This is a genomic window from Streptosporangium sp. CA-115845 (assembly GCF_050943795.1).
GTDB lineage: Bacteria > Actinomycetota > Actinomycetes > Streptosporangiales > Streptosporangiaceae > Streptosporangium.
Genome location: NZ_CP191988.1, coordinates 1,402,899 through 1,458,969, shown reverse-complemented (window position 1 = coordinate 1,458,969; position 56,071 = coordinate 1,402,899). Strand labels below are relative to the sequence as shown.

Genomic DNA, 56,071 nt, shown 5'->3' with positions numbered 1-56,071 from the left:
GCGCGATGAACATCCTGGTGGTCGGCGTCGACAGGCGCGACGATCTCACCCGAAAGCAGCAGAACCAGCTCAAGCTGGGCCGCGAGAGCGGCGAGCGCACCGACACCATGATGGTGATCCACCTGTCGGAGGACCACCGCAGGGTCACCGTGGTCAGTCTCCCCCGCGACACCTGGACGACGATCCCCGGCAAGGGCCAGCACAAGATCAACGCGGCCTACCAGCTCGGCGGCCCGAAGCTCGCGACCCGCACGGTGCAGGCGGCCACGGGCCTGACCCTCCACCACTACGTCGAGGTCAACGTGCTCGGCTTCATCAACGTGGTCGACGCGCTCGGCGGCATCTCGGTCTGCACACCGGTCCCGATCAACGACCCGAAGACCGCACTCAACCTGGAGCCGGGCACCTACTCCTTCGACGGCGTCAAGGCCCTCTCCTACGCCCGCACCCGGGCCACCGCCCGCTCCGACCTGGACCGCATCGACCGCCAGCAGCAGGTGATCTCCGCGCTGCTGAACCAGGCACTCAGCGGCGACACGCTCACCAACCCGATCAGGCTGGCCTCGTTCGTCGACACCGCCCTCGACACGGTCCGGGTGGACGACGCGCTCCGCAAGGACCTGCTCGGCCTGGCCAACCAGCTCAAGGACGTCTCCACGGACGACGTGGCCTTCGCCACGGTCCCGCTCGCCGATGTCGACTACCGGACACCGACCGGCGAGTCCGCCGTGCTCTGGGACTCCGACGCGGCCAAGGAACTGTTCCGCCGGATCGCCGCCGACGAGACGCTCGTCAAGCCGGCCAAACCCGCCGGGTCCACGCCCACCCCGAGCGCCTCGGCCTCACCCTCGGCTCCCGCGCTGACCGTACCGCCCGCGCGGATCTCCCTCAGGGTTCTCAACGGCACCACGATCAAGGGGCTGGGCGCGCAGACCAGGGCCGAGCTGCAGAAGGTCGGATTCCTGGTGCCCGAGACGGCCGGCAACACCCCGCAGAAGGGCTTCGAAAAGACGGTCGTCCGGTACGGTCCGGGCCGCGAGGACTCGGCGCGCACCGTCGCCGCCGCGCTACCCGGCGCGGAGTCGCGCCGGGTGGAGAGCCTCGGTGACGCGATCGAGGTGGTCGTCGGCCTGAAACACGCGCCGCCGAAGAAGGTCACCGTGAAGGGGACGGCCGCACCGGCGACTCCGACCGCCTCCCCCTTGGCGACCCCAACGGCGAGGACGGCCACGGAGAACATCTGCAAAAAGTGATTTATACGCATAACAATCTTCGGCCAGGGCAGTCAGCGGGACACGGAGGTGGTGACCGTGATCTCAACATTCGATGTTCAGACGTGGCGCAGTGGTCCCTGCGCGGTCGTGCGGGCGACCGGTGAGCTTGACCTGGCCGTCGCTCCCCGGCTGCGCGCGGAGATCGACCGCGTCCTGGACGGTGCCGGCGTCCCGGGTCTGGTGGTCGACCTGACCAAGGTGCCGTTCTGCGACTCGGTGGGGCTGGGCGTCCTGGTGGGCACCCTCACCCGGCTCAGGGAGGCCCACTGCCGCCTCATCCTGGTGGTGGGTCCCGGCATGATCACCCATCTGCTGACGATCACCAATCTCGACCGGCACTTCGAGATGCGCGGCAGCCTGCGCGAGGCGCTGGACGCACTGACCCCGAGCCACTCGACGAACTGAATCACCCCAGCTCAGAGCAGCTTTCCCAGCCGACCCACCCTCCTCTTCCGCAACTCTCGCAGCACCCTCCCAGCCCTTTTCGAGCCCTCCGGCCGAAGGCCGGCACGCGCCACCGGCAAACTGTTTCCTCGAATAGCTGGCACATATACGGGTAGGCATCTACACTTCGCTTCGAAGCTACACGATCACGGAAAGCGATGGTTCGCACCGTTAGGGAGTATCGTGGCTTCAGATCGTCCATCCTTCTTCGCGCCGGGCAAGACGCGATCGGGGGACGAGCTGAGGCCGGACATCAGAGTGACACTCCCCGGCCGGATACGTACATTCACGTGAGCCTGCAGGGAAGTGGGCGATGAACGCACTTCAACTCACGAGCGAACACGCGAGCGGCTTCGTGGTCATCACGGTGGCCGGCGAGCTCGACCTGGCCACCAGGCCGGAACTGTCCGACTGCGTGCAGGAAGCCATCGACGCCTGCCACGGCACGGTCATCATCGACCTCTCCGGGGTCACCTTCATCGACGCCTGCGGCCTGAGCTCGCTGATCGGCGTCAAGCGGTACGCGCGCGAGCGCGACGCCCCGCTGCTCCTGGCCGGAGCGCCACCCGTGGTCCTCAAGCTGCTGAAGCTCACCCACCTTGAGGCCTCCTTCACGGTGATCTCGCGCTTGGAGACGATGGGCCCCCCGCCGGGCTGCCCCCAGCACGCACCGTCCGTCCAGGCGATCACCCCCCTCGCCGACCGGTAGGCAGGCCCCGCCACACCGACGGAGGCGGCCACCACGGCCGTCTCACGCCCCCCTCGCCGCCCTGCCGGCCTCCGGGGTCAGGCCGACTCCCTGATCACCAGGGTCGGTTCGAAGATCCGTGAGGTCACCGGGTGGTCCGGCTGCTCGATGTGGGCCAGCAGCAGCCGTCCCATCTCGGCGGCCATGTCCTCGACGGGATGGCGGACCGTGGTGAGCGGCGGGCGGCAGACCAGTGCCGCGCTGCTGTCGTCGAAGCCCACCATGGCCACGTCGTCGGGCACCCGGCGCCCGTGGTGGCGCAGCACCAGCAGGGCGCCCTGGGCCATCAGGTCGTTGGCCGCGAAGACGCCGTCGATGTCGGGGTGCTCGGCGAGCAGCCGCTCCATCGCCGCCTCGCCGCTGGCAAGCGTGAAGTTGCCCTCCACGCAGGGAATGTAGGGGTGGCCGTGGACGGCCATCGCCTCCTGGAAGCCCGCCAGGCGGTCCTGGCCGGCCGGGACGTCGAGCGGGCCGGAGATGGTCGCCAGCCGGCGGCAGCCCCGGGCGACGAGATGGTCGGCGGCCAGCTTGCCCCCGGCCCGGTGCGCGACGTCGACGTAGCTGATCGGGATCGGCCTGGCCGGTCTGGCGAAGAGCACGGTGGGCAGCGCGGCCTCGGCGAGCAGCCTGGGCAGCGTGTCCTCGGCGCTGATGGAGACCAGGATGGCCCCGTCGGCGTTGCCCTGGCGCAGGTAGGCGATGACCTGGTCGCGGCTCTCCGGGGTGTCGGCGAACATCAGGATCGGGTGGATGCCCAGCGGGCGCAGGAAACCGACGACCCCCCCGGCCACCCGCCCGAAGAACGGGTCGGCGAAGACATGGCCGGGGAACGGGTTCTCCTCGTCACCGCCGGCCCCGGAGACGATCAGGGCGATCGCCCCCGTCCGCCGGGTGACCAGCGAGCGCGCCGCCTGGTTGGGCACGTAGCCGGTGAGGGCGATCGCCTGCCTGACCTTCTCCTGGATCGCGAGATCGACATTGCGAATTCCGTTGATCACGCGCGAGACCGTGGCCCGGGAGACCCCCGCCGCCCGTGCCACATCCTCCAGGGTGGGGGGTGCCGACACCCGCGGCAGGCCTTCGCCCATAACCTCTCCTTAAGCGTGAAGACCCCCGGCCTCAGCTGTGGGGAGTACGTCGATAAGCTTTTATAGCACAGCGAGAGAGCGCTCTCCCGAGGGCTTCCGCGGGGTCGGCGCCTGCTCGCCGGCGAGTACCTCGACGCTCAACGGCAGGTCGGCGGCCGAGCGTCCGGCGAGCAGCGTGAAGGCGCCCTCCTCGGCCCGCCAGGCGTGGTGCTCGGCCGACCAGTGCTGGAAGGCCCTCGCCGGGATGTCCACCGTGACGTCGACGACCTCGCCGGGCCCCGCGTCGGCCAGGGCGTAGCCGGCCAGCCAGCGCACGGGACGGGCCACGCCCGTCTCCGGCCGGGACAGGTAGACCTGGACGACCTCGCGCCCGGCGCGCTCGCCGGTGTTGCGCAGCCGTACCCGGACCGGCAGTGAGCCGTCGGGGGCGGCCTCCCAGGGCAGTGTGAGGCTGTCGTAGGACCAGGACGTGTAGCCGAGCCCGTGCCCGAACCAGTACGCGGGCGGCTCGGGCTGCCGCAACCAGCCGCGGTAGCCGATGTCCAGGCCCTCGGCGTAGGTGAGCGTCCCGCCGTCGGGGGCCGTGCGGACGAGTGCCCGCTCCGCCCAGGTCGTGGGCAGCCGGCCGCCGGGCTCGGCGCGGCCGAACAGGACGTCGGCCAGGCCGTGCCCGTACTCCTGGCCGGGGAACCAGCTCAGCAGCAGCGCCGCCACCTCCTCGCGCCACGGCAGGCCCATGGGGCCGCCGGAGTTGACGACCACGACGGTGGCCGGGTTGGCCGCGGCCACCGCGCGGACCAGCTCGTCCTGGCGCCCCGGCAGGTCAAGGTGGGTACGGTCGACGCCCTCGTTCTCGATCTCCTCGGTGGAGCCGACCACGACGATGACGGCGTCGCAGGTCCCGGCGAGCTCGACCGCGGCCGCCAGCTCCACCTCGTCGGCTCGGCGGGACGGGTCGGCGGCCAGGACCGAGGCGATCCCGCTGCCGGGGTCGAGCCGCCGCCGGGAGACGAGCTCCACCTCCCTGCCCGCGGCCATCGGGACCCTGACCCGCCGGTACGGCGGGGACAGGTGCACGGTGGCGGGGTCGTCGGTGTCGCGTTCCACCTCCTCGTCCACCAGGACGCGGCCGTCCACCTCCAGCAGCACGTGCCCCCATCCGGCCACCGCCAGCTCCCAGGCGCCGCCCGTCTCCGGGCTCAGCAGCGCGCGGATCTCGACGGTGGCCGCGGCGTCGATCCGCGCCGGTTCCAGGACACGGCCGGTCAGCCGGTGCTCGGTGTGGATCTCCGTGCCCTCGGCGTCCAGCAGCCTGACCAGGACGCCGGGTTCACCGGTCAGCGGGTTGCGGGCGTTCTCCGTGCCCAGCGGGGTGGGCCGGTCGTCAAGGTGCGGGCCGGGCGAATGGAGCACCTCCGCGGTGCCGGACAGCGCCTCGCGGATGCCGTCGAGGGGCGACACGACGGACATCGGGTACACGCCCGCGCTGCCGCCGCCCTGAATCCTGGCGACGGCGGCCTTCGGCCCGAGCACCGCGACCCTGCGCAGCCGCGAGGGGTCCAGCGGGAGCAGCGCCCCCTCGTTGCGCAGCAGCACCGTACTCGCGACGACGGCCCGGCGCAGCAGCGCGCGGGCGGGGCCGTGGTCCTCCCGTTCCGCGGGCTCCGGTGGGACGGCGGAGCCTAGGTCCAGCGCACCGACCCGGGAGGCCAGCCTGAGTAGGCGCCGTACCTTGTCGTCGATCGCGGCCTCGGGTACCTCGCCCGCGCGCACCGCGGCGACCAGTGCCTCTCCCCAGGGGCCCTGCGGCCCCGGCATCGCGAGGTCCTGCGCGGCGCGGGCCGAGGGAGCGGTGGAGCGGACCCCTCCCCAGTCCGACACGACCACCCCGTCAAACCCCCACATCGTCTTGAGCGGGTCTGTGAGCAGCGGGCTCTCCGACATCGTGGTCCCGTTCACCCCGTTGTAGGCGGACATGACGGCCCAGACGCCCGCCTGCACCGCGGCCTCGAACGGCGCCAGGTACAGCTCGTGCAGGACCTGCTCGTCGACGCGGGCGTCGAGGGTGAGCCGCTCGGTCTCGGAGTCGTTGGCGACGTAGTGCTTGGCGGTGGCCGCCACCCCGCCGGACTGGACTCCCCGGACGCAGGCGGCGCCGATCCTGCCGGTCAGCAGGGGGTCCTCGGAGTAGCACTCGAAGTGGCGCCCGCCGAGCGGCGAGCGGTGCAGGTTGAGCGTCGGGGCGAGCAGGACGTCCACGCCCTTGCGCCGCGCCTCGGCGGCGAGCAGCTCACCCAGCAGCTCCACCAGATCCTCGTCCCAGGTCGCGGCCAGTGCGGTGGCCGACGGCAGGGTCAGCGAGGTGCTCCGCTCGTCCCAGCCCTCCCCGCGCACACCGACCGGGCCGTCGGAGGTGACCATGGCCCGCAGTCCGATGCCCGGCTCGGCGTGGGTGGACCATACGGTCGCCCCGGTGAGCAGCCGCACCTTACGCTCCAGGTCCAGCTTCTCCACCAGTCGGTCGAACTCGTCGATGCTCACGTGGCTTCCCTTCACCGTTGGAGATCACTGTTGTAGATCACTCTTGGAGAGCGCTCTCCAGTACGTCATGACGTCAGCGTGCTGTCAATGTCCAAAACGGCGGCGCGGCAGTGTCCAGGGGGCCCCGGGGATCCGGTCAGCGGATGCCGTCGAGCAGATCGCTCTGGGCGGCGCGGGCTCGCTCGACGGCTGCGGCCAGAGCCCTCGTCCCCTCGTCGGCACCGGCGGCCTGCTCGGAGCGGGCCACCGCGGCCGACTGGTCCAGGTGCTCGCGCAGGCGGTCGGCGAAGAGCCGGTCGAAGGCCGGGCCGGTGGCCTTCCTCAGCGCCGCCAGATCGGCGGCGGTGACCATACCCGGCATGTCATGCCCTTCGTGCACGTTCGTCGCGGGTAGGCCGGTACGGCCCAGCATCTCCCTGAGGCGTTCGAGCTCGGCCAGATGGGCCTTCCTGATCCGGGCGGCCAGCCGCCGTACCGCCGGGGCGTGCCCGCGTTCGGCGCCGAGGTCGAGCAGGGGCAGCGTCCGCTCGTCCATCGGGATCATCAACTGGAGCCACGCGGTGTCCGTGGTGTTGAAACCGGCCGCCGGCGTGGCGGCGGGGGCGGTGGGGACGACCGCTGCCGGGGATTCACGGTGGTGGCCCGGCGCGGCCGCCGGGGAGTGGGCGCCGCAGCCGGCGACCGGGCCGGACACGAGGAACGACACGAGGAACAGGGTGAGAATCGCGCCGGCACGCCTCATATGGACCTTCTCGTGTCAGGGGCGGGTACCAGGCCCCGGCCGCCGGGGCCGGGACCTGGCGTCCGCGGTCAGGGGAGCTCGAAGTTCTCCGTGAGGGCGGCGCCGCGATGCGGCTTGTACAGGTCGTAGCCACGCGGGTTGCACTGGAGGCCACCATTGATGCAGTGGGTCACCAGGGCGTCGAGGATGGCGGGGCTGTCCCAGGCGTTGAAGAAGTCGTAGTGCCAGGTGTAACCGCGGCCGCTGGCCAGCCGCGCCTGCGACAGGTCACCGCTCGCGGGGAAGGCGATCTTGAACTCCAGCATCGGCACCGCCACCGGGTGGCCGGCCGGGCAGTAACCGTCGACGGGATAGGACATGTGGCTCTTGTGGTTGGGGCTGTCGAGGTTGACGCCGTCCCAGCAGCTCGGCGACTGGTAGCGGACGTTCACCTGGCTGCCCGCCACGCAGGAGGTCGGGATGTCCCAGCTGTGGGAGACGTCGCCGCACTCGAAGCCCTCGACGGTGCCGGGAGAGTCGCGGAACTCCGCCAGCGTCGCGGTCGGGCTGCCGACGACGAAGCGCAGGCCCTGCGGGAAGGGCTGCACCTGCCAGTAGTCGAGGATGCCGGACTTGTAGTAGATGACCTGGTTGCCGGTCGGCCGGATCAGCTGGTCGCCCTTGTAGAAGCTCGGGAACCAGTAGGCCGACCTGTCGTGCGGGTTGGTGCACGAGGTACCGCCGCCGAGGAGCGAGGAGGTCGTGCTGCTCGCGTTGGTCGTGGTGTTGCCGACGAAGGTGTGCATGTGCGAGGCACCGGGCAGGCCGGGGTAGACGATCGGGTCGTCCGGCCGGTCCGCCGTCCAGGAGCAGTTGGCCTGGAACTCGTGGTGGGTCACCTCGTCGGTGAACGTCGGCTTCGGCCTCGGGGTGGTCCCGGCACCGCCGGTGCCGTACACCTTGAACTCCCAGAGGGAGTAGCCGTAGCCGGTGCCCCGGGCGGTGCCGTACATCCGCACGTAGCGGCCGGAGCCGGAGACAGCGAGGGTCTGGGTGCCGCCGGTGCCGGTGGTGGTCGAGTAGACGTCGGTCCACGGCGCCGTGCCGGTGCCGGAGACCTGGATCTTGAACGCCTTGCCGTAGGCGCCCTCCCAGTTGAGAACCACCTGGGAGACGGTCGCGGTGGCACCGAGGTCCACCTGGAGCCACTGCGGGTCGGCGGCGGCGCTGGACCACCGGGTCCCGTTGTTGCCGTCGAAGGCGGCCCCGGCACCGTACCCGCCTCCCTCGGTGGAGGAGGCGGTCGCGGGACGGCCCTGCGAGAGCAGGGTGTCCGCCGCGGTGGCCGGGGTGATGATCGCCAGACCGGCCGCGACCAGCGCGGTGAGCGTGGCGACGACCAGTCCCAGGCGGAGCCTGACTGGGCTTCGGGATGGGTGCATTGCCTCTCCTTCTGTGGGGGGTGGCCGTCGAAAACGGCGGCACGGAGAGCGCTCTCCTATGAGGTTGATCCATTTTGTTATGAATTGTCAAGACGAGATGGCACCCAACCCGAAACCCGTCGTTCATGTTCGTGACACACGGAGTGCGGCACCAGCGGCTTCTGCGGGGGCGTCTCGGCCGGGGGGCAGGTTTCCAGAGCGTGAGCAGCGCGTTTCGGACTCGCACGAAAAAGGGCCTTGACACCGCTCGATCTCCGGTAGCACTCTCGGTTACGGAGAGCGCTCTCCCCCCTGCCGCGTTGATGGCAGGCATCCCCTTTTTGAGGAGAGATCGTGCATCCAGCTCGTGGTTCGGGCCGATTCCGGTTAGGTCTGGTCATCGCCGCCCTCGCGGCCCTGGTCGTCTCCGGTCTGGCATTCGTCAGTCCCGCGGCGGCGGCCGACACCCTGCTGTCACAGGGCAGGACGGCGACCGCCTCGTCGTCCGAGGGCGCCGCCTACGGCGCGGCGGCAGCGGTCGACGGCAACCTGACGGGCACCCGGTGGGCCAGCGCGTTCAGCGATCCGCAGTGGCTCCAGGTCGACCTCGGCGCCACCGCGACGATCAGCCGTGCCGTGCTGACCTGGGAGACCGCATACGGCAAGGCGTTCAAGCTCCAGGTCTCCGGCAACGGCACCTCCTGGACCGACATCTACTCGACCACCACCGGTACCGGCGGCACCCAGACCCTGGACGTGACCGGCACCGGCCGCTACGTACGGATGTACGGCACAACGCGCGGCACCGGCTACGGCTACTCGCTCTGGGAGTTCCAGATCTACGGCAGCACGGGCGGCTCCGAGGAGCCCGGCACCTGGACCGAGGTGTGGAAGGACGACTTCAACGGAGCGGCCGGCACCTCCCCCTCGGCCGCCGACTGGATCCTGCGCACCGGCACCTCCTACCCCGGCGGCGCCGCGAACTGGGGCACCGGCGAGGTCGAGACCATGAGCGCCTCGACGGCCAACGTGTTCCTCGACGGCACCGGCAACCTGAACATCAAGGCGATCAAGGACGGCGCGGGCAACTGGACCTCGGGCCGGATCGAGACCCAGCGCACCGACTTCGAGCCCAAGCCCGGCGAGATGCTCAGGTTCAGCGCCCGGCTGAAGCAGCCCGACGTCGCGAACGCCCTCGGCTACTGGCCGGGTTTCCGGGCGACCGGCGCCGCCTACCGCGGCAATTACCACAACTGGCCCTCGGTCGGCGAGACCGACATCATGACCGGCGTCAACGGCCGCGACCAGTTGGCCAACACCCTGCACTGCGGCACCGCCCCCGACGGAGTGTGCAACGAGTACAACGGCCGCACCAGTGGTTTCGCCACCTGCGACGGCTGCCAGAGCGGCTACCACGAGTACGCCCAGGTCATCGACCGCACCAAGACCGACGAGGAGATCCGCTTCTACCTCGACGGCAGGCAGACCTGGATCGTGCGCCAGAGCCAGGTCGGCGTCGCCGCCTGGAAGGCCGCCCTGCACCACGGCTTCTACCTCCGCCTCGACCTGGCCATCGGCGGCTCGCTGCCCAACGCGCTCGCGGGCGTCACGACGCCGACCGCCGCCACCACCTCGGGCGGTGTGCTGAGCGTGGACAAGGTATCGGTCTCCAGGCAGACCGGCACCACTCCGGCCGCCATGACCGACCCGGCGACCCCGGCCGGCCCGAGCACGGTCAGGGTGACCGGCTCCCAGGGCAACTGGCAGCTCCAGGTGAACGGTTCGCCGTATGTGATCAAGGGCCTGACCTACGGCCCGCCGCAGGCCGCGGCCGACGGCTACATGCGCGACCTTGCGGCCATGGGCGTCAACACGATCCGTACCTGGGGCGTCGACGACACCCACACCCCGGCCCTGCTGGACCGGGCCGCCCAGCAGGGCATCAAGGTCATCGTCGGGCACTGGCTCAACCAGGGCGCCGACTACGTCAACGACACCGCGTACAAGACCAGCGTGAAGAACGAGATCGTCGCCCGGGTCAACGCCCTCAAGGGCCGCCAGGGCGTGCTCATGTGGGACGTCGGCAACGAGGTCATCCTCACCATGCAGGACCACGGCCTGCCGGCCGACGTGGTCGAGCAGCGACGGGTGGCGTACGCGAAGTTCGTCAACGAGGTGGCGGAGGCGATCCACGCCGCCGACCCCAACCACCCGGTCACCTCCACCGACGCCTACACCCACGCCTGGACCTACTACAAGGCCCACTCCCCCGCCCTGGACCTGCTCGCGGTCAACTCCTACGGCGCCATCCACACGGTCAGGCAGGACTGGATCAGCGGCGGGTACACCAAGCCCTACATCGTCACCGAGGCGGGGCCGGACGGCGAGTGGGAGGTCCCGAACGACGTCAACGGCGTGCCCAACGAGCCGACCGACCTGCAGAAGCGGGACCAGTACACCGCCGGCTGGAACGCGATCAAGGGCCACACCGGCGTCGCGCTCGGTGCCACCGAGTTCCACTACGGCCTGGAGAACGACTTCGGCGGGGTGTGGCTCAACACCACCACCGGCGGCTGGCGCCGGCACGGCTACCACGCGCTCAAGGCGGCCTACACCGGGCAGCCCTCGGCGAACACGCCCCCGGAGATCACCTCGATGACCGTCGGCTCGCAGACCGCCGTCCAGGCCGGCAAGCCCTTCACCGTCGAGGTCGCCGCCTCCGACCCGAACAACGATCTGATCCGCTACAACCTGATGTTCAGCAACAAGCACATCAACGGCAACCGCGGCTTCGACAACGTCAGGTTCACCCAGACCGGCCCCGGCAGGTTCTCGGTGACCGCACCGGAGCAGATGGGCGTGTGGAAGGTGTACGTGTACGCCTTCGACGGGCACGGCAACGCCGGCATCGAGCAGCGCTCCTTCCGCGTGGTCCCGCCCACGGTCGCCGGAACCAACGTGGCGCTCGGCAAGCCGACCACCGCCTCCACCTACCAGGCGACCGGTGACGGCGGCCCGTTCACCCCGGGCCGGGCGACCGACGGCAACTTCTCCACCCGCTGGGCCAGCGAGTGGGCCGACCCGCAGTGGATCCAGGTGGACCTCGGCGCGACCACCGCCATCAGGCACATCCAGCTCGGCTGGGAGGGCGCGTACGGCAAGGCCTATCAGATCCAGACCTCGACCAACGGCTCGACCTGGAGCAACGCCTACTCGACCACGACCGGCGACGGCGGGTTCGACTCCATCGACCTCACCGCGTCGGCCAGGTACGTCCGGGTGAACCTCACCCAGCGCGGCACCGCGTACGGCTACTCCCTCTGGGAGCTCGGCGTCTACAGCTAGTTCCTCGCTGGATCCCGCACAACGTCCGGCCCTGGACAGGGCCGCGTGTGCGAGTAGTGACACACCGCCCAGGTCTTTTACCGGGCGGTGTGTCACCGCCTCCTCTCGGCACCCCTGCGGAAGGCCTTCAGAAGCCCTTCTGCGGCGCCGAATCCCGACCGTCAGGCAACGCGTGAGGAGGGCACCGCCCAGGTTTTACAGGAGCCCGGGTCGCCGCTCCTGAAACCGCGGTCGAGCCAGTAGACGATGTTCTTGCCCTTGGCGAAATAGCGGTCTTTCTTGGAGTTGTAGTCGCCGTTCTCCTTCACGAGTTCCAGCAGCGCGGGCCAGCCCTCGCTGTCCTGCCCCGCGCTCTTCCAGACGCTTCCCAGGAAAACTCCCCCCAGGCAGTCCGCCTGCAGGGCCCAGCGCCGGACCCGCTCGAAACGCTCGGCCTGGTTTTTGGACGGCAACGCGCCGTAAGCATCGGTGATGCCGGTGAGGAACTGCAGATGGTTGCCATAGAGCCTGGCGACGTAGTGGAAGTGGTAGATCTCGCGGGTCGGCAGGTAGTAATCCTCGTCCACCAGTATCGCCATCGTCTTCGTCGCGGAGCAGTAACGGGAGTTGATGTCCTTGTGCCACTTTTTCCCGCAGAACTGCGTCTGCTTGGTGAGGACGACGAGCTTGGCGGGCGCGAAGGGCAGCTTGGCACGCTTGAAATGGGCCGACCACGAAGCGTTCAGGCAGCTCCACAACCCGACGAGGGTGCGCTTGGCGTCCGCGACGCTCTGGGTGCTGAGCGCGCCATCAGGACATTCCGATGATTTGATCCTGCCGCTGCGGTAGAGGCTGTTGTCGGTCAGCACGGGCACGTCCCTGACAGGAGAGGCGAGAGCCTCGGCACTGCCGGAGATGAGGAGAACGCCGAGGAGGGCCGAGGCCAGCAGCACGGGGGGTCTGAACATGAGAAAGCAGGTTAGAGCAGAACACCGGCAACAATGAGGTCCAACCGTCCCCCTCTCCGCAGAGAGCCCGTCGCCAAAGGATCGGCATGGCGTCGACATGGCCGGCTCGATGGGAGATCCGTCGATCGATCACTGCCGATCGGCTGTGGATATGCTGGCCATGTCGGGAAGATCGGCGCCCGATATCCGACAGACTCTTGCCGTTTACAGGGAGTAACGAATGGCACGCTTGGTGGCCTCCGGTTGGACCGGAGCAGTTCTCGCCGCCCTCCTGCTGACCGGTTGCTCCTCGGACCAGTTGGGCGATCGTGGCGGGAAGGAGAACGCGGCGCCTGACAGGGTCGGTGATGTCGACTACATCGAGGTCTTCCGAAACGCCGACAATTTCCCCAACGTCGCCCGGATCTGTGTCGAGGGCCTGGCCTTCGCCGGCACGTCGAGCGGGACACGCGGCGAGAGCGGCGTCGCCAACCCCGCGCTGCTCCGCATACCCGAGTGGGACGCCAAGTGCGCCGAGCACTCGAAAACCCCTCCGTCGCCCAAGGCGAGTTCCTCTCCGGGCTGACCTGGAATCCATGACGCGGCTCGAGCTCACCGACCGGTCGTGACGGGCACGCTCGCCAGGAGACCGGATGGCAACCTGCACCGCTCATCCGCGCAGAACCAAGTTGACGCTCGTACCTGCGGCTGGTGGAACAATCTTCATGACACGCCGACCTGGTGCAATTCACCATGCCCTGCCAGGGTGATCATGTGGTCAGTAAGGCGATTCAAAAGCTCTTTGCAGATGCCGGTTGCGATGGATGGCTATGTGTCCTGGACATAGACGACACCGCGGAAGTACACGTCGGCGGCGATGACCTGGTAGTGGCTGCCTCGGTCTTCAAGGTCGCCATAGCCGTGGAAGTCTTCCGACAGGCCGACGCGGGCTACCTTGATCTACAAGACCGAGTCCATATCAGGCCCAATGCGCGAACAGCAGGCCCGACAGGATTTTCCACCTTCGCCGACGAAGTCGACGCTTCCATACGCGACCTGACCAGGATGATGCTGGTCGTGAGCGATAACGCGGCCACCGACATCCTCATCGATCGTGTCGGCCTGGATCGTGTTCGAGCGACCCTGACCGAATTGGGGCTGAAGGTGACCGCGATTCCCTTCTCCCTGCAGGGCATGCTCGACTCGATAGGCCAGGACGCGAGATTTACCGACTGGGCAGAACTGACTCACGCAACGGCCACAGCACGCTCGGCCGATGAATCCCAGGACCTGCAGGAACGGCTGTGGTCCTCCCGGGCCATGCAACCCGAACATGCGATCCGCACGACCGCCAGGGAGATGGCCCGGTTGCTGCGCCTGATCTGGCGCGACGAGGCCGGCCCCGCTGAGGCGTGCGCCCAGGTCCGCCAACTGATGGCTCAGCAGGTGACCAAGAATCGCCTGGCGATGGGCTTTCAACGTGACGTCCGCGTCGCGGCCAAGAGCGGAAGCCTGTTCGGAGTGATCCGCAACGAGATCGGAGTCCTGGAGAGGACAGACGGGCACCGCTACGCGGCCGCAGTCTTCACACGAGCACACCGGCCCTGGATCAATGAGAACGAGATCAACACGGTTATCGGCACCGCCGCCGCCCTCGCTGTCGACCAGATCAGCAGGAAGGCTCCTGGCTCTGAGGTCCCATGAAACCAATCCATCGTCTGGACGACGATAAAGGACAATTCAAGCGCGGCCCTACGAGGCCTGTTCCTGCCGCTCGTCACCCGTGTCGAAGAAGGTGCTGAGATACTCCTCCGGTTCGAGATCGCTGTCCCGGAGGAGGGAGAAGACCTCCGTGCCCGGCTCGATCACGTCGTCTGACAGCCGGTACGCCTGCGCCAACCCCAGATACTCGAACGCGGTACCGGTGGCGTATCTCGCGGCCTCACGTTCCGCCATGACAATGGCCTCGTCAAACGAACCGGCGCGCCACAGGGTGACCCGTTCCTCGTAGGTGTCGTGTGGCGCCCCCCAGCGGAAAACACATCGAACCGTGTACCAGCCGGTGTCAGGCGTCTCGATCACACCGTAATGATGCCGGACGGGCATCATTCGATCTTCAGCGGGTTCATGAAATCACCGCCCGGCTTCCGCGGCCGGGCGGTTCTCCTGCACCGAAGACGCGGCACGGAGAGCCGGTTGTTCACGGTAGGGAGGAAACCTTGGTCGTACGCCTACGGCACCCGCGATGGCGGCCGCATGGCCGCGACCAACGTCAACGGTGACTGGGCAGGTGGCGGCCATCGGCATCTTCACCGACGTGCTCCAGGGAGGATCACCGGCAGGTGCGAAGCATGTTGAGCAAGGCCACCTTCTCCTTGCGGGTCACGAAGAGCCGGTAGTGGTGCTTCACGGTGATCCATGAGGTCGCGTACCGGCACCAGTGGGCGCGGCGTTGCGGGCGCCAGCCCTGCGGGCCTTTGCCGCCTTTGGCGATGTTGGCGGAGTGGCTGACGGTGAGCAGTTCGGGACGGGTCAGGTCGTTGGCGAAGGCGCGCCGCTTGGCCTGGCTCCATCGTTTGGCGCCCGAGCGCCAGGCATAGGCGAGCGGCACCAGGTGGTCGACGTCCACGTACTTCTCGCTCTTCAGCCACTTGCCGTCGTACGGGCTGTACCAGAGCCCCTTGACCGGGTGGCAGACCGCGTTACGGCGTACGTTCCGCCCGTCGCGGGCCAGGACCATCTCCCGCGTGCTGCACCTGCCCGTGCGGTGCGCCGATCGGGATTGGAACCGCTCGCGGCTGTAGCCCCGGATGGAAAGGGCCCTGGCGACCTTGAGCTGAGCCAGCATGCGCCGGGCGAGGGCCGTGGCCTCCGCCTGTGATCGCTTGCGCGGTTCGGCCGCCGCCTGTGGGGTGGTGAGGGCGGAGGTGATCGGGATGAGCACGAGGGTGAGTACGGCGACGTGGGCTGCCCGCCTCAGGAAGATCATGGCTTTACCTATACCCAACGACAACCCGGCAGCCGACAGGAACGGCCGGACCTGGCCTGGGCGCTTCTGACGGGCGACCTGCCGGTGTGGGGTTCCTCGGCCGGTCGGTAGCCGAGGCGACCACAGGTCGCGACGAGCACCAAGTGCCGCCACTACCCGTGCAAGCCGTACGGGCCGGAAAGCGGTCTTCAGCCGCGCCCGCGACCTGATGTTCTTCTGTCCTGTACGGCCCGCAGCGTGAGCATGCCGCCCAGCAGCACAAGCCAGGCACCGAGCGTGAACCTGGTGAGCAGGAGGACCACGATCATCAGGGCCTTGAAGGTACGCCCCGGCGACCCCGGCATCAGGTCCACGAAGTGACCGACGGTCTCCACCGACATCAGCGGGCCGCCGATCCCGCCGAGCACCGCGATGAAGGCGTTCAGCCGCCACAGCAGGAGTGCGGCCGCCGCGATCACCACGCCCAGCAGGACGGCGGGGACGATCGCGAGCAGCACCTCGGGCAAATCGTCCTCGCTGCCCAGGACGAACCCCCAGAACAGGAAGACCAGGGCCAGTGGGATCACGAGCGCCATACTGATCGCCGCGGCCACATTGTGCCGCCGCACCGCCACGCAGAAGGCGGGAACCACCGGGATCAGGCAGCCCATGCTGATCATGATCCAGGCGGGCAGGCTCAGGAGGTACCTGTGCTGCTCGAAGACCCACCCCGCGAGGAAGTCCAAACCCTGGGCGAACAGGGTCAGTGCCAGCAGGACCATCAGGACCAACGCCACCACGGAGGCGATCAGCTGCGGGGCAGCGGAGTGAGCCCGGCTCCCCGGCGCCTGCGATTCCGAGTTGGACAGCAGCAACGTCCCGGACGGCGGGGGCGCCGGACGGTCCGGCACGGGCCGCGATCCGGCCACGGCCCCCGCTCCCTGCCCTGTCAGCAGGCCCAGCAGTTCCTCGGTGCCGGGCCGCGCCTTGGGGTCCTTGGCCAGGCAGCGCGCGAGCAGCGGCCGCAACCCCTCCGGCACCTCGGACAGATCCGGTTCGGTGGTCAGGATGGCGTGCATCATGGCGGGCATCGTGTCCCCCTTGAACGCCTGCTGCCCGGTAGCCGCGAACACCATCGTGCCGGCCCAGCTGAACAGATCCGCCGCCGACCCGACCGCCCCGCCCGCGAACTGCTCGGGCGCCATGAACGCGGGCGTCCCCATCACACTGCTGGTGGCGGTCTGATCCAGCGCCCTGGCGATCCCGAAGTCGATCACGACCGGCCCCTCGGCCCCCATGATCACATTGTTCGGCTTGAAGTCCCGGTGCACGATCCCGGCCCGGTGGATGGCGGCCAGCGCGGTCAAGGTGGTCACCGCCAGCCGTTCCAGCCCGCTGCCGAACCGCACCCCCTCGCCTCTCACCAGCCGGTCCAGCGAGGGCCCGGTGATGAACTCGCTCACGATGTACGGTCGGCCGTCGGCGACCCCGACGTCCAGCACCCGGGCCGTGCAGAACGGCGCCACCCGCCGCGCCGCCTCCACCTCCCGGATGAACCACCGGTGCGTCTCCGCATCCTCCATCTGCGCGTGCAGCACCTTCACCGCGACCTTCGCCCCCGCGGCGTCCTGCCCCAGATACACCGACCCCTGCCCGCCTCGGCCGAGTACACCGCTCAGCCGGAAGGCGTTGATCTGAACCGGATCCGCAGACGCGAGAGGCAGCACGAAATGACCTTAGTGCGCCTTTCATTCCCCCACCAGACCGCCGGCGAGGCGCCGTCATGGGCGGGATCATGCCTAGAACCAGCCGGAGCGCTGTGCCGACCGGGCACTCCCGGCGCGCCGCTGCTCTTCATCGGCGAGCGCACCTTCCGGCCGCGCGCCGTCTTTCAGGGAACAGTGATCGTCCAGCGTCGAAACCAGGAGACAGCGAACCCCGCCCCTGAAGAGACGAGGCGGGGTTCGTGCACTTCAGGAGTTACTTGAGGAGCCGGCGGGCCATCACCAGGCGCTGGATCTGATTGGTGCCCTCGTAGATCTGGGTGATCTCCGATGTGTGATCAGGCCACCTGCGAAAACAACTCGATCATGGGGATGAGCAGGGATTACGCTTGTGGGCGCCTCGCATCACTTCTCGCTGTTTTTGGTGCTCCCACGGAACAGCGACGGAACAGAGCAGAAGCTTGGAGGCGCCCGTGACGATGCCCACCCTCTGTGCCAAGCTCAAGCGGGACACACGGGGATGAAGTTCCTAACATGGCACGAGTAGGGCGAGCGACGGGATCGGGAAGTAGCGCAGGCCGCCACGGGAGAGCTGAATCTCGGGGGCGTCCCACAGCATCTCGGGCCAGGCAGCCTGCGCCAGCTCGTACACCGTTTCCGACGGGGCACACCAGCCTCCGGACGCCACCAGGTTCCGCTCCGGCAGGCGGCTCTGGTCGCTGGCGAGGATGACGGCGCGAGTGCCCTCGGTGCCGGAGGAAGAGTCGTTGATGATGAGTTCGTTGGCGAACGGCAGCCGGTACGACGCGGTGAGGCCGACGCCACCACCAGCCGTTTTCAACGCGTTGGCGCGTCGGATGATGCCTTCTGTCACACCGTCCATGTCGAGCGGCTGGCCGGGTTGGTAGCCGGGCACGTCCACGGACGCGGTGATCTCTGGGCTGGGCGGCGGCGCGGCCGGAAGCACCCGCGGCTGGCGGCGCCGCACGCTGGACAGGTCCAAGGCCGGCCGCCTGGCCGGGAGGTTCGCGGATGCGGTCACCTGCGGCTCCGCCTCCGCCTCCACGACCGGCTCGGCATCGTCGCCAGCGTCGGCCGCGGCAACCGCACCGTCGAGCAGGGCGGACAGCTCAGTGTCATTGAGGATCGCGATGTCGTCGGGAAGCTCAAACGGGTCCATGGGCCGGTGGTCTCCTGTGATCATCTCTAGGAGATCCGGCCCACAACCAGCGATCATGCATATCCTAGCGTCCGACAGCGGTCAAGGTCAGTGCCCTACCGTGTGGCGGTGTTGAGCGGTCAGGAGATCTGCCAGTTCTCGGCCAGCGGATTCGGCTGCGATGCTTGGACAGGACCCATCCCCGCATGCGCCGGGACGCGCGGCTTGCGCGATAGGCGTGCAACCAGCCGAGTCACCTCAGGCTTTCACCCGTGTAGCGGCGGAACGCGTCGTCCATCAAATGCCAGAATGACCGGAAGCGAGTCGCGCCGAGCATGTATGTGGTGTCGAGATACCATGCCTCCCACTCACCGCCGGAGGTGACGATGTACGGGTTGAGCAGGTAGACACTGCCCTCGACATCTTCGGAAACGTACAGCGTATGCGGAAGGTAGTCTCCGACCTCGAAGTAATCTTGGTCCTGGGGCGCGTCGTAGTCGAAGAAATAATCGTCGGGCAACTCCGGAATCGGGGAATCCGGCGGGGGGCCCCATGAGTGCGCAAGATGCGGGTTGACGTCGCGAGTCCAGCCGACCTCGGCTATGGGCAGCAGGTGGAGGCTGGTGATGGAGTTTTCGTCCCAGCCGTTGCTCACCTGAAGGAACTCCCGGTAACTCGGTGGCAGGCGGCGGCCAAGACGCTCCTCCTGCTGGAGGATCTCGGCTTCGCTTGCGGGATTCATGCCCAGCCAATCAGGCGGATGCGGGAGGGCGTCCGGCCCGGCGTAGATGGTGCGGAGACGATCAGTCCAAGGGGGGCGGGGAGTGTCCGAATTATTCACAGGGCATATTTTACCGGAAATGCAATCAAGACGGGTCCGCCGGGGGATCTATCGGCCGAGACCGCGAAAATGGCTGATCAACTGCCGTTTTCGGCCCGTTCTTGAGTGCGCGGGCTCATGACAGCGAGCAATCCGGGAGTGAGGGAGGGCCGCCATGAGGCCCTCCCTCACTTAACTACGGGAACTTAACTACGAGCTAGGGTTCAATCGACACCCAGAACTGGTTGTCCGCCCCGATCCGGTAATGCGCGTAGAACGATCGCAGCACATGGCCATGGTCTATATTCTGCTGATGATTGACGGCGCGCACCGAGAAATGACCCTCGGCCTGCGCAGCCCCTTGCACGGTGCTGGCGAAAGGATACTCGTCGCACGAGTTGCCGTTCCCCCGAGGAATACCACCGGTCTGCCACGGTGGCAGATACTTATCCGGCATGTAGTACTTGCAGTAGTTCGTGCCGAACGTCTGCGGCCAGAACCATTTGGCGGAAGTCCCGGAGTCCAGCATCAGCTCTCGATTGGAGAAGTAACGACGGTTCTGCGCAGTTTCGGCCTCCGAGGCGGTGCGCACCAGAGGGTCGCTTTCCGGATCGGCCCAGTTCCCCGGGATTTCCTTGCTTTTTCCGTTTGTGGGGTTTTTTGCGGGTGGATACGAGGGTTCGCCCCAGTCATGTCCGTCCCGCAGCGGCGGGAACGTGGCTGCGTTCGTCTTCGGATCCAGTGCCTCCTCAATGTGCTTGGTGACTTCGGGGAACCGGGTATCCTTGCTCTTCGACATTGCGAAGACCCGGCTGGCTGCGTAGTTGACGCATCCTCCGATGTGTACATCCGCCTTCTGGAAGCCGAACCTTTTCCAGTCGCAGCGGAACGTTGGCGCCGTGTCCTGCAACCCGTCTGTGAGGGTGTCGCCCTTCCGCCGGACGCCGCGGTCGTCACCATTCTCGTCCTTGACTATCCGGCTCCACAAATTGAACCGCGTCGGGAACAACACATCGTCGAAAATGTAGACCTGAGGCAGGATCGTGCACCAGTTGTTCTTTGTCGGGTCGTCAGGCGTCATCGCCCGGATAATGAACTCGGAGTCGGGCTTCGTGTACCACTCGGAGACATCCTTGGTTTGCTCGGTTCCGCTCCGTACTTTGCATTCCTTGCCCCATATCGAGTCCGGGAAAGCCTGCATCTGCAATCCGATGTCCAGACCCCTCAGTTCGGCCGACGACAACTTGACCCGGCCGCTCGAGTCCTCGACCGCCATTTCGTCGAGCCGCACGAAGACCTTCATGTCCTGCGGTTTCAGGTCACCTGCCGGCCTGACGATATTGTTGCCGGTCGAGTCGCCGAGATAGCTGTGGATGACCCAGGTGGCCCTGAATCTGAACCGGTCGTCATCGTCGAAGATCGCGCTGCCGAACTCTTTTATCAGTTGCTTGACGATGTTGCCACTCGATGCCGCCTTCCGCAGCGTCCTGGTGATCGGGTCTTCTTCGAAGTCCTGAACGTAGAGATAAGCCGACCAGCAGGAGAGGTAGGGCTTCTCCTGGATGCGGGCGGTTTTGTGCTTCTCGATGAAGGTTGTGTCTTTGCAGTCCTGCAGGTCGATGTGCTCGTAATCGAAGTTGTAGACGGGTATGTCCGCAGTTGTTGCTGCCTTGGCTGTATTGGTCTGGCCAGGTCGGAGACTCTGCGGAGCCGCGACGGTGACGCTGCGGGCGTACAAGTCGCTGACATCGGCGCTGCTCAGCGCTCGCTGATACACCTCGACCTCGTCGACGGCGCCGAGCATGCTCGCGCCGAGCCGCATGGGCGCGTCAGCATTCCACGCAGAGGAGGTCAGCTGAGCGGTGCCAATCTGGGTGCCGTTGAGATACAGCACGGCTGTCTTCGCCGCCGCATCGTAGGTACCCGCGAGGTGGAACCATTCATTTGCCGGAGCTTCGCTACCGGACCGGACTCCCTCGACCACGGCACCGGAGTCGTCGGCGTCCGTGAAGGTGAAGACCAGTCCTTGCTCGGAGTCGTTGCCGAGCCGGAACGGCGCTTGCCCGGTGCCCTTCTGCTCAAGGACGGTGTATGTGCCGTCCTTGTCGTTCCACCGAAGCCGATCGGAAACGGTGAAGCTCTGGCCGGTGCGGATCACGGGTCCGCTCGTTTGCGCGAGAGGCTCCTGCCCAGGCTTGATCAGTTGGACGATGCCGTCCTGCCAGTCCGACCAGGCCGATGCAGAGTCCGCGCCAACCGCGCGGGCGCGCCAGCGGACCTGCCAGCCGTCGGTCAGCTTCCCTGCCGGAACGGCGAGGCTGGCCTGGCCGCCGGAGGCGACGTTGTCCACGCCGCCGGCCCAGATCTGGCCGCTTCCCTGCCCGGCGGGAGCGGCCGGGTCGTGTTCGAGTTCGACCTCGGCGTGCAGCGGCTGGGTGGCCGGGTCGGTGACCGTGGCGTGCAGGGCCGGGGTCAGGCTGGTGGTCATGGTGACACCGTTCACCTGCTGTGAGGGGGTGACCTGCAAGGTGCTCACCGTCGGGTTGGGTACGTCCACGGTCGCTATTTGCCAGGCCGACCACGCCGACGTGGTCGACGCGGCGGTGTTGGCCGCGCGGGCCCGCCACCTGACCTTCCACCCGTCGGTCAACTTCGCCGCGGGGACGGTGACCGTGGCCTGGCTGCCGGAGGCCACGGCCGCCGAGGTGGCGGCCTAGATCTGGCCGGTGCCCTGCCCCGTGGCGGCCGGGTCGTGCTCGATTTCGAACTGGCCGGTTAGGGTGCCGCCGATGGTGTCGGGTGGCTGCGAGTTGCGGGGTGAGCGAGGTGACCGTGGTGACCCCACCAGCCGCCTGCGCCGGGGTGATGGCCAGGCCGCTGACAGTGGGCGCCGAGGCGGGGCCGGTGGTGGTGACGGTCAGCGTGGGCGGGGTGGCGAAGTCGGTGTCCTCGGCGGAGGTGAACACCCGGTAGTTGTCGTTGGTGTTGGTCTCGTTCGGGTGCTGCAGCACCAGGCCGTGGTTGGCCGCGCCGGCGGCCCAGTCCTGGGCGATGCCGGTGACGTTCCAGTCCATCGGGCCGGGCCAGGTAGCGCAGCTCTCGTTGATCGCCGCCCTGTTGATCTGGGCGTCCTCGGTGGTGGAGGGCGGCTTGTTGGCCCAGTACAGGTTGTTCTCATCCCAGGCGCCGGTCAGGCATCTCATGGGACTAGACAGCCATGACTCATGATGATCTTGGATCGGTTGGCACTGTTCCCTCGGAGCTCTGGCGTCACGTCCGCTGAGGCTTTCTCGTCCTGATGGCCTGGTACGACAGGTCTGCAAGTAGAGAGCCTTCGTGGACTCCGCAGGGACCTGTAGCAAAGTGATCCACCGGCCGCGGCCGATTCGCCGGGGTCGCTGCCGATGGGTTCCGCTCACCTCGGTTCGGAAACGGCTCCGCACAGGTAGGTGGACTCCTCCAGCAGCTGCGGCGTCATCGCGATCCCGGTGAGACGCTCGGCCAGGAGGAACGCCGGCCCCTCGTGGGGGTAGGTGTGTGGTGGGTAGACGGAGTCGATCCGCTTCATGGTCTCTGCGAGTTCGTCCGGCATCTCCTCTGAGTAGCCTTCATAGTGCGGGAACTCAAGCTGGATTTTTCCGTCTTTGATCCAGTGGGAGTAGCCGTCCTGGTTCAGGTACTCGAATCGGGTCTTTTCGTCTTCGAGCCAGTGGAAGTAGTCCATGCACTTGATGTCGAGGTAGAAGTGGGAGACGAGGCGGGTGCCCGCCGACAGCGGCGTGATGATCTCATCGGTGACGCCGAGCGAGCCGTTGGCCTCGACCATGAGCACCCAGTCTCCGACAGCAACGGCACCGAAGGCTCGCCGCTCGTAAGCGCCGGAGTAGGAATCCCGGGTCAGCTCATCAAGCGTCATGTGAGAGCAGTCTTCGACCCGGACACCGAGCCGGGTCACCAGTTCCTCAGGCGTCAGGCCGCGGACGTAGGTGAAGCAGTAGGCACCCCCAAGATCAGGGAGGTGCTCGGAGGGAAACCGGGAGTAGTCGTCAGAGGTCGCGATCATCCCGTCATGCTCGCAGCGCCCACCGACACATTGGGCGCAGGCGGTTCACCGGTGAGGGTTCGCCCTGAGCGTGCCGATGCTCGGGACCGCTTCCCCACACCGGCCCCGTCCCTGGTGCTGGAGGGCGCCAGGGGACACGGTTCCGGGTTCCGCTCACTGATGTCCCCCCACCAAGAGCTTTCGCCGAATGACGTGGAGAAGGGAGTGAGCTCATGACCGCGACCTTCCCCGACGACACAGCGGTAAGGGCTGCTGAAGAGCTCCGGGAGGCTCTGACTCGGTACGGGATCACTGCCGATGTGCATGACGGGTACGGGCTGGCGCTCGTGTCGGTCTGGGTGGATCTGATTGTGTGGTGCCGCGGGGATCAGTTCTGGTGGCGTACCGGCTGGAACCCTCGCCAATACCGTCCCATCTACGCCCGCCACCCGGTGACAGAGCCCAGCCGGACCGCGCATCGCGTCGCCCTGCGGTACGCGGAGCTGCGGCAGATCCATCCACTGCCGGAACCGGAAGCGGCGTACCCGGTATGACCGCGCCTGACGGGAAGCCGCTGGTTCGTCCGCGCTGGGTGGCTGTCGGGGCCGTGGTGCGGCCTGCGGAAGATCTCCACCCGGGATACTTCCTGGCCTTTGAGCGCGACCGTGACCAGCCGTTTCGGATCGCCCCGGTGCAGGGTGAGAAGTACGAGTGCAGACAGCGGTCCGCTGATCTCGTGTGGGGACACGTCACCGGGCTCGACCGGCTGGGGAGCAGCGGTTGCCGGTGGAAGCCGTCGACGTTCCTGCTGTCGGTGTTCTGCTCGTTCCCCTCCGATGCCTCCCTGATCACCACCTTGTTCAACCATTCCCCCGTGCTGCTGGGCCTCGGCCGTCTTTCTCGTGCGGCGGGATGGTGACCCCCTGAACGGGCGTGACCGCGCCGGCCTCGGGAGAGGAGCGCCGTCACGCCTCACCCCACCGGCCACGACGAAAGAAGGTAGGCATGTCTGAACGGTTCGCTCAACGGTTTCCAACCGGGTGGCCTTTGCCTGCGGTGGGTGCTGGGCCGGTGATCGAGGGGTGGCGGACCGAACAGAGCGGCTGGGGCGTCTTCTCCGCGTGCCGCGCCCCTGACCGCGTGCTGACCGAGCACGAGATGCTCGCTGGGCTCACCGGGCACCTGGTCGCCGAAACGGCCGAGAAACTCATCCGGCTGACCGACGAACGGCGACGCATCGAGGACCGACTGAACAAGGCACCGCCGGCGTGTCCACACTGCGGGTGCGCCCAAGGGGACGCGCCGTCGATCGTGACGGTGAATGAATCATCGGTCACAGCACAGCGGTGCGCGCGGCTACGCGCCCCTACTGACTTCCAATTCCGTGGGCGGCCTTGTCAGGAGAAGCCCAGATAGTGGGCCACCCGGGGAAACCTGCGGGCTATCTCCGTCTCGTCCTCGAAGTCCCACTCCTCGCCGTCGAATCTCCCGCCGATGAGAGGGAACTTCCCACCTGTCTGGTGTCGGCCTCTCGGCTGGACCGCTCGATCAGCTCCCAGAAGGCACTCGCGTCCATGAGACGTGATCATGGCATCCACGATCATCCGTGTACAGATCGCCACCGTCCCTGTCCGCGACTTGCGGAGCTCTCACGGAACAGGGCCTCCCAGGATCCACACGGCACCTGCGAGGCCCGGTCCGGGAGCCTCGCCCGGACCGGGTTTCCACTGGTCAGCCCCTACTTGAGGAGCTGGCGGGCCATCACCAGGCGCTGGATCTGGTTGGTGCCCTCGTAGATCTGGGTGATCTTGGCGTCGCGCATCATGCGCTCTACCGGGTAGTCGCTGGTGTAGCCGTATCCGCCGAGGAGCTGGACCGCGTCGGTGGTGATCTCCATGGCGGCGTCCGAGGCGGCGCACTTGGCCGCGCTGGAGATGAAGGTGAGGTCGGCCTGGGGCTCGCCGTGCATGGCACGCTCGGACTTGGCCGCGGCGACGTAGGTGAGCTGGCGGGCGGCCTCCAGCTTCATGGCCATGTCGGCGACCATGAACTGGACGCCCTGGAAGTCGGCGACGGCCTTGCCGAACTGCTTGCGCTCCTTGATGTAGCCGATCGCGTAGTCCAGCGCGCCCTGGGCGATGCCGAGCGCCTGGGCGGCGATGGTGATGCGGGTGTGGTCCAGGGTGGCCAGGGCGGTCTTGAAACCGGTGCCGGGGGCGCCGATCATCCGGGAGGCGGGAATCCGCACGTTCTCCAGGATGACCTGGCGGGTCGGGGAGCCCTTGATACCGAGCTTGCGCTCCTTGGCCCCGAAACTGACGCCCTCGTCGGCCTTCTCCACGACGAACGCGGAGATGCCCCTGGCTCCGACGCCCGGCTCGGTGACGGCCATCACCGTGTAGTACTCCGACACACCGGCGTTGGTGATCCACATCTTGGCGCCGTTGAGCACGTAGTGGTCGCCGTCCGCGACCGCGCGGGTCTTCATGGCGGCGGCGTCGCTGCCCGCCTCCGCCTCCGACAGGGCGTACGAGAACATCCCGTCGCCCCGCGCGACCGCCGGAAGATACTGCTGCTTGAGCTCCTCGGAGGCCGACAGCAGCAGCGGGACGGTCCCGAGCTTGTTGACGGCGGGGATCAACGAGGACGAGGCGCAGGCCCGCGCCACCTCCTCGATGACGATGACCGTCGCGAGCGCGTCGGCACCGGCGCCGCCGTACTCCTCGGGAACGTGCACGGCGTGCAGGTCCGCCGCGACGAGCGCCTTGTAGACGTCCGAGGGGAACTCCCCGGTCTCGTCGACCTCCGCGGCACGGGGGGCGATCTTCTCGTCGGCTAGGGCGCGGACCGTCTCGCGGAGCATCTGGTGCTCCTCGGGCAGTGCGTAGAGAGGGTAGCTCATAGGGAAATAGTAGGACGTCCAACAAACACTGGAGCGCTCCACCCCATGTGGTATGTCCTCCCGTGTTTACGCAGGTGGCAAAGTGGAAGTGTCAGATGCCGATACTCTGACGGCAAATAATTGGGCAGAACCGAAAGGAGCACCAGTGGCCTACCGCCTGACGATGGTGGGAACCGGATACCTCGGTGCGACGACGTCCGCCTGCATGGCCGAGCTGGGCTTCGAAGTCCTCAGCCTCGACGTGGACGCGGAGAAGATCGGCCGGCTACAGGCCGGTGACCTGCCCATCTACGAACCGGGCCTGCAAGAGGTGCTGCGGCGCAACCTGGCCAACGGGCGGCTGCGCTTCACCACCTCGTACGAGGAGGCCGCGGCTTTCGGAGATGTGCACTTCCTGTGCCTGGGCACCCCCCAGAAGCCGGGAGAGTACGCGGCGGACGTGTCCTACCTGGACGCCGCGATCGAGTCGCTGGCCCCTCACCTGACGCGCGAGTGCCTGGTCGTCGGCAAGTCCACGGTCCCGGTCGGCACCGCCCAGCGCCTGGCCGACAAGCTGGCGCGGCTGGCCCCCATCGGCGCGGGCGCCGAGCTGGCGTGGAACCCCGAGTTCCTCCGTGAGGGCTTCGCGGTGAAGGACACCCTGCACCCCGACCGGATCGTGCTCGGCGTCGCCTCCGACCGGGCGGAGAAGGTCATGCGGGAGGTGTACGCCTCCATGCTGGAGATGGGCACCCCGATGGTGATCACCGACTACCCCACGGCCGAGCTGGTCAAGGTGGCCGCCAACGCCTTCCTCGCCACGAAGATCTCCTTCATCAACGCGATGGCCGAGGTCTGCGAGGCCGCGCACGCCGACGTCAAACAACTCTCCCTGGCGCTCTCCTTCGACGACCGCATCGGCGGCAAGTTCCTCAACCCCGGGCTCGGCTTCGGCGGCGGCTGCCTGCCCAAGGACATCCGCGCCTTCATGGCCCGTGCCGGGGAGCTCGGCGCCGACCAGGCGCTGACCTTCCTGCGCGAGGTGGACGCGATCAACATGCGCCGCCGGGCCCGCATGGTCGACCTGGCCCGCGAACTGGCCGGAGGCTCCTTCCACAACTGCACCGTCGCCGTGCTCGGCGCCGCGTTCAAACCCAACTCCGACGACATCCGCGACTCCCCCGCCCTGGACGTCGCCGTCAAGATCAGCGAGCAGGGTGGCCGGGTCACCGTCTACGACCCCGTCGCCCAGGAGAACGCCCGCCGGGCCCACCCCCGGCTCTCCTACGGCGTCTCCGCCCTGGAGGCGGCCAGGGACGCCCATGTGGTGCTGCTGCTGACCGAGTGGCAGGAGTTCATCACCATGGACCCCGAGGAGCTGGGTTCCGTGGTGGCCTCCCGCAAGATCGTCGACGGCCGCAACGCCCTCGACGCCGAGACCTGGCGCGCCTCAGGCTGGCACTACCGCGCCCTCGGCCGCCCCTGACCGCGCGCCGTTCCTCTGTCAGGCCCTCGTTCGGCCCTCTGGCCGTGACTCGTCGTCACGCCTTCTCCCGCCACGGCCCGCTCCCGCGATGCGTGGGAGCAGGCCGTGGCGACATCCCTGCGGCCGGCCCGGGACGCACTCCCCACACCATGGCACCGGTCACCGTCCGGACGACTACTTCCCCGCTTCCGGGCCGTACCACTGGAGTGCCTGACCGGTGACCGCGGCTATGCGCTCGAAGTCGTGATCACGGTGTAGCAACGTGAGCCCTCGCAGCTCGGCGGTCGCCGCCAGCACGAGATCCACGGGGCCCGCGCTGCGATGCCACCCTCTCTCCGTGAGCAGGCCCTGAACCCGCCATGCCCGGTCGTACGCGCGGTCGTCAACGGGCACCCAGCCGAACAACTGGCGCATGTCCTCAATCCCCCGCTCACGATCCGCCAGAGATCGCGCACTGTAGAAGAACTCCAGTTCGGTGATCGGACATACGGCGACCAGCCCTGCCGCGACTGCCCGATCCCAGCCGTAGGTCTCGGCCTCACCACGCATGAGCTGGGCCAACGCGCTGGTGTCCATAAGGAACTGCGCGGCGCTCACCGCCGGTAGTTCCCTTTCTCGTCGAAGATCTCCAGGTCGAAGGCGCCTTCGGAAGCCGCGCCACGCAGCCGGGCCAAGGCCAATGCCCGGCGCCGGTTCTCCAGCACCTCACGCAGCGCGGTGTTGACCGTCTCCTTCTTCGTGCCGGTCCCCAACGCCTTGGCGACCTCGGCCAGCAGATCGTCATCCAGGTCGATCATTGTCCGGCTCATGAAGCACCTCCCGTGTATGCATCAACCTGAATCAAATATACATGGAGGTGTGCATTGGTGCCGAGGGTCTCCGATGCCACAGGTGAACGAGTACGATCAGCCGGCGAGCACCGTGCGAGGCCGGAACGGCAGAGGATCCTCGGAGTGGGAGGACGGCGCGAACCATCTTCGAACACGGCGACGGATTCCCGGCGCGTGCCGGGAACCCGTTCGAATGCGCGTTGACCGTTCGGTGGCCTCGTCGCTCACCACCAGCCCCAGTGACGCCTGTGCCAGCGGTGGTGATGCCAGTGATGCCAGCGGCGGCGCCTCCAGCCGCAGCATTCGACCCGCCCCCCTGCAGGAAAGATCATGTTGAAGTTCATAAGTCCTCCTCATGCCAATCCTTCGCATCCACCATTAATCACAATATTCGCAACGTCTACATAAACCCATAAAAATACCCCCAATTTAGTATAGAAATGCTTTTGGGGAATATTGTATTTTCAAAAACATGCGGCCGATCTCATCCGCGTGGCCGACCCCTCAGGCTCGGCTTTTCTGGCCGATCGGACGTTTCCCCAGGTCAGGGCAGTTCGGGAGGCGCCGCTCGTGGGGCGCAGCCCCTTCAAGGCCAGGGAAAGGAATCGCGCTGAGGAGCCGGGCAGGCCCCGGTCACACAGACCCGGAAGGCCAGATGGGCCTCCATACGGGCGAAGTCGGCGAGGAAGAAGTACACGGACTGGAAAGGCCGGGCCGGGACCGGCCGCCATGGACCGCCGAACGGAAAGACCCCCGTCTCGGACGGGGGTCTTCGGGCGTGGCTCCGTCAGTTGTCGAACTCGCCGAGTTTCACGCCGCCAACGAAGGCGTCCCACTCGGAGCGGGTGAAGAACAGCTTCGGGCCGTCCGGGTTCTTGGAGTCGCGCAGCACGTAGAGGGGACCGGCCCCGGCCTTGTGCCCTTCGTCAAGGTCGTCGATCACGGCCACCTCGACACAGTCTTCACCGGTGTCGCCACCCGGAGCCGCCTTGCGCCAGACGGCGTTGCTCAGGTCCGCGTCCATGTGTCCATCACCTTCGTCATGGGGTCGATGCTCGCTCGCGGGGGCGAGGCCTCCGTGCGGAGCACTTCGAAACGGGTGCGGATCCAGACGACGTCTCGGGAACGGTCGGTGACATGCCCTTCGACGGCGCGGTCCACATACACAGTATCCGGACCGCCCCGGCAGGTCTCCGGTATCGGCACCGCTCCCGGAGCTCGTACGGAACCGCACGGAAAACCTCGCCGGACGGCCGGGAGTCCTGCTCACTGGATGAGCTCCCGGATGGGTTCGACGCGCGGGTCGTCGATGTCCGCGTGGTAGTCGTCGGCCGAGGTCTGGTCGCCGCCCGCCGGCCGTTTCGCCGCGCGGAGCGCGAGGGTGACGGCCACGCTGACGGCCGCGTTCAGCACGCAGGCGGTCAGGGCGACGTAGCCGAGACGGCCGTCGCCGATGATCGGGATCTCCGCGAGCGATCCGCCGAAGTGCCTGCCGGTTCCGGGGTTGACGATGCCGTACGCGGTGACGGTGCCGTACACCATGCCGGACGCCCAGCCGGCGAGCAGCGCTCCGGGGTGGAACCAGCGGGTGTAGAGCCCGACCACGATCGCGGGGAAGGTCTGCAGGATCCAGATTCCGCCGAGGAGCTGGAAGTCCAGCGCGAACTTCCGGTCGAGGAACAGCACGAAGGCCAGCGCGCCGAACTTGACGAGCAGGGAGGCCACCTTGGAGACCCGCAGTTCCTCCTGGGAACTCGCGTCCGGCCTGATGAACTCGCGATAGACGTTACGGCTGAAGAGGTTGGCGGCGGCGATGGACATGATCGCGGCGGGTACCAGAGCACTGATGGCGATGGTGGCCAGCGCGATGCCGGTGAACCAGCTCGGGAACAGGTCCGCGAAGAGCTGCGGGATCACGAGCTGGGGGTTGGGCTGACCGTCCAGGCCGACAGGGCGCGTACCGGCCGCGATCGCGAAGAAGCCGAGCAGCGCGAACAGGCCGAGAACCAGCGTGAAGGCCGGCAGAAGTGCGGCGCTGCGGCGCACGACGTCGCGACTTCTGGTCGCGAGCACAGTGGTGACCGTGTGCGGGTACACCACCAGTGCCATCGCCGACCCGAGAGCCAGCGTGGCGTACGGCCAGAAACCGCTCTCTCCCGGGATGAAGACCCCGGTGGGCCGCCCCGTCTTCGGATCGGGCGCCGCCATCTTCTCCTGGGCCGAGGCGAAGATCGTCTCGAAGCCGCCCAGCCGTGGGAGCAGGACGACGAACGCGGCGGTCACGACGAGGCACAGCAGAAATGCCTTCAGGATCGCGATGAGCGCGGGTGCCCGGAGCCCGCTGACGTAGGTGAAGGCGGCCAGCACGGCGAAGGCGACGGCGAGAGGCAGGTCGTTGATGAAGGGGTTACTGCTCCCGAGGCCGAGCACCTCGAACACGGCCTGGATCCCCACCAGTTGCAGCGCGATGTAGGGCAGGGTGGCCAGCAGTCCGGTCAGGGCCACCGCCAGCGCGAGCCCCCTGCTCCGGTAGCGGCCGCGCACGAAGTCGGCGGGAGTGACATAGCCGTGACGATGGGCCACCGACCACAGGCGTGGCATGACAACGAAGATCAACGGATACACGATGATGGTGTAGGGGACGGCGAAGAAACCGCTCACCGCACCCGAGGCGAACATCGCCGCCGGTATCGCGATGAACGTGTAGGCCGTGTAGATGTTGCCGCCCAGCAGCAGCCACGAGGAGAGGGTGCCGAAGCCCCGGTCGGCCAGCCCCCACTGGTCCAGCGCGTTCACGGTGCCCGTGATGTGGCGGCCCTTCCTGCCCTGGACCGCGGCGAACCCCATGACCGTGACGATCAGAAAGAAGATCACGAGGATCGTGAGAGCGGTCCAGTCGATGCCGTCTCGGTTCATCGGGGTCCCTCTCCGCGATCGGCGGGCCGGTGCGCACCGGTGCGCACCGGGCGGGGGGTCGTGTGGAGGTAGGCGCACCAGGTGAGGCCGGAGGACAGGAAAATCCACAGGAACTGGTACCAGTAGAAGAACGGGAGGCCGAGCAGCCGTGGCTCCGCGCCCGCGTAACCTCCGACCCAGAGCAGCGCCGGGAAGGGCATCCACAGCGCCACGATGCTCAGCTTCGCCCAGGGGCTTGAGGTCCTGGACCTGACCGGCCGGGCCGGCGGTGACGGTGGAGCTGCCACGTCGTCTCCTGAAGTGTCGTCGTCTCCCCCGAGGTAAGGACAGGACGCCGGCCCCCTTCCGCCCGCTCACCCTGGTGTGCTGGGCGAGCGGGTGGAAGGGGCCGGCGGGGATGGCACGATACGGTGACGGATCCCGTCTCAGCAACACCGGATGCCGGGACTCTTCTCCCTCAGGTCGGATCGGTGCCGCTCGAACTCCCGCCGTGACAGCGGCGGCGAGTGCGGATGGGATCGGTGCTGGGCGAGGTACCGGTCGTATTCACCGGAGCCGGTGAGTTCTCGCAGATACCAGCGGGCGAAGCACAGCAGGGAGGCCGCGGTCATGATCGTTCGCTGTCCGCTCCGCTGCTCCCCGCCCCCACCTCGGCCAGCTCACGCCGCTCCGCCGCGGTGGTGAACAACCCTGCGGGTGCCACGATGCTGGATTCGACATAGGGCGCCTCTGCCATCGGCAGGGGGTTACGGGACCGTATGGCGCGCCAGCACACGACCACGGCGTTGCCGACGACGATGATGACCAGCAGTGCGAACATCGCCGCCAGCACGCCGTCGACGGTGGAGTTGACGACGACCGCCTGCATGTCGTCGAGGTTCTTGGCGGGCGCGATCACCTTCCCCGCGGCCAGCGCGTCGGCGTACTTTTCCCGCTGGGCGAAGAAGCCGATCTTGGGGTCATCATGGAAGACCTTCTGCCAGCTGGCGGTCATCGTCACCGCCAAGTCCCAGACCAGCGGTATGCCGGTGACCCACGCCCATTTGAGCTTGCCTGACTTGATCAGGATCGTGGTGCCGAGGGTCAGTGCGATGGCGATCAGGAGCTGGTTGGAGAGGCCGAACAGCGGGTAGAGCTGGTTGATGCCGCCCAGCGGGTTGGTGACGCCGGTGTACAGGAAGTAGCCCCAGGCCAGCACGACCGCGGCGCTGGCGCCCCACAGGCCGGGCTTCCAGCTCACCCGCCCGATCGGCTTCCACAGGTTGCCGAGGGAGTCCTGAAGCATGAAGCGGGCGACGCGGGTGCCGGCGTCCACGGTGGTCAGGATGAACAGCGCCTCGAACATGATCGCGAAGTGGTACCAGAACGCCTTGAGCGCGGCGCCGCCGAAGATCCCGGACAGGATCTCAGAGATGCCGACGGCGAGGGTGGGGGCACCGCCGGTGCGGGCGATCACGGTCTGCTCCTGGACCGCCGCCGCGGCGGCGCGCAGGTCGTCCGGGGTGATGACGAAGCCCAGCTTCGTGACGGCGGCCGCCGCGCTCTCGGGGGTGGTACCGAGCAGGGCGATGGGCGAGTTCATCGCGTAGTAGAGGCCGGGTTCGAGCGCGCACGCGGCGATCAGCGCCATGATGGCGACGAACGACTCCATGAGCATCGAACCGTAGCCGATCAGACGGACCTGCGACTCCTTCTGGATCATCTTCGGCGTGGTGCCGGAGGCGATGAGCGAGTGGAAGCCCGACATCGCGCCGCAGGTGATGGTGATGAACAGGAACGGGAACAGCGACCCGGCGAAGACCGGCCCGGTGCCGCTGAGCGCGAACTTGGTGATCGCCTCGTTCTGCAGTTCCGGCGCCGCGATGACCACGCCGACCGCGAGCAGCCCGATCGTGCCGATCTTCATGAACGTCGACAGGTAGTCGCGCGGCGTCAGCAGCATCCACACCGGCAGGACGGAGGCCAGGAAGCCGTAGACCACCAGGCAGATGACCAGCGTCTCCGGGCTCAGCGTGAAGGCGTCGGCCCAGGCCGAGTTCTGGACCCAGCCGCCGCCCGCGATGGCCAGCAGCAGCAGCGCGACCCCGATCACCGTGGTCTCCATGACCCGCCCCGGCCGCAGAACACGCTGGTAGAAGCCCATGAAAAGGGCGATGGGGATGGTCATCGCGATGGAGAAGGTGCCCCACGGCGAGTGCGCGAGCGCGTTCACCACCACCAGGGAGAGCACCGCGAGCAAGATGATCATGATGGCGAACACCGCGACCAGCGCGGCGGTCCCGCCCACCGGGCCGATCTCCTCGCGCACCATCTGGCCCAGGCTCTTGCCGTCGCGGCGCATCGAGAAGAACAGGGTGACCATGTCCTGGACCGCCCCGGCCATGATGACCCCGACGATGATCCATATGGTCCCCGGCAGGTATCCCATCTGCGCGGCGAGGACCGGGCCCACCAACGGCCCGGCACCGGCGATGGCGGCGAAGTGGTGGCCGAACAGCACCCGCCGGTCGGTCGGATGGTAGTCGACCCCGTTGTCCAGCCGTTCGGCGGGAGTCGCGCGGCGGTCGTTGACGCCGAGCACCCGGCGGGCGATGAACCGGGAGTAGAACCGGTAGGCGATCGCGTACGAACCGAGGGCGGCGGCCACCAGCCAGATCGCCGAGATCTCCTCTCCTTGGGACAGGGCGATGACCCCCCAGGCGGCCGCGCCCACCAGGGCGACCGCCGTCCATATGAGGATCTGCTTGGGGGTTGATCTCGATTTCGTGATGCCGTTTTCGGGCATGGCTGATTCTCCTGAACTCAGGGCATGGCAGAACAGCGCGGTACTACGGGGGAAGAGTCGCCCGGAGATCCGGGCGGGGTGATGTGGTCGGTGTTACCCGCGACGCCGGTCGCGGGTGAGATGACGATCGCGAGGCGGGCGTTCCGCGCTACGTCTCAGGACGTAGGCGATGGCCATGAACACCACGCTCCCCGGCACCCAGATGAGCTGGTACCAGAAGAAGAATTTCATTCCGGCCAGATGTGGCGCGTCGTAGGAATACCAGGGCACCCACAGGAGCGCCACGATGGGCAGGGCCAGACAGATACCGGCCGCGAAACGTCGCGCCCGTCGTGTCGGCTTCACCATCGTCGTCCTCCGGAATGTTCCCGCGTTCTTGTTGCAAGGGTTGTCGACGGGCCCGGTCTGGTTTACACAGATTTCGGGGAGGTTTCGTGTCAACCAATTGTGCGGACTACGCAACCTAGGGGTACTGCCCGGGCGTAGTGGACGGTGGCCGATGATCGATCCGATGAGTACGGCGACGTTCCTCGCCGTGCTCGGCAGCACCTCTCTGCTCGCGGTCGCCGCGCGCTGGTTCCGGCCGTCTCCCGAGCTGCCCACCCTGGAGGACTGGGCGCTGGCGCACCGCCAGTTCGGCACCCCGACGACGTGGTTCCTGCTCGGCGGGACGATCTACACGGCCTACACGTTCGCCGCCGTACCGGGCCTGGTGTACGGCACGGGCGCGCTCGGGTTCTTCGCCCTGCAGTACACCGTGATCATGTGCCCGCTGGCGTTCGTGCTGCTGCCCCGGCTCTGGTCGGTGGCACGCCGGCACGGGTACATCACCCCCGCCGACTTCGTCCGGGGACACTACGGCTCCCCCGCCCTCGCACTGGTCGTCGCGGCGACCGGGGTGCTGGCGACCATGCCCTACATCGCGCTGCAACTGGTGGGCATCCGTTCGATCCTGTCCGCCGTCGGGCTGTACCCGAGGGGGGTGCTCGGCGACCTCGCGCTGGTCGCCGTGTTCGCGGTCCTCGCCGTGTCGACCTACCGGCACGGGCTGCGCGCGCCGGCGATCATCTCGCTGATGAAGGGCGCGGCCGTCTTCTGCTCGATCCTGGCCGTCTCCTTCCTCGTCCTCGACCGGTTCGGCGGACCCGGGCCGATGTTCGACAGCGCGGAGCGCGCGCTGTCCGGCGGGGAGACGACCCAGGCGTCGTTGACGCTCGATCCGAGCCAGTTCCCGGTCTACGCCACCCTGGCTCTCGGATCGGCCCTTGCCCTGCTGATGTACCCCCACGTGCTGACGTCCGCCTTCGCCGCGTCCGGCCCGGACACGCTGCGCCGCGCGGTGGTGGCGCTGCCCCTGTGGACGGCGGTGCTCGGGCTGTTCGCCATGCTCGGCGTCGCGGCGCTCGCGGCCGGCATCCCGGCCCCGTCCACCGGCGCGGAGACCGCCGTCCCCCTGCTCGTCAAGGATCTGATGCCCGCCGCCCTCACCGGTCTGGTCTTCGGGGCTCTCGCCGTGGGCGCGCTCGTACCGGCGGCGGTCATGTCGATCGCGGTGGCGACCTCGTTCGTCCGCAACATCTACGTCGAGTACTTCCATCCGACCGCCACACCCAAGCACCAGACACGGATCGCCCAGATGGTCTCGCTCAGCACCAAGGTCGGGGCGGTCGTCTTCGTGTTCGGACTGCGCAACCAGGACGCCATCAATCTTCAACTGCTGGGCGGCGTCTGGATCCTGCAGACCTTCCCCGCCGTGGCCCTCGGCGTGTTCACCCGCCGCCTGCACCCCCGGGCGTTACTGGTCGGGTGGATGAGCGGCATGGCCGCGGGCACCCTCCTGGTGGTGCACAGCGGATTCTCCTCGCTGGTGCCCCTGGGCGTGGGCGGCCAGGAGGTGCAGGCGTACGCCGCGGTGGTCGCCATGACACTGAATCTCGCCGTCGTCGTGACGTTGACCCCGCTCTTCAACCGAGTGGGCAGATCGCACGTTCCGAAGTCGAACTCTCCGGTCCCCATACCCCCCGAAGCGGAGACGATCACATGACCGGAATCCGGCCACCCGCACCATTACCGACGTTCGTCGAATCCGGCTCCGTATCGGTTGACATGCCGCCCCCGGCACGGACGGACGGGCCGTCCGCCGATGGACCGCCGGTACCCGGCCCGCCGGACACCGGACGTGAGGCCGCGCTGACCCAGCTGTTCGAGACGCACTACACCGGCCTGCTCCGGCTGGCCGTGCTGCTCGGCGCCGACGACGCGGAGGACATCGTCGCCGAGGCGTTCTGTCAGCTGCACCGCCGCTGGAACCGGCTACGCTCGGCCGAGGCCGCCCTGCCGTACCTGCGCTCGGTGGTCTGCAACCTGACCCGCATGAGACTTCGCCACCTGCAGGTCATCCGCAAACACACGGATTGGACCACGGACCTGGAACGGTCGGCTGAGAGCGTCGCCCTGCTCCACGACGACCAGAAGGCACTCACCGATGCCCTGCAGCGGCTCTCGGCCCGGCAGCGAGAGGCTCTTGTCCTGCGCTACTGGCTCGGTCTACGCGAAAGCGACATAGCCGAGGCCATGAGCATCTCCTGCGGTGCGGTCAAGGCGCACACCAGCCGCGGCATGGCCACTCTCACCAAGATCATGCAGGAGCGACGATGACGACCGGCCCCGCCAGCACCGAGGACCAGCTGCGTGAGGTTCTCGACAAACTCGCCAACGGCGTCCAGCCGGCCCCGGACGCCTACCGCCGGGTCCAGGGCGAATGGCGGCGGCGCGAGCGCAGACGCCGGATCATCCTGGCCATCCTCGTGGTGCTCGTCCTCACGGTCGCCGACATCGCGGGGCTGTGGGCGCTGAACCAGTACCGGGATCAGTCGCACATCGCCCCCAGGGAGCCGGTCCCGGCCCGATCGCACGCACCGCCCGCCGACGACCTTCCCGACCTCCCGGTACGGTGATCGAAGTCAGGTCCGCGCACGAGTCCGGGCAGGCAGCACCCGATGTCCGACCCTCCGCCGCGTCCGGCGTGGCGTCCCCCGGCCCATGACACCAAGGGCGGGAAGACCGCCCCGGCGATCTCAGGTTCCCGGCCGAGCGTTCGCGATCTTCGTTGCGGGACGGAGCACTAATGCGCGGATACGGAGCTGACACCGGAGTCGGCGGGCCGATGGCTCTCACCGGCGCCGAAGCCGCCGAACACCGCCAGTACGGCCGTCGTGATCCCGAGGAGGGCGCGGATCGCGTTCCTCATGATTCTCAACCTCCAAAGTCTCTGTCGGCCTCCTCCTTCCCTATGAGTCCTCGTATATCCGTGATGCCACCAAGCCATCGGTCAAAGATGGAGATATCAGGCACCGAACTGGGCGGCCTCGGCGCGGAGCCTGGCGCCCTTGGCGTGAGCCTGTTCCTTGAGAGCGAGCTGGAACGCCTCCATCTTCGCCCGCAGTTCCTCGTCGGCGGCGGCGAGGATCCGTACGGCCAGCAGGCCCGCGTTGCGGGCGCCACCGACGGCGACCGTCGCGACCGGGACCCCGGCGGGCATCTGGACTATCGAGAGCAGGGAGTCCATGCCGTCGAGGTACTTCAGCGGGACCGGGACACCGATCACCGGCAGCGGGGTCACCGAGGCGAGCATGCCCGGCAGGTGGGCGGCTCCCCCGGCACCCGCGATGATCACCTTCAGCCCGCGCCCGGCCGCCTGCGCGCCATAGGCGATCATTTCCTCGGGCATCCGGTGCGCGGAGACCACGTCGGCCTCGAACTCCACCCCGAACTCGGCCAGCGCCTCGGCGGCGAGCCTCATCACCGGCCAGTCGGAGTCGCTGCCCATGACGATGCCGACGGTGGTCATGTTCTCTCCTTGCCGCACGGCCCGGGGCCGCGCGCGTTCGCTGTGGTTGCGTGGCCCCCACGGGTGCGGAGGCCGCAGAGCGCCGTGGCCAGAGGGTGTGCGGTGGCGCTCCGTACCGTCGGGGGCCGTGCCGGTGTGGCGGTACCCCGGATGGGTGGGCGACCGGCCCGCGGGCTCAGGTGTATCTTCCCTCGGTGAGGTAGACGGCGGCGTGCCGGGCGCGCGCGCGTACCTCTTCCAGGTCGGTGCCGAGCGCGGTGACATGGCCGATCTTGCGCCCCGGTCGCACCTCCTTGCCGTAGAAGTGAATCTTGATCCCCGGGTCGTGGGCCATCACGTGCTCGTACCGGGAGAAGATGTCGGAGTCGTCACCGCCCAGGAGGTTGGCCATCACCACGACGGGGGCGGCCGGCGCGGGTGAGCCGAGCGGGAGGTCGAGGACCGCGCGCAGGTGCTGCTCGTACTGGGAGGTGCGAGCCCCCTCGATCGTCCAGTGGCCGCTGTTGTGCGGGCGCATGGCCAGCTCGTTGACCACCAGGCCCGAGGAGGTGGCGAACATCTCCACGGCCAGCAGCCCGGTCACGCCCAGTTCCTTGGCGATGTTCAGGGCGATCCGCTGGGCCACCGCGGCCTGCTCGGGATCGAGGCCGGGTGCGGGGGCGAGGACCTCGACGCAGATGCCGTCACGCTGGACGGTCTCCACCACCGGGTAGCTGACGCCCTGGCCGTGCGGCGACCTGGCGACCAGCACGGCGAGCTCCCGCTCGAACGGCACGAACCCCTCGGCCATCAGCGGCACCCCGGAGGCCAGGGGCTCGGCCGCGTCATCCGCGGAGCGGCAGATCCAGACGCCACGCCCGTCGTAACCGCCCCTGATCGCCTTGAGCACCACCGGCCAGCCGTTCTCCGCGGCGAATTCCTCGATGTCGGCGGCCGTCTCGACCCGTCGCCACGGCGGGCACGGGGCACCGATCCCGGTCAGCCGCTCGCGCATCACCGCCTTGTCCTGGGCGTGTACGAGCGCGTCGGCGCCGGGGTGCACGGCGAAGCCGTCCTCGACCAGGGCACGGATGTGCTCGGTGGGCACGTGCTCGTGGTCGAAGGTGACCGCGTCGCACCCCTTGACGAAGTCGCGCAGGTCCGCCAGGGACCGGTAGTCGCCCAGGCGTACGTCGGCGATCACCCGGGCGGCGCTCTCGTCTGACGAGTTGGCCAGGACCCGAAGCTCGACGCCGAGGGCGATGGCCGCCTGCTGGGTCATCCGGGCCAGCTGGCCCGCTCCGATCACGCCGACGACGGGTCCGATGGGACTGGCCAAGGAAGGGCTGCTCACGGGGGTTAAGTTTACCGGCACGCGGTACGGGGGCGGCTGGTGGGAGGCGCCCGGCCGATCCTGACAGCCGCTCCCGGCGAGACGGCAGGCCGCCCTGAAGGCGGCTCGCCCGCCAGGAGGCCCCCAACGGGGTCGTACGAGGGAGGCCGCCGAGCCCGTTCGGGGCTCTCAGCCCGTCGTGAGGGTGGCGAGGCCGCGGCGGAGGCCGGCCGTGCCGAGTTCGGCACCCGTGCCGGCGATCTCGGTGGCGACGAGCGCGATCTCGGTCCCGGTCAGCTCGGCCGCCCTGGCACGGCCGGTGAAGCCGCGCAGGTCGGCCTTGCCGTAGATCGGGTGGGCCAGGGAGGATCGGCCGGAACGGGCCCGCTGCCGGTATTCGATCTCCAGGGCGTGGATGACCAGCGCGCCGCCGTCGGGCAGTCGCAGCGCGCGCTGCGGGCCGACGAGCAGGCGGACGTCCGCGGTGAGCCGGTCGGGCCGCACCTTCCGCGGGCGCCTGACCAGCTCGTCGAAGAGGTCGCGTACGGGGTCGTCCTTGGGGAAGGTCACCCCGCTCACCCCCGCGGGGTCGGTCAGGTAGGTCAGATAGCGCTGCGGGACGAGACGGGCCCTGACCCCCATGGCGGGGTCGCCGGTGGGCACCGCCCCCTCGGTCGGCTCGCGGACCTCACCCCGTATCGGAATGGGGCCCGCGCCCAGCCGCCACTCGCCCCCCTCATGGACGAACAGGAAGTAGGCCGGGTCGGGCTCGCGAGCCAGGGCGACGAACCAGCGGTCGGTGTCGGCCGTGCCGGGCAGGTAGAACTCCGCCTCGGTGTAGGACTTCCTGACGGGGGCTGGGCGGCCGTTCCGGGTCGCCTCACAGGCACGACCGCCCAGCGCATTCTCCGCCCAGGTGGTGAGCCTGCCGACGGCCGCGCAGTCCCGGTCGCGCCAGGCGTCGTCAAGCTTTCTCAGCAGCGTGAAGGCCTGGATCGCCTCCGCGAGCTCCACCCCGGCGGACGTCTCGCGCGACGGTCCGGCCTCGGGGACGGCGCCTTGCGCGTCTCTCCGCGCGCCACAACCGATCGTCATCGACAGACCGATGATCAGAGCGAGGAGTCGGCGGCGCAAGGGTTGATCCCCGGGGTAGTGGCCGTCGCGTACGGCAGTCCGTCAGGACCGATCACGGTTCTCCAACGGCATTCCGTGATCTACCGGATTAGCGTAACGTCGGACGAGCCGATTTAACCGGCGTTATGCGATATTTATTGAAATAGCACTTGATGACGGCTATGTGCACCGGCGGAGCGATGCCGCACGGACCGTGGCCGAGCACCGGTAACCTGGCTCGACAGTGTTCGAGATCCTCCAACGTGGCGGATCGGTGGCCGACCCCCGAAAGGACCGTGCAGGAAACGTGGAGTTTCTCCGACACGCCTACCGGCGGCTCGCCGAACTGGCGCGAGAACTGGCCAAGTTCGGCACGATCGGTGCGGTCGCCTTCGTGATCGACACGGGCGGCACCAACCTGCTCCGGTTCGGCATCGGCTGGGGGCCGCTCACCTCCAAGGTCATCGCCACGATCATCGCGGCCACCTTCGCCTACCTCGGCAACCGCTACTGGACCTTCAGGCACCGGGAGCAGAGCGGCCTGGCCCGCGAGTACACCCTGTTCTTCATACTCAACGCCATCGGCCTGCTGATCTCGCTGCTGGTGATCGGCTTCGTGACCTACACCCTGGGTCTGCAGGATCCGCTGAGCTACAACATCGCCATGCTCACCGGCACCGCCCTCGGGACCCTCTTCAGGTTCTGGTCGTACAAGAAGTGGGTCTTCCTGCCCGGCGCCGACGCGAGTCCGCCGACGGTGTCGAAGAGCCAGGTCAACGGCCATGTGTACCTGCTGAACAAAAGCTCGGAGGAGAACTCGCCGCCGACCCTGCCGCGCTAGAGCACGCTCAGGCGGGCCCCCGGACGATCCGGTTCCTGCCCGGGTCCCCCACCTGGCGCAGGAAGAACGCGAACGCCGCGGGACGCGGCCGTATCAGCTCCAGGCGCCCCCCGTCTGCGGCGGCCAGCGCCCTCGCGAGGGGCAGGCCGAGACCTGTACCGCCGGCCCCGCTCACATTCCGCTCGAAGACCCTCGGGGCAAGGTCGTCCGGTATGCCCTTGCCCTGGTCCGCCACCTCGATCACGATGGACCTCTCCTTGGCGCTGGTGGTCACGGTCACCGTGCCGCCGCCGTGCTCCAGCGAGTTCTCCAGCAGGGTGGAGATCACCTGGCTGATGCCGCCGCCGGTGCCCAGCGCCTGGAGCTCACGCGTACCGGCCAGCCTCAGCTGCCGCCCGGCCCTGCGGAACGCCGGGCCCCACTCGATGAACTGCTGGTCGAGCAGTGCGTCGAGTTTGACGCTCTCGGCCTGCGCCTGACGCTGTCGTCTGGCGGTGGCCAGCAACTCGTCGATCACCGCGGTGAGCCGCTCGGCCTGCACGATGGCGGCCTCGCCCTCCTCCTTGACGATCCCCGGTTCGTCCGCGGCGGCGACGATCTCCTCAAGCCTCATGGTCAGGCCGGTGAGCGGGGTGCGGAGCTGGTGGGAGGCGTCGGTCGCGAACTCCCGCTCCCTGGCCAGGAGGTCGGAGATGCGGGTCGCGCTACGGTCGAGCACCTCGGCCACCCGGTCGAGTTCCTGAATGCCGTAGCGGTGCTTGCTCGGTCTCGCGTCACCGGAGCCGAGCCGCTCAGCGATCATCGCAAGGTCGCTGAGCGGTAACGTCAGGCGGCGCGACTGCACGATGGCAAGCCCGACCGCGACCGCGAGAGCAGCCGCGGCGAGCCCCAGGATGAGGAAGAGCCATGCGCGAACCTCACGCTCCACCCCCGTCTTGTCCCGGCTGACCGCGACGTACACCCCGTTCTCCGACTGTGCGTCCGCGGTCATCTTCTGGCTCTCGGGGGGCTCGGTGCCCACCGTTATCACCTGAGGAGGCGTGCCTTTTGCATAGATCTGAATGTAGAGCTGGGAATACTTACGCTCCAGCTGCTGCTCGTCGATGGGCTGATCTTGGATCCGGGCGTACTCGACCTCCCCCAGCAGACTCTTGGCATGGGAGGCGAGCTGCTGGATCGCCTCCTCCTCGATGAGCCTGTTGACCGCCACGGCGAGGGGAATGCCAAGCAGCAACACCCCGATGACCGCAACGAGGAGGGTTGAGGAGAGCAGGCGTCGGCGCATTTCCTACTCGCGCTCGAACCTGAAGCCGACCCCTCGAACGGTTGTGATGTATCGGGGCTTGGCGGCGTCGTCACCGAGTTTCCGGCGTAGCCACGAGATGTGCATGTCCAGGGTCTTGGTCGAGCCCCACCAGTTGGTGTCCCACACCTCGCGCATGATCTGCTCGCGGGTGACCACCTTTCCGGCGTCGCGGACCAGGACCCTCAGCAGGTCGAACTCCTTGGTGGTCAGATGCAGCTCCTTGTCGCCCATCCACGCCCGACGGGAGTCGGCGTCGATGCGCACGCCCTGGACCACGGGAGTCTCGGACGTGCCGCGCCGCAGCAGGGCGCGGACGCGCGCCAGCAGTTCGGCGAGGCGGAACGGCTTGGTGACGTAGTCGTCGGCCCCGGCGTCGAGGCCCACCACGGTGTCGACCTCGTCGACGCGGGCGGTGAGGATCAACACTGGAGTTCCATGGCCTTCGGCGCGGATGCGCCGGGCCACCTCCAGGCCGTCCATCTCGGGCAGTCCCAGGTCGAGAACGATCAGGTCGATGCCACCCGACAGAGCCCGCTCCAGAGCCTGCGGGCCGTCAGGGCTCACCTCTACTTGATAACCCTCGCGGCGCAGAGCTCGCGCCAGTGGCTCGGAAATCGAGGTGTCATCCTCGGCGAGTAGTACACAGGTCATGTTGCGATCGTAGGACCTTAGAGGATCGTTTCCCGGGTACAGCGCGCGGTTTGACTCGTCGTTGACCTATCCATTGACCTGGGCAAACACTGATAAATCCCGGATAGTCATCCCGCAACGGCCGAGGGTTTCGGAGTAGGTCTCCCACCTTGGAAGTCCCTCGAAAGCACAGGCGTACCAAAGGATTGACCGGCAAAGCAGAACACGCCCTACCAGAGGGGATCTGGTGGGCGTGTTCTACTTAATTCACCTCAAGACGGTGACGGCGGCTCGGCGTAGCGGGCCAGGTAGAGCTGCTCCCCGAGACTCTCCATCAGACCCAGTTCGGTCTCCAGGTAGTCGATGTGGTGCTCCTCGTCCTCAAGGATCTCCTCAAAGATGCGGGCCGAGGTGACATCGCCCTTCTCGCGCATCAGGATGATGGCGGGCTTCAGACGGCCGACCACCTCAAGCTCGACGTCCAGGTCCGCGCGGAGCTGCTCCGCGACGGTCTGGCCGATATGCAGGATGCCCAGCTTCTGGTAGTTGGGCAGTCCTTCAAGGAAGAGGATGCGGTCGGTGAGCTTCTCCGCATGCCGCATCTCGTCCATGGACTCTTCGCGAGTGTATTTCGCGAGCTTGGTGTATCCCCAGTTCTCCTGCATCTTGGCGTGCAGGAAGTACTGGTTGATCGCGGTCAGCTCCGCGGTCAACTGCTCGTTGAGCAGCTCGATGATTTTCTTGTCGCCCTGCATGGCGGGCTCCTCGTGCTATGCGGTCGGAATCAGATCCTCAGACCGCTTCAGGATCGCACAGATCTTGCGCACGCAAGAGGCGCAGTCGCCACCGGCACCCGTAGCGTCGCGAATCTGGCGCGCGCTCTTCGCCCCTGCCGAGATGCAGTCGTGCACCTCGTTCTCGGTGACCGCGCGGCAGACGCATACATACACGGGGGTGCGACCTCTCAGGAGCGTATCATAGGTTAGGCACACCTAAAGTAACTCATTTGGTTAGCCTTGCCTACGTGAGCTGCGACACACCCCCCTAACCTCCCCGTCATCACCACGAAGCCTCCATCCCGCACGGCATCCCGCACGGCGCCGGACACGCGAACGCGCCCCGGCGCGGGCCGGGGCGCGTCGCGGCGGACGTGCCGGTCAGTGTCCCCTGGCCAGCCATTCCTCCAGGTGCCCGGCCTCCTCGCCGATCGAGGTGGAGTCGCCGTGGCCGGTGTACACGGTCGTCTCCGGAGGCAGGGTCAGCAGCCTCCCCTTGATCGACTCGATGATCGTGTCGAAGGAGGAGAAGGACCTCCCGGTCGCGCCGGGACCACCGTGGAACAGGGTGTCGCCGCTGAAGAGCGCGCCGATCTCCGCCCCGTACAGGCAGACCGCGCCCGGAGCGTGACCCGGCGTGTGCAGCACGGTCAGATCCACACCTCCGGCCGAGATCACCTGACCGTCCTTCAGCGGGGTGTACGGCAGGTCGGTGTAGACCATCTCCCACAGCACCTGATCGGCCGGGTGGAGCAGGATCGGCGCGCCCACCCGCGTGGCGAGGTCGGCCGCCGCGTCGATGTGGTCGTTGTGCGCGTGGGTGCAGACGATGGCCTTCACCTCGCGGTCACCGACCCGCTCGGCGATCGCGGCGGCGTCGTGCGCGGCGTCGATGACGACCACCTCGTCGGCCGAACCGACGATCCAGACGTTGTTGTCGACCTCCCACGTCCCGCCGTCCAGCGAGAAGGTGCCGGAGGTGACCACCTTGTCGATCACAGGACCACCACCGAGCGCAGGACCTCGCCGCGGTGCATCTTCGCGAAGGCGTCCTCGACGTCGCCGAGGCCGATCGTCTCGGAGACGAAGCGGTCGAGGTCGAGCCGCCCCTGCAGGTAGAGGTCGATGAGCATGGGGAAGTCGCGGCTGGGCAGGCAGTCGCCGTACCAGGAGGACTTCAGCGCGCCGCCGCGGCCGAAGACGTCGAGCAGCGGCAACTCCAGCGTCATCTCCGGGGTCGGCACCCCGACCAGGACCACGGTCCCGGCCAGGTCACGGGCATAGAACGCCTGCTTGTAGGTCTCCGGGCGACCGACCGCCTCGATGACCACGTCCGCGCCGTTGCCGCCGGTGAGCTCCCTGACCGACTCGACCATGTCCGAGGTACGGGAGTTGACCGTGTGGGTGGCGCCGAACTCCTTGGCCCACTCCAGCTTGCGGTCGTCCACGTCCACCGCGATGATCTTCGAGGCGCCCGCCAGCCTGGCGCCGAGGATGGCCGCGTCACCGACGCCGCCGCACCCGATGACCGCCACGCTGTCGCCGCGGGTCACCCCGCCGGTGTTGATCGCGGCGCCCAGGCCCGCCATCACGCCGCAGCCGAGCAGCCCGGCCACCTGCGCCGGCGCGGACGCGTCGACCTTGGTGCACTGCCCGGCCGCGACCAGGGTCTTCTCGATGAAGGCGCCGATGCCCAGGGCGGGGCTGAGCGGCGTGCCGTCCTCCAGGGTCATCTTCTGGGTGGCGTTGTGCGTGTTGAAGCAGTACCAGGGACGGCCGCGCAGGCACGCCCGGCAGTTGCCGCAGACGGCCCGCCAGTTCAGGATCACGAAGTCACCGGGCGCCACCTCCGTGACGCCCGCACCGACGGCCTCGACCACTCCGGCGGCCTCGTGGCCGAGCAGGAACGGGAATTCGTCGTTGATGCCGCCCTCGCGATAGTGCAGGTCCGTGTGACAGACACCACAGGCCTGCACCGTCACCACGGCCTCGCCCGGCCCCGGATCGGGCACGATAACGGTCTCCAGCGAGACGGGCTCGCCCTTGCCACGCGCGACCACGCCTTGGACGGTGTACGGCATGTCCTGCACCTCATCTGTTGTGAAACTCACCGAGCCCCATGGGACTCGCTTACTGGTTGGACGGCCTTGGAGAAGCCCCCGCCTCAATCATTACCAGCCCGGCGCAGCACGTACGGCTGCACCACCCCCAGACCCCGGGCAGGCCGCCGCCGGATGCGGCCGACCTCGACGCCCGGTGCGCCCTCCAGCGCCTCGGCCAGCTCGCTGTCGACGACGATGGTGCCGGGGCGGGCGATGGCCGTAAGCCTGGCGGCCAGGTTGACGGTGGTCCCGAAGACATCGCCCATGATCGGCAGCACCGGGCCGTACGCCAGCCCGATCCGCGCGTCGAGCCCGTACCGCTGGATGACGCCGACCAGGTCCAGAGCGATCATGGCCGCGGTCCGCGGGTCGGCCGCCGTGAAGAGCACCTCGTCGCCGAGTGTCTTGACCAGCCGCCCCCCGTGCTCGGCGACCACGTCGGAGGCCCGTGCCTCGAAGCCCTCGACCAGCTCGGCCAGGCCCCGCTCGTCCAGCTCGCGGGCGACCCGGGTGAAGGCGACCAGGTCGGCGAAGCCCACCGCGAGGGTGAGCCGGGTCGGCACGATCTCGTCGGTGATGTCGGCGATCGTCAGCAGGCGGGTCCCCGCGGCGGCGAGCTGGGCTCGCCAGACGTGGATCAGGACCTGCTCGAAGTCGGGGAGCAGCCGGCGCGCGGTCTCCATGACCCCCGCCAGGTCCTCGTCGGTGGGGCGCCGGCCGGGGTCGAGCATGGCACCGATCATGATCTCGGCCTGCCACTGCGCGAGCCTGGCCGTCGTCTGGCCGAGCGCCCTGGCCATCCGGATGACGGTCCGGTCGTCCAGCAGGCCGCTCTCCATCATCATCCGGACCCGCTTGAGCACCGTCACGTCCGCGTCGGTGAAGGCCACCTCGTCGTCGGGGAGCGTGGCGAACCCCAGCGCGCGCCAGATCCGCTCGGTGAGCTCCTGCGGGAGCTCGGCGAGGCTCGCCACCTGGATCCGGGTGTAGCCGGGAGAGGTGCCGACGAACAGGTGCTCGATCTGCTCGGCCGTGGGACGTCCCACGAAGATCTCCTCCTCTCCGCCCGCGCCTTCCCCCCGGCCCAGAAGGTTACGCCCCACCGGTCACCGCCCGCCGTGTTCCGATGGCTCCCCGTCGATCGCGTCGTCGAGCGCGCGGAACACCTCGGCCCGCACATCCTGGATCCGCGGGATGTCCCGCAGCGTGATCCGGCCGTGGTCGCCCGCCGACTCGACGACGAGCGTGCCGCAGCCGAGGACCCTCTCCATCAGGGTCTGGTCGGCGCTGACCGTGTTGACCTTCGCCATCGGGATGTCGTCGATGGATTTGTTCAGCACCCCCGTACTGATGGTGAACCGGTGCGAGGTGAGCACGTACGAGGTGTTCTTCCACCTCAGGTACGGCACGAACGACCACACGGTCAGCAGACCGACGGCGACCACGGCCACCGCGATGCGCGCGTAGGAGTCGTATTCGAAGGCGGGCATGAAGAAGATGGCGGCACCGGACCCCGCGATGATCAGAATCAACGCGAGGAACGGGCCGATGAGGCGCTTCCAGTGCGGGTGGAACGACCGGATTCGCCGCTCCCCCTCCGTCATGTGGTGATCGGGTAGACCCATGGGGCAAATCGTGGCACGCCTTCGTACCCCACGTCATGAGCTGCGCGGGCGAACATGCACGACGTCTCCCACGCTGAGCGCGTGCTCCTGCCCCTTGGAGCTGACGAGCAGGTGGCCGGCACCGTCGATACCGGTGGCCGTGCCGGTGAGCACCCGCTCGCCCGGCAGCTCCACCCGGACCTCCTGGCCGACCGTGGCGCTGATCGCGAGATAGGCGGCCCGCAGGCCGCACGCCTCGGCGTCGCCGTCCGCCTCCGACCACTCCCGGTAGTGGAGCTCGATCTCCCGCAGCGCCGCCCGCAGGATCGGGTCGCGGTCGACGCAGGCGGCCTTCTCGATGGCCAGGGAGGTGGCGGTCTCCACCGGCAGCTCCTCGGCACGCACGCTCACGTTGAGCCCGACGCCCACGATCACCGCGTTGTCGATCCGCTCGGCGAGCACCCCGGCGACCTTGCGCCCGCCGATCAGCAGGTCGTTGGGCCACTTGAGCCGGACGTCGACCTCGGCGACCTTCCGCACGGCCGACGCGACCGCGAGGGCGACGAGCAGGGACAGCCAGCTCTGCCTGTCCGGGGGCGGGTCGGGGCGCAGCAGCACCGAGAAGGTCAGGCCGGAGCGCGGCGGAACGCTCCAGGCCCTGCCGAGCCTGCCGCGCCCGGCGAACTGGGCCTCCGCGACGACGACGGCTCCCTGCCGCGCACCGTCGCGGACGGCCTGCGCGAGGTCGGCGTTGGTCGATCCGGTCCTGGCGACGACGGCGATGTCGGACCAGAGGCCGCCGGGACGGACCAGCGCGCGGGTGAGCGCCGCCTGGGAGAGCGGCGGACGGTCGAGATCAGTGAAGGGCGAGTCGAGCACTTAGCCATCTTGCCTCCCCTAACGACCCCCTGTTACCGAATTAGGGCAATGACCAGGGAATACTATTAACGAAGTCTGGGTGCGCAGGCGAAGCCCAGCTTTCCGAACGGGGACGAAACCGTTCGGACGGCAGCGAAAAGAGAAAATGACCGCATGAGCAGAGAGCTTGACCCGCGGGACGGCATCGAGGTGGAGGCCGTGCGCAGGCCGGGGCCCACCACGCGGGCGCGGGTCGGGCAGATGCGCTCGGGGACGCTCCACGAGCGCCGGGACGATCTGGCCACCGAGGAGCCACTGGAGATCCGGATCCAGGCGGGCGAGGAGCGCCGCACCGTCGCGATCACCATGCGCACCCCGGGGCACGACTTCGAACTGGCCGCCGGGTTCCTGTACGGCGAGGGCGTCGCGGCATCCGCCGACGTGGCGTCCATCGCCTACTGCGCGGACGACGACGTGCCGCCCGAGGCCCGCTACAACACGGTGACCGTGCGGCTGCGCGGCGACACCCTGCCTGATCTGCCCTCGCTCGACCGGCATTTCATGACGTCGAGCGCGTGCGGCGTCTGCGGCACCGCCAGCCTCGACGCCCTGCGCGGCCGCTGCTCACCGCTGCCCGCCGCCGATGACCCGCTGCGTGTCTCCCCCGAGGTCCTGTACGGCCTTCCTGGCCGGCTGAGGCAGGCCCAGGGGGTCTTCGGCAAGACCGGGGGGCTGCACGCGGCCGGGCTGTTCACCGCGGCAGGCGAGCCGCTCGCGGTCCGCGAGGACGTGGGGCGGCACAACGCGGTGGACAAACTGGTCGGCTGGGCCATGATGACCGGAAGGCTGCCGCTGGACGGGCACGTGCTCATGGTCAGCGGGCGGACCAGCTACGAGATCATGCAGAAGGCCCTCACCGCGGGCCTGCCCGTCGTCTGCGCGGTCTCCGCGCCCTCCTCCCTGGCCGTCGACCTGGCCAGGGAGTTCGGGATGACGCTGGTCGGCTTCCTGCGCGAGGAGCGCTTCAACCTCTACGCGGGGGCGCACCGCGTCGGCCCGTGAGCGCCGCCCGCCGGCCCCGTGCGGGGCCCGCGGGCGATGGCTGGAAGATCAGCCCGTGTTCTGCAGACCGGCGGCGACGCCGTTGACCGAGAGCAGCAGCAGCGTGGACAGGCGCTCGCGCTCCTCCTCCGACAGCCCCTCGTCCGCGCGGAGCGTGGACAGGGCCCGGAGCTGCAGGTGGGAGAGCGCGTCGACGTACGGGTCGCGGAGCTGCACCGCGCGGGACAGCACCTTGCGGTCCTCCAGCAGGCGGGTGTGGCCGGTGATCTCCAGGACCAGGCGGCGGGTCAGGTCGTACTCGGCCAGGACCTGCTCGACGAAGTCGTCCCTGGCGCCGAGCGCGAGGTAGCGGGCGGCGATGTCACGGTCGGTCTTGGCCAGCGACATCTCCACGTTGTCCAGCAGCGAGGCGAACAGCGGCCACTCCCGGTAGGCGGCGCGCAGTTCGCCCAGGCCCGCCTCGGAGATGACCGCCTCCAGGCCGCTGCCCAGGCCGTACCAGCCGGGCAGGTTGACCCTGGTCTGAGCCCAGGCGAAGACCCACGGGATGGCCCGCAGGTCGTCCAGGGACCGGGGCGCGCCGAGACCGCGCCGGGCCGGGCGGGAGCCCAGGCGGAGCGAGCCGATCTCCTCCAGCGGGCTGACCAGGGAGAACCACTCGGGGAAGCCGGGCGCCTCGGTCAGCAGCCGGTACGCCTTCTCCGAGGCGGAGGCGACCTGCTCGGCCACCGCCCGGAAGCGTCCCGCGGCCTCGGCCGTGCGCGCCTCGATGGACGGGGTGGAGGCGAGCAGCACCGCGGAGGTGACCTGCTCCATGTGCCGGCGGGCGATGGCGTCGTGGCCGTAGCGGGCGAAGATGACCTCGCCCTGCTCGGTGACCTTGAACCTGCCGCCCACCGACCCCGGGGCCTGCGCGAGCACCGCCCGGTTGGCGGGACCGCCGCCCCGGCCCAGGGCGCCGCCCCGGCCGTGGAAGAGCGTCAGCGGCACGTCGTGCTCGGCCGACCAGGCGGCCAGCGCCTCCTGGGCCTCGTACAGCTTCAGCGTCGCCGCGGCCGGGCCGAGCTCCTTGGCGGAGTCGGAGTAGCCGAGCATGACCTCCAGGCGCCGGTCGTCGGCCAGCCTGGCCTGGACCTCGGGGATCTCCAGCATCCCCGACAGCACGGTGGGGGCGGCCGCCAGGTCGGCGCCCGACTCGAAGAGCGGGACCACGTCGAGCCGGGGGGCCCGCTCGCCCAGCGCGTGCGCGGCCAGCGCGTGCACGGCGGCGATGTCGTCGGCCGAGCGGGTGAAGGAGACGACGTAGCGGGAGCAGGCACTCACCCCGAACCGCTCCTGGATCCAGGCGATCGTACGGATCGTGGCCAGGACCTCCTCGGTCCGCTCTGAGGTGCGCCCGGCGGCGATCTCCTCCAGCGCGGCGGCGTGGACCTGCGAGTGCTGGCGGACCTCCAGCTCGGCCAGGTGGAAGCCGAACGTCTCCACCTGCCAGATGAGGTGTTGCAGTTCCCCGTACGCCTGCCTCCTCGCCCCGGCCGCGACCAGCGACTCCTGGGCGATCCGCAGATCGCCCAGGAGCTCCTCGGGCGAGCGGTAGGCCAGGTCGAGACCGCGCTGCCTGGTGGCCGCGATGCGGGCGGCGACGAACATCAGCCACTGCCGGTGCGGCTCCTGCGGAGAGCGGGTGGCCATCTCCGAGACCAGGTCGGGGTGGTCGTTCACCGCGGCGGACAGCGCGGCCCGCAGTTCGGGCGAGGCGGGGGCGTAGCCGGCGGCGAGGGTCAGCGAGCGGCCGATCCGGCCGGCGGCGATCTCCAGGGCGATCAGCACGTGCTCGGCCTGGATGAGCACGGCGTCCCTGGTCACCTTGGCCGTGACGTTCGGGTTGCCGTCGCGGTCGCCGCCGATCCAGCTGCCGTACCTGATGAAGGCGCGGGCCCGGGGCCTCTCGGTGCCGCCGCCCCCGCCGAGCGCGGCGTCCAGGGCACGGTAGACCTGCGGGACCACCCGGAAGAGGGTCTCGTCGAAGGCCGCCATGGCGGTGCGGACCTCGTCTCGCGGGTTGAGCTTGGTGGATCTGAGCTGGGCGGTCCGCCAGAGCAGGTCGATCTCCTCCAGCAGCCGCCGGCGGGTCTCCGCCCGCTCGGCGGCACCCCGCTCGGGGCTGTTGTACAGGGCGAGCTGGCCGCTGATGCGCTGGATCGCGGTGACCACGGCGCGCCTGCGGGCCTCGGTGGGGTGCGCGGTCAGCACCGGATGCAGGCGCAACTCCTCGACCAGGCCGGCGACCTTCTCGCCACCGAGCTCCTGGACCGCCTGGGCCAGGGACTCCGGCAGCGGCTCCTCGCCGGTGTCGCGGACCCTGAGCGTGCGGATTCTGAAGTGCTCCTCGGCCAGGTTCGCCAGGTGGAAGTAGCACGTGAACGCGCGGGCGATCTGTACCGCGCGATCGACGGGCCACTCGGCCACCATCGCGGTGATCTCGTCGACCGACACCTGCCTGCGGCGGGCACCGATGACTGCCTTGCGCAGCCGTTCGACGTCGGCGAGCAGGTCATCGCCACCATGCTCGGCGATGACCTGCCCCAGAAGCTCGCCGAGCAGTCGCACATCCGCGCGCAGCTCGTCGGGCATCTCGGTGACAGCGGAGGAACGCTCTACCTGATGAGACACGGTGGCGGGCATGTTCGTCAGCGTACCCAGTCCGTTTTCTCCAGCGGAGACCGGTCTCACCCATTGGACTAGACCATTCAGCCAGCCTTGGAGATCGCCTGCAGCAGCGCCGGATACCTGGCGAAAGCGGCTTTACCCGCGATTCTCCGGCCGCCTGCGGAGAGCAGCAGTCCGTACGGCACCGCCAGCGCGGCGACCCAGGTGAGGCCGAACAGCACCGGCAGCACGATCGGCAGCACGAGCAGGCCGGTGCCGATCAGCGCGCCGAACGAGGCGACGAAGGCGATGCCGCCCTGCCCCGGAGCCGCACCCGTGAAGGCGTTCAGGCGCTCGGGCACGGTGTAGGGCATCTGCACGCTGGTCAGCGCGCCCACCCCGAGCCCGACCCCGAGGACGCCCCAGGCGGTCAGGGTGGCCGGGACCGCCCAGCCGACGTCTCCGGCCAGCAGGGCCGCGACCAGGGAGAGCACCAGCAGCAACGGCACGCCGATCGTCGCCACCGCCAGGTGCCGCCCCGCGATGTCCGTGCGCCAGTCGCGGTCGGTGCCGTAGGCGACGGCGTTCATCCACAGCGAGCGGCCGTCGATGCCGAAGGCGTTGCACCACTGCATGCTGATCAGCGCCGCGCCGATGCAGGCGGGAGCGACCGCCAGGGCGACCCCGGTCGGACCGCCCTGCCCGTTCAGCGAGAAGGCCATAATGCCCGCGACCGCGACGGCGGCGAACCAGCCGACCCTGCCCCGCGGATCACGGCGGGCGTACCTGAACTCCTTGCCCACCACCGCGGCGAGCGGGCCGTCGGGCAGGACCCTGGTCAGCAGGCCCCGGGAGTTGCGCACCGAGGAGCTCTGGGTGGAGGCGTCAGGGGAGACCAGGGCGCGGCGCAGTGCCGCGATCCACAGCCACCCCACCCCGGCGACCAGCGCGGTGAGCACGACGATCGCCAGCAGGGCCGCCGCCCCTCCGTCGGCGACGGCGTGCGCCGCCATACCCGACGGGGTCCAGCGCAGCACCGAGGCGGTACCGCGCAGCATCGCCCCCGGGTCGGCCGCCAGACCGCCGTTGAGCAGCAGGTTGGGCAGCTGTGCCGCCAGCACGACGAAGATCACCGAGACGGCCAGCACGTCGCGGCCCCTGCGGGTGCGCAGCACGCCGGAGAGCGCCGTGGTGACCAGCCGGGAGAGGACGACGCAGAGCGCGAAGTGGAGCAGCACCGCCACCGTGCCCAGGAGCACCCCGCCGGCCCCGCCGGCCAGGCCGGCCACCGCCCCGATCATGACGACCAGCGTGGCGACCGGCCAGACGCCGGTGATCGAGGCGGCGAACATGCCGGTGGCGAGCTGGCCGGTCCGCAGCGGGAAGAGCGCCAGCCGCGACGGGTCGAGCGTGTCGTCCAGCCCGAACGCGAGCAGCGGCACGATCGCCCAGCCCACCAGGAAGGCGGCGAACAGCACGGTGACGACGTCGCCTGCGACCTCGGCGGACGCGAGGCGCAGCGTGGTCATGGCGAAGAAGCCCAGGGCGGCGAAGACGATCGCGGCGATCACCGTGAAGACGAACCCCAGCAGGTGCCGGCCGCTGCCGCGCAGGTTGCCGGCGACGAGCCGGAGCTTGAGCCGTACGAACACCGAGGGCCCCACCCGCACGGTCCCGGGCACGGCCCGCCGCCGGTCCGGCGCGCTCATGCCGGGGTCGCGCCCAGCCATGACAGGCCCTCCTGCCCGCTGGTGCCGTCACCCCGGGCGCCGACCAGCCCCAGGAACGCCTCGTTGAGGCTGCGCCCCGCCCTGACCTCGTCCAGCGGCCCCTGGGCGACGATCCGCCCGCCGTCCATCACCGAGACCCAGTCGCACAGGCGCTCGACGAGCTCCATGACGTGGCTGGAGAAGACGACGGTCGAGCCGGAGCCGGTGTAGCGCCTGAGCACCTCGACGAGCGTGTTGGCGCTGACCGGGTCGACGCCCTCGAACGGCTCGTCGAGAAAGAGCACACCGGGGTTGTGCAGCAGCGCGGCGGCCAGGCCGATCTTCTTCCGCATGCCCGTCGAGTAGTCGACGACGAGTTTGTCCGCCGACTCGGTCAGGCCCATGACCTCCAGCAGCCCCTCCGCCCGCTGCTCCACCTCGGCCCTGGGGATGCCTCGGAGCTGGCCGTTGTAGGACAGCAACTCCCTGCCGGAGAGCCGTTCGAACAGGCGCAGCCCCTCGGGGAGCACGCCGATGCGGCTCTTGACCGCGACCTGGTCGCGCCAGACGTCGACACCACCGATGTGGATCGAGCCCCCGTCGGGACGCAGCAGGCCGGTGACCATGCTGAGCGTGGTGGTCTTTCCCGCCCCGTTGGGACCGACCAGCCCGGCGAAACTGCCGCCGGGCACCACGAGGTCGACGCCTCCCACGGCCACCTGCTGCCCGAATCTCTTGAACAGCCCCTGCGTTCTCACCGCCTCGATGGCGTCCGGCATGTTCCCCCCTTCCAGGGTCACGGCTCCGGCGATCAGCCGACTCATCCGGAAAACGAACGGTCGCCCCCGATAGTTCGCACTGTCAGAGGGCGGTTTACCCTGCTGGCATGAGCGAGCCCCTGAGCGCCGAAACCACGGCCGCCGAACCCGATATCCGTACGACAGCCGGGAAACTGGCCGATCTGGAACGCCGTCTGGACGAGGCCGCCCACGCGGGTTCCGCGCGCGCCGTCGAGAAACAGCACGCGAAGGGCAAGATGACCGCCAGGGAGCGGGTCCTCGCCTTCCTGGACGAGGGCAGCTTCGTGGAGTTCGACGAACTCGCCCGGCACCGGTCCACGAGCTTCGGCATGGAGCGCGAGCGTCCGTACGGCGACGGGGTCGTGACCGGATACGGCACCGTCGACGACCGCCCCGTGGCGGTGTTCTCCCAGGACTTCACGGTCTTCGGCGGTTCCCTGGGCGAGGTCTTCGGCGAGAAGATCGTCAAGGTCATGGACCACGCGCTGAAGACCGGCTGCCCGGTGATCGGCATCAACGACTCCGGCGGGGCGCGCATCCAGGAGGGCGTCGTCTCGCTGGGCCTGTACGCCGAGATCTTCAAGCGGAACGTCCACTCCTCGGGAGTGATCCCGCAGATCTCGCTGATCATGGGCCCGTGCGCGGGCGGCGCCGTCTACTCGCCGGCCCTCACCGACTTCGTGCTGATGGTGTCGGAGAAGTCGCACATGTTCATCACCGGCCCCGACGTGATCAAGACGGTCACCGGCGAGGAGGTGACGTTCGAGGAGCTCGGCGGCGCGCACACGCACAACTCCCGCTCGGGTGTCGCCCACTACGAGGCCTCCGACGAGGCCGACTGCCTGGAGTTCGCCAGGGCGCTGCTCTCCTACCTGCCGTCCAACAACATGGACGAGACCCCGGTGTTCGACACCGAGGTGGTGCTGGAGACCACCGACTCCGACCGGGAGCTCGACACGCTGGTCCCCGACTCGGCGAACCAGCCCTACGACATGCACCAGGTTCTCGAACACGTCCTGGACGACGGCGAATTCCTTGAGGTGCACGCGCAGTTCGCGCCGAACATCCTGGTGGGTTTCGGCCGGGTCGAAGGGCGCTCCGTAGGGATCGTCGCCAACCAGCCGATGAGTTTCGCGGGCACGCTGGACATCGCGGCCTCGGAGAAGGCCGCGAGATTCGTACGTACATGCGATGCCTTTAACATTCCGGTACTGACATTTGTCGATGTCCCCGGATTCCTTCCCGGCACCGACCAGGAATGGAACGGGATCATCCGCCGCGGCGCCAAGTTGCTCTACGCCTACGCCGAGGCGACGGTGCCGCTGGTCACGGTCATCACC

At 68.5% G+C, this 56,071-nt stretch carries 54 protein-coding genes (2 of these 54 only partly in view); 15 read left to right on the top strand and 39 right to left on the bottom strand.

The annotated features are described in order from the left end of the window. From ACQP0P_RS09055 to ACQP0P_RS09045, 3 genes are all read left to right on the top strand, one after another. Positions 1 to 1,253, top strand: partial view of an LCP family protein gene (locus ACQP0P_RS09055; protein WP_433373464.1) — the 3' portion only. 250 nt of this gene lie to the left of the window's left edge; only the last 1,253 of its 1,503 coding nucleotides appear in the window; its start codon lies beyond the left edge, outside the window; it ends in the stop codon at positions 1,251 to 1,253. Between the two features lie 57 nt (positions 1,254 to 1,310). Beyond that, positions 1,311 to 1,679, top strand: coding sequence for an STAS domain-containing protein (locus tag ACQP0P_RS09050; RefSeq protein WP_433373461.1), 369 nt, complete (start codon positions 1,311 to 1,313; stop codon positions 1,677 to 1,679). Positions 1,680 to 2,031: 352 nt separating this feature from the next. Further along, a complete protein-coding gene (locus tag ACQP0P_RS09045; RefSeq protein WP_433373458.1) occupies positions 2,032 to 2,427 on the top strand; it encodes an STAS domain-containing protein in 396 nt (131 codons plus the stop codon). A gap of 77 nt (positions 2,428 to 2,504) precedes the next feature. Here the strand turns inward: ACQP0P_RS09045 and ACQP0P_RS09040 are convergent, their stop codons facing one another. The 4 genes from ACQP0P_RS09040 to ACQP0P_RS09025 form a co-directional block, all read right to left on the bottom strand. Next, positions 2,505 to 3,554 (bottom strand): LacI family DNA-binding transcriptional regulator, encoded by a 1,050-nt coding sequence (locus ACQP0P_RS09040; RefSeq protein ID WP_433373455.1) that lies wholly within the window; start codon positions 3,552 to 3,554, stop codon positions 2,505 to 2,507. A gap of 60 nt (positions 3,555 to 3,614) precedes the next feature. Continuing rightward, entirely contained in the window at positions 3,615 to 6,095 is a 2,481-nt protein-coding gene (locus ACQP0P_RS09035) for a glycoside hydrolase family 3 C-terminal domain-containing protein (protein WP_433373452.1), read from the bottom strand. Between the two features lie 136 nt (positions 6,096 to 6,231). Next, positions 6,232 to 6,837, bottom strand: a complete 606-nt coding sequence (locus tag ACQP0P_RS09030) for a DUF305 domain-containing protein (protein WP_433373449.1) — start codon at positions 6,835 to 6,837, stop codon at positions 6,232 to 6,234. Between the two features lie 68 nt (positions 6,838 to 6,905). Further along, positions 6,906 to 8,258, bottom strand: coding sequence for a DUF1996 domain-containing protein (locus ACQP0P_RS09025; protein WP_433373446.1), 1,353 nt, complete (start codon positions 8,256 to 8,258; stop codon positions 6,906 to 6,908). 333 nt (positions 8,259 to 8,591) lie between these two features. Between ACQP0P_RS09025 and ACQP0P_RS09020 the strand changes: the two genes are divergently transcribed. After that, the gene (locus ACQP0P_RS09020; protein WP_433373443.1) at positions 8,592 to 11,582 is read left to right on the top strand and encodes a galactose-binding domain-containing protein; all 2,991 of its coding nucleotides are present in this window, start codon (positions 8,592 to 8,594) and stop codon (positions 11,580 to 11,582) included. Between the two features lie 161 nt (positions 11,583 to 11,743). Here ACQP0P_RS09020 and ACQP0P_RS09015 read toward each other — a convergent pair whose 3' ends face one another. Next, positions 11,744 to 12,529, bottom strand: coding sequence for a hypothetical protein (locus ACQP0P_RS09015; RefSeq protein ID WP_433373440.1), 786 nt, complete (start codon positions 12,527 to 12,529; stop codon positions 11,744 to 11,746). 220 nt (positions 12,530 to 12,749) lie between these two features. Here ACQP0P_RS09015 and ACQP0P_RS09010 point away from each other — a divergent pair, with 220 nt between their 5' ends. Beyond that, positions 12,750 to 13,094 (top strand): hypothetical protein, encoded by a 345-nt coding sequence (locus ACQP0P_RS09010; RefSeq protein WP_433373438.1) that lies wholly within the window; start codon positions 12,750 to 12,752, stop codon positions 13,092 to 13,094. A gap of 155 nt (positions 13,095 to 13,249) precedes the next feature. After that, positions 13,250 to 14,212 (top strand): serine hydrolase, encoded by a 963-nt coding sequence (locus ACQP0P_RS09005; protein WP_433373435.1) that lies wholly within the window; start codon positions 13,250 to 13,252, stop codon positions 14,210 to 14,212. A gap of 48 nt (positions 14,213 to 14,260) precedes the next feature. Here the strand turns inward: ACQP0P_RS09005 and ACQP0P_RS09000 are convergent, their stop codons facing one another. The 8 genes from ACQP0P_RS09000 to ACQP0P_RS08965 all read right to left on the bottom strand — a co-directional run bounded on the left by ACQP0P_RS09000 (position 14,261) and on the right by ACQP0P_RS08965 (position 23,242). Continuing rightward, positions 14,261 to 14,590, bottom strand: coding sequence for a hypothetical protein (locus ACQP0P_RS09000; protein ID WP_433373433.1), 330 nt, complete (start codon positions 14,588 to 14,590; stop codon positions 14,261 to 14,263). A gap of 250 nt (positions 14,591 to 14,840) precedes the next feature. Continuing rightward, entirely contained in the window at positions 14,841 to 15,497 is a 657-nt protein-coding gene (locus tag ACQP0P_RS08995) for an HNH endonuclease family protein (RefSeq protein ID WP_433373430.1), read from the bottom strand. Between the two features lie 188 nt (positions 15,498 to 15,685). Then, positions 15,686 to 17,203, bottom strand: a complete 1,518-nt coding sequence (locus ACQP0P_RS08990) for a serine/threonine-protein kinase (protein ID WP_433373427.1) — start codon at positions 17,201 to 17,203, stop codon at positions 15,686 to 15,688. A gap of 526 nt (positions 17,204 to 17,729) precedes the next feature. After that, a complete protein-coding gene (locus ACQP0P_RS08985) occupies positions 17,730 to 18,380 on the bottom strand; it encodes a major capsid protein (protein ID WP_433373425.1) in 651 nt (216 codons plus the stop codon). Between the two features lie 232 nt (positions 18,381 to 18,612). Beyond that, the gene (locus tag ACQP0P_RS08980; RefSeq protein ID WP_433373422.1) at positions 18,613 to 19,200 is read right to left on the bottom strand and encodes an SMI1/KNR4 family protein; all 588 of its coding nucleotides are present in this window, start codon (positions 19,198 to 19,200) and stop codon (positions 18,613 to 18,615) included. Between the two features lie 196 nt (positions 19,201 to 19,396). Continuing rightward, positions 19,397 to 21,337 carry a LamG-like jellyroll fold domain-containing protein gene (locus tag ACQP0P_RS08975; RefSeq protein ID WP_433373420.1) on the bottom strand — a complete coding sequence of 647 codons (1,941 nt, stop codon included), beginning with the start codon at positions 21,335 to 21,337 and terminating at the stop codon, positions 19,397 to 19,399. Further along, positions 21,258 to 22,382: a DNRLRE domain-containing protein gene (locus tag ACQP0P_RS08970; protein ID WP_433373417.1), complete on the bottom strand. Its 1,125-nt coding sequence runs from the start codon at positions 22,380 to 22,382 to the stop codon at positions 21,258 to 21,260. Before ACQP0P_RS08970 ends, ACQP0P_RS08975 begins: the two co-directional genes overlap by 80 nt. Before the next feature lie 212 nt (positions 22,383 to 22,594). After that, on the bottom strand, positions 22,595 to 23,242 hold the full coding sequence (locus ACQP0P_RS08965) for a DUF6461 domain-containing protein (protein WP_433373414.1): 648 nt from the start codon (positions 23,240 to 23,242) through the stop codon (positions 22,595 to 22,597). A gap of 212 nt (positions 23,243 to 23,454) precedes the next feature. Here ACQP0P_RS08965 and ACQP0P_RS08960 point away from each other — a divergent pair, with 212 nt between their 5' ends. Next, positions 23,455 to 23,775, top strand: a complete 321-nt coding sequence (locus tag ACQP0P_RS08960; protein ID WP_433373411.1) for a hypothetical protein — start codon at positions 23,455 to 23,457, stop codon at positions 23,773 to 23,775. Further along, positions 23,772 to 24,140 carry a hypothetical protein gene (locus ACQP0P_RS08955; protein ID WP_433373409.1) on the top strand — a complete coding sequence of 123 codons (369 nt, stop codon included), beginning with the start codon at positions 23,772 to 23,774 and terminating at the stop codon, positions 24,138 to 24,140. Before ACQP0P_RS08960 ends, ACQP0P_RS08955 begins: the two co-directional genes overlap by 4 nt. Before the next feature lie 478 nt (positions 24,141 to 24,618). Here ACQP0P_RS08955 and ACQP0P_RS08950 read toward each other — a convergent pair whose 3' ends face one another. Continuing rightward, positions 24,619 to 24,810 carry a hypothetical protein gene (locus tag ACQP0P_RS08950; protein WP_433373406.1) on the bottom strand — a complete coding sequence of 64 codons (192 nt, stop codon included), beginning with the start codon at positions 24,808 to 24,810 and terminating at the stop codon, positions 24,619 to 24,621. Between the two features lie 149 nt (positions 24,811 to 24,959). Then, positions 24,960 to 26,123 (bottom strand): acyl-CoA dehydrogenase family protein, encoded by a 1,164-nt coding sequence (locus ACQP0P_RS08945; RefSeq protein ID WP_350911906.1) that lies wholly within the window; start codon positions 26,121 to 26,123, stop codon positions 24,960 to 24,962. A 163-nt stretch (positions 26,124 to 26,286) separates the two neighbouring features. On the opposite strand from ACQP0P_RS08945, the gene ACQP0P_RS08940 reads away from it, so the two are divergent. Continuing rightward, positions 26,287 to 27,588, top strand: a complete 1,302-nt coding sequence (locus tag ACQP0P_RS08940; RefSeq protein WP_433381763.1) for a UDP-glucose dehydrogenase family protein — start codon at positions 26,287 to 26,289, stop codon at positions 27,586 to 27,588. A gap of 174 nt (positions 27,589 to 27,762) precedes the next feature. Here the strand turns inward: ACQP0P_RS08940 and ACQP0P_RS08935 are convergent, their stop codons facing one another. From ACQP0P_RS08935 to ACQP0P_RS08900, 8 genes are all read right to left on the bottom strand, one after another. After that, a complete protein-coding gene (locus tag ACQP0P_RS08935) occupies positions 27,763 to 28,185 on the bottom strand; it encodes a PIN domain nuclease (protein ID WP_433373402.1) in 423 nt (140 codons plus the stop codon). Further along, positions 28,182 to 28,397 (bottom strand): type II toxin-antitoxin system VapB family antitoxin, encoded by a 216-nt coding sequence (locus ACQP0P_RS08930; protein WP_350951672.1) that lies wholly within the window; start codon positions 28,395 to 28,397, stop codon positions 28,182 to 28,184. Before ACQP0P_RS08930 ends, ACQP0P_RS08935 begins: the two co-directional genes overlap by 4 nt. A gap of 808 nt (positions 28,398 to 29,205) precedes the next feature. After that, positions 29,206 to 29,442 (bottom strand): DUF397 domain-containing protein, encoded by a 237-nt coding sequence (locus tag ACQP0P_RS08925; RefSeq protein ID WP_350911900.1) that lies wholly within the window; start codon positions 29,440 to 29,442, stop codon positions 29,206 to 29,208. Between the two features lie 242 nt (positions 29,443 to 29,684). Next, positions 29,685 to 31,334, bottom strand: coding sequence for a monocarboxylate uptake permease MctP (gene mctP / locus ACQP0P_RS08920; protein ID WP_433373399.1), 1,650 nt, complete (start codon positions 31,332 to 31,334; stop codon positions 29,685 to 29,687). Beyond that, complete coding sequence (locus ACQP0P_RS08915; protein ID WP_433373396.1) at positions 31,331 to 31,621, bottom strand: DUF3311 domain-containing protein; 291 nt, start codon at positions 31,619 to 31,621, stop codon at positions 31,331 to 31,333. Before ACQP0P_RS08915 ends, mctP begins: the two co-directional genes overlap by 4 nt. Positions 31,622 to 31,759: 138 nt before the next feature. Continuing rightward, positions 31,760 to 31,945 (bottom strand): CstA-like transporter-associated (seleno)protein, encoded by a 186-nt coding sequence (locus ACQP0P_RS08910; RefSeq protein ID WP_433373393.1) that lies wholly within the window; start codon positions 31,943 to 31,945, stop codon positions 31,760 to 31,762. Beyond that, a complete protein-coding gene (locus ACQP0P_RS08905) occupies positions 31,942 to 34,119 on the bottom strand; it encodes a carbon starvation CstA family protein (protein WP_433373390.1) in 2,178 nt (725 codons plus the stop codon). Before ACQP0P_RS08905 ends, ACQP0P_RS08910 begins: the two co-directional genes overlap by 4 nt. Positions 34,120 to 34,212: 93 nt before the next feature. Beyond that, positions 34,213 to 34,467: a DUF3311 domain-containing protein gene (locus ACQP0P_RS08900; RefSeq protein WP_433373387.1), complete on the bottom strand. Its 255-nt coding sequence runs from the start codon at positions 34,465 to 34,467 to the stop codon at positions 34,213 to 34,215. Positions 34,468 to 34,630: 163 nt separating this feature from the next. Here ACQP0P_RS08900 and ACQP0P_RS08895 point away from each other — a divergent pair, with 163 nt between their 5' ends. From ACQP0P_RS08895 to ACQP0P_RS08885, 3 genes are all read left to right on the top strand, one after another. Beyond that, positions 34,631 to 36,163, top strand: coding sequence for a sodium:solute symporter family protein (locus ACQP0P_RS08895; RefSeq protein WP_433359032.1), 1,533 nt, complete (start codon positions 34,631 to 34,633; stop codon positions 36,161 to 36,163). 62 nt (positions 36,164 to 36,225) lie between these two features. Beyond that, positions 36,226 to 36,777, top strand: coding sequence for a SigE family RNA polymerase sigma factor (locus ACQP0P_RS08890; protein ID WP_433373385.1), 552 nt, complete (start codon positions 36,226 to 36,228; stop codon positions 36,775 to 36,777). After that, a complete protein-coding gene (locus ACQP0P_RS08885) occupies positions 36,774 to 37,076 on the top strand; it encodes a hypothetical protein (RefSeq protein WP_433373382.1) in 303 nt (100 codons plus the stop codon). The genes ACQP0P_RS08890 and ACQP0P_RS08885 overlap by 4 nt, the downstream gene beginning before the upstream one ends. Positions 37,077 to 37,243: 167 nt before the next feature. On the opposite strand, the gene ACQP0P_RS08880 is transcribed toward ACQP0P_RS08885, so the two are convergent. The 4 genes from ACQP0P_RS08880 to ACQP0P_RS08865 form a co-directional block, all read right to left on the bottom strand. Beyond that, positions 37,244 to 37,369, bottom strand: a complete 126-nt coding sequence (locus ACQP0P_RS08880) for a hypothetical protein (protein ID WP_433373379.1) — start codon at positions 37,367 to 37,369, stop codon at positions 37,244 to 37,246. Between the two features lie 96 nt (positions 37,370 to 37,465). Continuing rightward, the gene (gene purE, locus ACQP0P_RS08875) at positions 37,466 to 37,969 is read right to left on the bottom strand and encodes a 5-(carboxyamino)imidazole ribonucleotide mutase (RefSeq protein ID WP_433373377.1); all 504 of its coding nucleotides are present in this window, start codon (positions 37,967 to 37,969) and stop codon (positions 37,466 to 37,468) included. A gap of 175 nt (positions 37,970 to 38,144) precedes the next feature. Further along, on the bottom strand, positions 38,145 to 39,230 hold the full coding sequence (locus tag ACQP0P_RS08870) for a 5-(carboxyamino)imidazole ribonucleotide synthase (protein WP_433381760.1): 1,086 nt from the start codon (positions 39,228 to 39,230) through the stop codon (positions 38,145 to 38,147). Between the two features lie 240 nt (positions 39,231 to 39,470). Next, complete coding sequence (locus ACQP0P_RS08865; protein WP_433373374.1) at positions 39,471 to 40,415, bottom strand: hypothetical protein; 945 nt, start codon at positions 40,413 to 40,415, stop codon at positions 39,471 to 39,473. Between the two features lie 286 nt (positions 40,416 to 40,701). On the opposite strand from ACQP0P_RS08865, the gene ACQP0P_RS08860 reads away from it, so the two are divergent. Continuing rightward, positions 40,702 to 41,235, top strand: coding sequence for a GtrA family protein (locus tag ACQP0P_RS08860; RefSeq protein WP_433373372.1), 534 nt, complete (start codon positions 40,702 to 40,704; stop codon positions 41,233 to 41,235). A 7-nt stretch (positions 41,236 to 41,242) separates the two neighbouring features. Here ACQP0P_RS08860 and ACQP0P_RS08855 read toward each other — a convergent pair whose 3' ends face one another. The 9 genes from ACQP0P_RS08855 to ACQP0P_RS08815 form a co-directional block, all read right to left on the bottom strand. Continuing rightward, positions 41,243 to 42,520 carry an ATP-binding protein gene (locus tag ACQP0P_RS08855; RefSeq protein ID WP_433373369.1) on the bottom strand — a complete coding sequence of 426 codons (1,278 nt, stop codon included), beginning with the start codon at positions 42,518 to 42,520 and terminating at the stop codon, positions 41,243 to 41,245. A 3-nt stretch (positions 42,521 to 42,523) separates the two neighbouring features. Continuing rightward, a complete protein-coding gene (locus ACQP0P_RS08850; protein WP_012888073.1) occupies positions 42,524 to 43,192 on the bottom strand; it encodes a response regulator transcription factor in 669 nt (222 codons plus the stop codon). A gap of 251 nt (positions 43,193 to 43,443) precedes the next feature. After that, on the bottom strand, positions 43,444 to 43,926 hold the full coding sequence (bfr, locus tag ACQP0P_RS08845) for a bacterioferritin (protein WP_433373367.1): 483 nt from the start codon (positions 43,924 to 43,926) through the stop codon (positions 43,444 to 43,446). A 15-nt stretch (positions 43,927 to 43,941) separates the two neighbouring features. Next, the gene (locus tag ACQP0P_RS08840; protein ID WP_245651427.1) at positions 43,942 to 44,082 is read right to left on the bottom strand and encodes a (2Fe-2S)-binding protein; all 141 of its coding nucleotides are present in this window, start codon (positions 44,080 to 44,082) and stop codon (positions 43,942 to 43,944) included. Positions 44,083 to 44,328: 246 nt separating this feature from the next. Beyond that, on the bottom strand, positions 44,329 to 44,946 hold the full coding sequence (locus ACQP0P_RS08835; protein ID WP_433373364.1) for an MBL fold metallo-hydrolase: 618 nt from the start codon (positions 44,944 to 44,946) through the stop codon (positions 44,329 to 44,331). Further along, positions 44,943 to 46,028 (bottom strand): S-(hydroxymethyl)mycothiol dehydrogenase, encoded by a 1,086-nt coding sequence (locus tag ACQP0P_RS08830; RefSeq protein WP_350911864.1) that lies wholly within the window; start codon positions 46,026 to 46,028, stop codon positions 44,943 to 44,945. Before ACQP0P_RS08830 ends, ACQP0P_RS08835 begins: the two co-directional genes overlap by 4 nt. 83 nt (positions 46,029 to 46,111) lie before the next feature. Then, positions 46,112 to 47,095 carry an adenylate/guanylate cyclase domain-containing protein gene (locus ACQP0P_RS08825; RefSeq protein WP_433373361.1) on the bottom strand — a complete coding sequence of 328 codons (984 nt, stop codon included), beginning with the start codon at positions 47,093 to 47,095 and terminating at the stop codon, positions 46,112 to 46,114. Between the two features lie 60 nt (positions 47,096 to 47,155). After that, positions 47,156 to 47,674: a PH domain-containing protein gene (locus ACQP0P_RS08820; protein WP_343981285.1), complete on the bottom strand. Its 519-nt coding sequence runs from the start codon at positions 47,672 to 47,674 to the stop codon at positions 47,156 to 47,158. Between the two features lie 33 nt (positions 47,675 to 47,707). Then, on the bottom strand, positions 47,708 to 48,532 hold the full coding sequence (locus ACQP0P_RS08815; RefSeq protein ID WP_433373357.1) for a biotin--[acetyl-CoA-carboxylase] ligase: 825 nt from the start codon (positions 48,530 to 48,532) through the stop codon (positions 47,708 to 47,710). Between the two features lie 153 nt (positions 48,533 to 48,685). Between ACQP0P_RS08815 and fdhD the strand changes: the two genes are divergently transcribed. After that, positions 48,686 to 49,573, top strand: a complete 888-nt coding sequence (gene fdhD / locus ACQP0P_RS08810) for a formate dehydrogenase accessory sulfurtransferase FdhD (protein ID WP_433373354.1) — start codon at positions 48,686 to 48,688, stop codon at positions 49,571 to 49,573. A 48-nt stretch (positions 49,574 to 49,621) separates the two neighbouring features. On the opposite strand, the gene ACQP0P_RS08805 is transcribed toward fdhD, so the two are convergent. From ACQP0P_RS08805 to ACQP0P_RS08795, 3 genes are all read right to left on the bottom strand, one after another. Then, complete coding sequence (locus tag ACQP0P_RS08805) at positions 49,622 to 52,258, bottom strand: phosphoenolpyruvate carboxylase (RefSeq protein WP_433373351.1); 2,637 nt, start codon at positions 52,256 to 52,258, stop codon at positions 49,622 to 49,624. Positions 52,259 to 52,323: 65 nt separating this feature from the next. Next, a complete protein-coding gene (locus ACQP0P_RS08800; RefSeq protein WP_433373348.1) occupies positions 52,324 to 53,952 on the bottom strand; it encodes a hypothetical protein in 1,629 nt (542 codons plus the stop codon). Further along, entirely contained in the window at positions 53,928 to 54,710 is a 783-nt protein-coding gene (locus ACQP0P_RS08795) for an ABC transporter ATP-binding protein (RefSeq protein WP_433381755.1), read from the bottom strand. The genes ACQP0P_RS08800 and ACQP0P_RS08795 overlap by 25 nt, the downstream gene beginning before the upstream one ends. Before the next feature lie 107 nt (positions 54,711 to 54,817). On the opposite strand from ACQP0P_RS08795, the gene ACQP0P_RS08790 reads away from it, so the two are divergent. Then, positions 54,818 to 56,071, top strand: the 5' portion of a protein-coding gene (locus tag ACQP0P_RS08790; protein WP_433373345.1) for an acyl-CoA carboxylase subunit beta. The gene runs 351 nt beyond the window's last position; the window shows 1,254 of its 1,605 coding nt (coding positions 1–1,254); its start codon is at positions 54,818 to 54,820; the stop codon falls past the right edge of the window.

Bases quoted from the DNA above. Each gene is read 5' to 3' on its own strand.
- ACQP0P_RS08830 (WP_350911864.1), bottom strand. From the start codon at position 46,028: ATGCCGTACACCGTCCAAGGCGTGGTCGCGCGTGGCAAGGGCGAGCCC.
- bfr (WP_433373367.1), bottom strand. From the start codon at position 43,926: ATGCAGGGCGACAAGAAAATCATCGAGCTGCTCAACGAGCAGTTGACC.
- ACQP0P_RS08870 (WP_433381760.1), bottom strand. From the start codon at position 39,230: ATGACCCAGCAGGCGGCCATCGCCCTCGGCGTCGAGCTTCGGGTCCTG.
- ACQP0P_RS08930 (WP_350951672.1), bottom strand. From the start codon at position 28,397: ATGAGCCGGACAATGATCGACCTGGATGACGATCTGCTGGCCGAGGTC.
- ACQP0P_RS08995 (WP_433373430.1), bottom strand. From the start codon at position 15,497: ATGATCTTCCTGAGGCGGGCAGCCCACGTCGCCGTACTCACCCTCGTG.
- ACQP0P_RS08795 (WP_433381755.1), bottom strand. From the start codon at position 54,710: ATGCCGGACGCCATCGAGGCGGTGAGAACGCAGGGGCTGTTCAAGAGA.
- ACQP0P_RS08880 (WP_433373379.1), bottom strand. From the start codon at position 37,369: ATGAGGAACGCGATCCGCGCCCTCCTCGGGATCACGACGGCCGTACTG.
- ACQP0P_RS08955 (WP_433373409.1), top strand. From the start codon at position 23,772: ATGACCGCGCCTGACGGGAAGCCGCTGGTTCGTCCGCGCTGGGTGGCT.
- purE (WP_433373377.1), bottom strand. From the start codon at position 37,969: ATGACCACCGTCGGCATCGTCATGGGCAGCGACTCCGACTGGCCGGTG.
- ACQP0P_RS08950 (WP_433373406.1), bottom strand. From the start codon at position 24,810: ATGATCACGTCTCATGGACGCGAGTGCCTTCTGGGAGCTGATCGAGCG.
- ACQP0P_RS09025 (WP_433373446.1), bottom strand. From the start codon at position 8,258: ATGCACCCATCCCGAAGCCCAGTCAGGCTCCGCCTGGGACTGGTCGTC.
- ACQP0P_RS08985 (WP_433373425.1), bottom strand. From the start codon at position 18,380: ATGGACCCGTTTGAGCTTCCCGACGACATCGCGATCCTCAATGACACT.
- ACQP0P_RS08960 (WP_433373411.1), top strand. From the start codon at position 23,455: ATGACCGCGACCTTCCCCGACGACACAGCGGTAAGGGCTGCTGAAGAG.
- ACQP0P_RS08820 (WP_343981285.1), bottom strand. From the start codon at position 47,674: ATGGGTCTACCCGATCACCACATGACGGAGGGGGAGCGGCGAATCCGG.
- ACQP0P_RS08940 (WP_433381763.1), top strand. From the start codon at position 26,287: ATGGTGGGAACCGGATACCTCGGTGCGACGACGTCCGCCTGCATGGCC.
- ACQP0P_RS08885 (WP_433373382.1), top strand. From the start codon at position 36,774: ATGACGACCGGCCCCGCCAGCACCGAGGACCAGCTGCGTGAGGTTCTC.
- ACQP0P_RS09030 (WP_433373449.1), bottom strand. From the start codon at position 6,837: ATGAGGCGTGCCGGCGCGATTCTCACCCTGTTCCTCGTGTCGTTCCTC.
- fdhD (WP_433373354.1), top strand. From the start codon at position 48,686: ATGAGCAGAGAGCTTGACCCGCGGGACGGCATCGAGGTGGAGGCCGTG.
- ACQP0P_RS08900 (WP_433373387.1), bottom strand. From the start codon at position 34,467: ATGGTGAAGCCGACACGACGGGCGCGACGTTTCGCGGCCGGTATCTGT.
- mctP (WP_433373399.1), bottom strand. From the start codon at position 31,334: ATGAACCGAGACGGCATCGACTGGACCGCTCTCACGATCCTCGTGATC.
- ACQP0P_RS09010 (WP_433373438.1), top strand. From the start codon at position 12,750: ATGGCACGCTTGGTGGCCTCCGGTTGGACCGGAGCAGTTCTCGCCGCC.
- ACQP0P_RS08910 (WP_433373393.1), bottom strand. From the start codon at position 31,945: ATGACCGCGGCCTCCCTGCTGTGCTTCGCCCGCTGGTATCTGCGAGAA.
- ACQP0P_RS08945 (WP_350911906.1), bottom strand. From the start codon at position 26,123: ATGAGCTACCCTCTCTACGCACTGCCCGAGGAGCACCAGATGCTCCGC.
- ACQP0P_RS09045 (WP_433373458.1), top strand. From the start codon at position 2,032: ATGAACGCACTTCAACTCACGAGCGAACACGCGAGCGGCTTCGTGGTC.
- ACQP0P_RS08800 (WP_433373348.1), bottom strand. From the start codon at position 53,952: ATGGCTGGGCGCGACCCCGGCATGAGCGCGCCGGACCGGCGGCGGGCC.
- ACQP0P_RS09040 (WP_433373455.1), bottom strand. From the start codon at position 3,554: ATGGGCGAAGGCCTGCCGCGGGTGTCGGCACCCCCCACCCTGGAGGAT.
- ACQP0P_RS08965 (WP_433373414.1), bottom strand. From the start codon at position 23,242: ATGATCGCGACCTCTGACGACTACTCCCGGTTTCCCTCCGAGCACCTC.
- ACQP0P_RS08970 (WP_433373417.1), bottom strand. From the start codon at position 22,382: ATGAGATGCCTGACCGGCGCCTGGGATGAGAACAACCTGTACTGGGCC.
- ACQP0P_RS08805 (WP_433373351.1), bottom strand. From the start codon at position 52,258: ATGCCCGCCACCGTGTCTCATCAGGTAGAGCGTTCCTCCGCTGTCACC.
- ACQP0P_RS08855 (WP_433373369.1), bottom strand. From the start codon at position 42,520: ATGCGCCGACGCCTGCTCTCCTCAACCCTCCTCGTTGCGGTCATCGGG.
- ACQP0P_RS08850 (WP_012888073.1), bottom strand. From the start codon at position 43,192: ATGACCTGTGTACTACTCGCCGAGGATGACACCTCGATTTCCGAGCCA.
- ACQP0P_RS08890 (WP_433373385.1), top strand. From the start codon at position 36,226: ATGCCGCCCCCGGCACGGACGGACGGGCCGTCCGCCGATGGACCGCCG.
- ACQP0P_RS08905 (WP_433373390.1), bottom strand. From the start codon at position 34,119: ATGCCCGAAAACGGCATCACGAAATCGAGATCAACCCCCAAGCAGATC.
- ACQP0P_RS08925 (WP_350911900.1), bottom strand. From the start codon at position 29,442: ATGGACGCGGACCTGAGCAACGCCGTCTGGCGCAAGGCGGCTCCGGGT.
- ACQP0P_RS09015 (WP_433373440.1), bottom strand. From the start codon at position 12,529: ATGTTCAGACCCCCCGTGCTGCTGGCCTCGGCCCTCCTCGGCGTTCTC.
- ACQP0P_RS08895 (WP_433359032.1), top strand. From the start codon at position 34,631: ATGAGTACGGCGACGTTCCTCGCCGTGCTCGGCAGCACCTCTCTGCTC.